At 67.2% G+C, this 56,250-nt stretch carries 51 protein-coding genes and 1 pseudogene (1 of these 52 only partly in view); 30 read left to right on the plus strand and 22 right to left on the minus strand.

The features are described 5' to 3' along the window. From Q7V45_RS23595 to Q7V45_RS23605, 3 genes and pseudogenes are all read right to left on the minus strand, one after another. Window positions 1-140: pseudogene (locus tag Q7V45_RS23595) on the minus strand (transcriptional regulator); the annotation flags it as partial. A 64-nt stretch (window positions 141-204) separates the two neighbouring features. Further along, entirely contained in the window at window positions 205-564 is a 360-nt protein-coding gene (locus Q7V45_RS23600) for a DUF6285 domain-containing protein (protein WP_304856764.1), read from the minus strand. 2 nt (window positions 565-566) lie between these two features. Then, window positions 567-1,592 carry a phosphotransferase family protein gene (locus Q7V45_RS23605; RefSeq protein WP_304856766.1) on the minus strand — a complete coding sequence of 342 codons (1,026 nt, stop codon included), beginning with the start codon at window positions 1,590-1,592 and terminating at the stop codon, window positions 567-569. 68 nt (window positions 1,593-1,660) lie between these two features. On the opposite strand from Q7V45_RS23605, the gene Q7V45_RS23610 reads away from it, so the two are divergent. Beyond that, a complete protein-coding gene (locus Q7V45_RS23610) occupies window positions 1,661-2,107 on the plus strand; it encodes a MaoC family dehydratase (protein ID WP_304856767.1) in 447 nt (148 codons plus the stop codon). Between the two features lie 9 nt (window positions 2,108-2,116). After that, the gene (locus tag Q7V45_RS23615) at window positions 2,117-3,049 is read left to right on the plus strand and encodes a bifunctional riboflavin kinase/FAD synthetase (RefSeq protein WP_304856770.1); all 933 of its coding nucleotides are present in this window, start codon (window positions 2,117-2,119) and stop codon (window positions 3,047-3,049) included. Between the two features lies 1 nt (window position 3,050). Here the strand turns inward: Q7V45_RS23615 and Q7V45_RS23620 are convergent, their stop codons facing one another. Continuing rightward, on the minus strand, window positions 3,051-6,164 hold the full coding sequence (locus tag Q7V45_RS23620) for an adenylate/guanylate cyclase domain-containing protein (protein WP_304856772.1): 3,114 nt from the start codon (window positions 6,162-6,164) through the stop codon (window positions 3,051-3,053). A gap of 7 nt (window positions 6,165-6,171) precedes the next feature. Further along, window positions 6,172-6,696: a hypothetical protein gene (locus tag Q7V45_RS23625; RefSeq protein WP_304856774.1), complete on the minus strand. Its 525-nt coding sequence runs from the start codon at window positions 6,694-6,696 to the stop codon at window positions 6,172-6,174. A gap of 773 nt (window positions 6,697-7,469) precedes the next feature. Between Q7V45_RS23625 and ileS the strand changes: the two genes are divergently transcribed. From ileS to Q7V45_RS23670, 9 genes are all read left to right on the plus strand, one after another. Continuing rightward, window positions 7,470-10,268 carry an isoleucine--tRNA ligase gene (ileS, locus tag Q7V45_RS23630; RefSeq protein WP_304856776.1) on the plus strand — a complete coding sequence of 933 codons (2,799 nt, stop codon included), beginning with the start codon at window positions 7,470-7,472 and terminating at the stop codon, window positions 10,266-10,268. Beyond that, window positions 10,265-10,747 carry a signal peptidase II gene (lspA, locus tag Q7V45_RS23635; RefSeq protein WP_304856778.1) on the plus strand — a complete coding sequence of 161 codons (483 nt, stop codon included), beginning with the start codon at window positions 10,265-10,267 and terminating at the stop codon, window positions 10,745-10,747. Before ileS ends, lspA begins: the two co-directional genes overlap by 4 nt. A 45-nt stretch (window positions 10,748-10,792) precedes the next feature. Further along, on the plus strand, window positions 10,793-11,377 hold the full coding sequence (locus tag Q7V45_RS23640) for a DUF3035 domain-containing protein (protein WP_304856781.1): 585 nt from the start codon (window positions 10,793-10,795) through the stop codon (window positions 11,375-11,377). A gap of 5 nt (window positions 11,378-11,382) precedes the next feature. Then, on the plus strand, window positions 11,383-12,753 hold the full coding sequence (locus Q7V45_RS23645; RefSeq protein WP_304856782.1) for a pitrilysin family protein: 1,371 nt from the start codon (window positions 11,383-11,385) through the stop codon (window positions 12,751-12,753). Continuing rightward, window positions 12,750-14,075 (plus strand): pitrilysin family protein, encoded by a 1,326-nt coding sequence (locus tag Q7V45_RS23650; protein WP_304856784.1) that lies wholly within the window; start codon window positions 12,750-12,752, stop codon window positions 14,073-14,075. The genes Q7V45_RS23645 and Q7V45_RS23650 overlap by 4 nt, the downstream gene beginning before the upstream one ends. A 16-nt stretch (window positions 14,076-14,091) precedes the next feature. Continuing rightward, the gene (locus Q7V45_RS23655; protein ID WP_304856786.1) at window positions 14,092-15,414 is read left to right on the plus strand and encodes a glucose-6-phosphate isomerase; all 1,323 of its coding nucleotides are present in this window, start codon (window positions 14,092-14,094) and stop codon (window positions 15,412-15,414) included. A gap of 199 nt (window positions 15,415-15,613) precedes the next feature. Then, window positions 15,614-17,434 carry a DNA mismatch repair endonuclease MutL gene (gene mutL / locus Q7V45_RS23660; protein ID WP_304856787.1) on the plus strand — a complete coding sequence of 607 codons (1,821 nt, stop codon included), beginning with the start codon at window positions 15,614-15,616 and terminating at the stop codon, window positions 17,432-17,434. Continuing rightward, window positions 17,431-17,904, plus strand: a complete 474-nt coding sequence (locus tag Q7V45_RS23665; RefSeq protein ID WP_304856788.1) for a hypothetical protein — start codon at window positions 17,431-17,433, stop codon at window positions 17,902-17,904. Before mutL ends, Q7V45_RS23665 begins: the two co-directional genes overlap by 4 nt. A gap of 9 nt (window positions 17,905-17,913) precedes the next feature. Beyond that, the gene (locus tag Q7V45_RS23670) at window positions 17,914-18,369 is read left to right on the plus strand and encodes a GNAT family N-acetyltransferase (RefSeq protein ID WP_304856789.1); all 456 of its coding nucleotides are present in this window, start codon (window positions 17,914-17,916) and stop codon (window positions 18,367-18,369) included. A gap of 18 nt (window positions 18,370-18,387) precedes the next feature. Here Q7V45_RS23670 and Q7V45_RS23675 read toward each other — a convergent pair whose 3' ends face one another. Genes Q7V45_RS23675 through Q7V45_RS23695 form a run of 5 tightly spaced genes read right to left on the minus strand, consistent with a single transcriptional unit; the run spans window position 18,388 to window position 22,528 of the window. Continuing rightward, window positions 18,388-19,788: an MATE family efflux transporter gene (locus tag Q7V45_RS23675; RefSeq protein WP_304856790.1), complete on the minus strand. Its 1,401-nt coding sequence runs from the start codon at window positions 19,786-19,788 to the stop codon at window positions 18,388-18,390. Between the two features lie 31 nt (window positions 19,789-19,819). Next, window positions 19,820-20,431 carry a histidine phosphatase family protein gene (locus Q7V45_RS23680; protein WP_304856791.1) on the minus strand — a complete coding sequence of 204 codons (612 nt, stop codon included), beginning with the start codon at window positions 20,429-20,431 and terminating at the stop codon, window positions 19,820-19,822. Beyond that, window positions 20,428-21,006: a 16S rRNA (guanine(966)-N(2))-methyltransferase RsmD gene (rsmD, locus tag Q7V45_RS23685; protein ID WP_304856792.1), complete on the minus strand. Its 579-nt coding sequence runs from the start codon at window positions 21,004-21,006 to the stop codon at window positions 20,428-20,430. Before rsmD ends, Q7V45_RS23680 begins: the two co-directional genes overlap by 4 nt. Then, complete coding sequence (locus Q7V45_RS23690) at window positions 21,006-21,815, minus strand: pseudouridine synthase (RefSeq protein ID WP_370692654.1); 810 nt, start codon at window positions 21,813-21,815, stop codon at window positions 21,006-21,008. The genes rsmD and Q7V45_RS23690 overlap by 1 nt, the downstream gene beginning before the upstream one ends. Then, window positions 21,812-22,528, minus strand: a complete 717-nt coding sequence (locus Q7V45_RS23695) for a gamma-glutamyl-gamma-aminobutyrate hydrolase family protein (protein WP_304856793.1) — start codon at window positions 22,526-22,528, stop codon at window positions 21,812-21,814. Before Q7V45_RS23695 ends, Q7V45_RS23690 begins: the two co-directional genes overlap by 4 nt. A 76-nt stretch (window positions 22,529-22,604) precedes the next feature. Between Q7V45_RS23695 and Q7V45_RS23700 the strand changes: the two genes are divergently transcribed. The 3 genes from Q7V45_RS23700 to Q7V45_RS23710 are packed head-to-tail and all read left to right on the plus strand — an operon-like array spanning window position 22,605 to window position 23,954. Next, window positions 22,605-23,036 carry a nucleoside deaminase gene (locus tag Q7V45_RS23700; RefSeq protein WP_370692655.1) on the plus strand — a complete coding sequence of 144 codons (432 nt, stop codon included), beginning with the start codon at window positions 22,605-22,607 and terminating at the stop codon, window positions 23,034-23,036. 33 nt (window positions 23,037-23,069) lie between these two features. Further along, window positions 23,070-23,750: a DUF1028 domain-containing protein gene (locus Q7V45_RS23705; protein ID WP_304856794.1), complete on the plus strand. Its 681-nt coding sequence runs from the start codon at window positions 23,070-23,072 to the stop codon at window positions 23,748-23,750. A 42-nt stretch (window positions 23,751-23,792) separates the two neighbouring features. Beyond that, window positions 23,793-23,954: a hypothetical protein gene (locus Q7V45_RS23710; protein ID WP_304856795.1), complete on the plus strand. Its 162-nt coding sequence runs from the start codon at window positions 23,793-23,795 to the stop codon at window positions 23,952-23,954. Here Q7V45_RS23710 and hutC read toward each other — a convergent pair. The 5 genes from hutC to Q7V45_RS23735 form a co-directional block, all read right to left on the minus strand. Then, window positions 23,939-24,664 (minus strand): histidine utilization repressor, encoded by a 726-nt coding sequence (gene hutC / locus Q7V45_RS23715; RefSeq protein WP_304856796.1) that lies wholly within the window; start codon window positions 24,662-24,664, stop codon window positions 23,939-23,941. The two genes, Q7V45_RS23710 and hutC, sit on opposite strands and share 16 nt — an antisense overlap. A 7-nt stretch (window positions 24,665-24,671) precedes the next feature. Then, entirely contained in the window at window positions 24,672-25,454 is a 783-nt protein-coding gene (locus Q7V45_RS23720; protein WP_304856797.1) for an ABC transporter ATP-binding protein, read from the minus strand. Continuing rightward, window positions 25,451-26,227 (minus strand): ABC transporter permease, encoded by a 777-nt coding sequence (locus Q7V45_RS23725; RefSeq protein WP_304856798.1) that lies wholly within the window; start codon window positions 26,225-26,227, stop codon window positions 25,451-25,453. The genes Q7V45_RS23720 and Q7V45_RS23725 overlap by 4 nt, the downstream gene beginning before the upstream one ends. Window positions 26,228-26,421: 194 nt before the next feature. Then, window positions 26,422-27,384 carry an ABC transporter substrate-binding protein gene (locus Q7V45_RS23730; RefSeq protein ID WP_304856799.1) on the minus strand — a complete coding sequence of 321 codons (963 nt, stop codon included), beginning with the start codon at window positions 27,382-27,384 and terminating at the stop codon, window positions 26,422-26,424. 25 nt (window positions 27,385-27,409) lie between these two features. Further along, window positions 27,410-28,219 (minus strand): phytanoyl-CoA dioxygenase family protein, encoded by an 810-nt coding sequence (locus tag Q7V45_RS23735; RefSeq protein WP_304856800.1) that lies wholly within the window; start codon window positions 28,217-28,219, stop codon window positions 27,410-27,412. Between the two features lie 133 nt (window positions 28,220-28,352). Between Q7V45_RS23735 and rutA the strand changes: the two genes are divergently transcribed. Then, window positions 28,353-29,435, plus strand: coding sequence for a pyrimidine utilization protein A (gene rutA, locus Q7V45_RS23740; RefSeq protein ID WP_304856801.1), 1,083 nt, complete (start codon window positions 28,353-28,355; stop codon window positions 29,433-29,435). Between the two features lie 10 nt (window positions 29,436-29,445). Here the strand turns inward: rutA and Q7V45_RS23745 are convergent, their stop codons facing one another. The 4 genes from Q7V45_RS23745 to Q7V45_RS23760 are packed head-to-tail and all read right to left on the minus strand — an operon-like array spanning window position 29,446 to window position 33,798. Beyond that, window positions 29,446-31,164, minus strand: coding sequence for a dihydroxy-acid dehydratase (locus tag Q7V45_RS23745; RefSeq protein ID WP_304856802.1), 1,719 nt, complete (start codon window positions 31,162-31,164; stop codon window positions 29,446-29,448). Window positions 31,165-31,217: 53 nt separating this feature from the next. After that, on the minus strand, window positions 31,218-32,189 hold the full coding sequence (locus Q7V45_RS23750) for a quinone oxidoreductase (protein ID WP_304856803.1): 972 nt from the start codon (window positions 32,187-32,189) through the stop codon (window positions 31,218-31,220). A gap of 11 nt (window positions 32,190-32,200) precedes the next feature. Continuing rightward, entirely contained in the window at window positions 32,201-33,073 is an 873-nt protein-coding gene (locus Q7V45_RS23755; protein WP_304856804.1) for an SMP-30/gluconolactonase/LRE family protein, read from the minus strand. Next, window positions 33,070-33,798, minus strand: a complete 729-nt coding sequence (locus tag Q7V45_RS23760; protein WP_304856805.1) for an IclR family transcriptional regulator — start codon at window positions 33,796-33,798, stop codon at window positions 33,070-33,072. Before Q7V45_RS23760 ends, Q7V45_RS23755 begins: the two co-directional genes overlap by 4 nt. Window positions 33,799-33,964: 166 nt before the next feature. Between Q7V45_RS23760 and Q7V45_RS23765 the strand changes: the two genes are divergently transcribed. The 5 genes from Q7V45_RS23765 (at window position 33,965) to Q7V45_RS23785 (ending at window position 39,049) form a co-directional block, all read left to right on the plus strand. Next, window positions 33,965-35,029 (plus strand): acyl-CoA dehydrogenase family protein, encoded by a 1,065-nt coding sequence (locus Q7V45_RS23765; protein WP_304856806.1) that lies wholly within the window; start codon window positions 33,965-33,967, stop codon window positions 35,027-35,029. Window positions 35,030-35,063: 34 nt separating this feature from the next. Then, on the plus strand, window positions 35,064-36,227 hold the full coding sequence (locus tag Q7V45_RS23770) for an acyl-CoA dehydrogenase family protein (protein WP_304856807.1): 1,164 nt from the start codon (window positions 35,064-35,066) through the stop codon (window positions 36,225-36,227). A gap of 317 nt (window positions 36,228-36,544) precedes the next feature. Next, a complete protein-coding gene (locus Q7V45_RS23775) occupies window positions 36,545-37,393 on the plus strand; it encodes a TauD/TfdA family dioxygenase (protein ID WP_304856808.1) in 849 nt (282 codons plus the stop codon). Between the two features lie 114 nt (window positions 37,394-37,507). After that, complete coding sequence (locus Q7V45_RS23780; protein WP_304856809.1) at window positions 37,508-38,710, plus strand: CaiB/BaiF CoA-transferase family protein; 1,203 nt, start codon at window positions 37,508-37,510, stop codon at window positions 38,708-38,710. 12 nt (window positions 38,711-38,722) lie between these two features. Further along, the gene (locus Q7V45_RS23785) at window positions 38,723-39,049 is read left to right on the plus strand and encodes a hypothetical protein (RefSeq protein WP_304856810.1); all 327 of its coding nucleotides are present in this window, start codon (window positions 38,723-38,725) and stop codon (window positions 39,047-39,049) included. Between the two features lie 9 nt (window positions 39,050-39,058). Here Q7V45_RS23785 and Q7V45_RS23790 read toward each other — a convergent pair whose 3' ends face one another. From Q7V45_RS23790 to Q7V45_RS23800, 3 genes are all read right to left on the minus strand, one after another. Beyond that, window positions 39,059-39,520, minus strand: coding sequence for a hypothetical protein (locus Q7V45_RS23790; protein WP_304856811.1), 462 nt, complete (start codon window positions 39,518-39,520; stop codon window positions 39,059-39,061). Window positions 39,521-39,528: 8 nt separating this feature from the next. Next, on the minus strand, window positions 39,529-40,593 hold the full coding sequence (locus Q7V45_RS23795; RefSeq protein ID WP_304856812.1) for an Ldh family oxidoreductase: 1,065 nt from the start codon (window positions 40,591-40,593) through the stop codon (window positions 39,529-39,531). Between the two features lie 96 nt (window positions 40,594-40,689). Then, complete coding sequence (locus tag Q7V45_RS23800; protein ID WP_304856813.1) at window positions 40,690-41,424, minus strand: C40 family peptidase; 735 nt, start codon at window positions 41,422-41,424, stop codon at window positions 40,690-40,692. Window positions 41,425-41,739: 315 nt separating this feature from the next. On the opposite strand from Q7V45_RS23800, the gene Q7V45_RS23805 reads away from it, so the two are divergent. From Q7V45_RS23805 to Q7V45_RS23850, 10 genes are all read left to right on the plus strand, one after another. Further along, window positions 41,740-42,864: a TIGR03032 family protein gene (locus Q7V45_RS23805; protein WP_304856814.1), complete on the plus strand. Its 1,125-nt coding sequence runs from the start codon at window positions 41,740-41,742 to the stop codon at window positions 42,862-42,864. A 276-nt stretch (window positions 42,865-43,140) separates the two neighbouring features. Next, window positions 43,141-45,675 carry a hybrid sensor histidine kinase/response regulator gene (locus Q7V45_RS23810; RefSeq protein ID WP_304856815.1) on the plus strand — a complete coding sequence of 845 codons (2,535 nt, stop codon included), beginning with the start codon at window positions 43,141-43,143 and terminating at the stop codon, window positions 45,673-45,675. Next, window positions 45,672-48,002 carry an ATP-binding protein gene (locus Q7V45_RS23815; protein WP_304856816.1) on the plus strand — a complete coding sequence of 777 codons (2,331 nt, stop codon included), beginning with the start codon at window positions 45,672-45,674 and terminating at the stop codon, window positions 48,000-48,002. Before Q7V45_RS23810 ends, Q7V45_RS23815 begins: the two co-directional genes overlap by 4 nt. A gap of 162 nt (window positions 48,003-48,164) precedes the next feature. Continuing rightward, a complete protein-coding gene (locus Q7V45_RS23820) occupies window positions 48,165-48,539 on the plus strand; it encodes a phosphomannose isomerase type II C-terminal cupin domain (protein WP_304856817.1) in 375 nt (124 codons plus the stop codon). 94 nt (window positions 48,540-48,633) lie between these two features. Next, window positions 48,634-50,532, plus strand: a complete 1,899-nt coding sequence (locus Q7V45_RS23825; protein WP_304856818.1) for a calcium-binding protein — start codon at window positions 48,634-48,636, stop codon at window positions 50,530-50,532. A gap of 59 nt (window positions 50,533-50,591) precedes the next feature. Next, window positions 50,592-51,152 carry an NUDIX hydrolase gene (locus tag Q7V45_RS23830; protein ID WP_304856819.1) on the plus strand — a complete coding sequence of 187 codons (561 nt, stop codon included), beginning with the start codon at window positions 50,592-50,594 and terminating at the stop codon, window positions 51,150-51,152. A 68-nt stretch (window positions 51,153-51,220) separates the two neighbouring features. Next, window positions 51,221-52,615, plus strand: coding sequence for a sigma-54 dependent transcriptional regulator (locus Q7V45_RS23835; protein ID WP_304856820.1), 1,395 nt, complete (start codon window positions 51,221-51,223; stop codon window positions 52,613-52,615). 201 nt (window positions 52,616-52,816) lie between these two features. Further along, complete coding sequence (locus Q7V45_RS23840) at window positions 52,817-54,220, plus strand: nucleotide sugar dehydrogenase (protein WP_304856821.1); 1,404 nt, start codon at window positions 52,817-52,819, stop codon at window positions 54,218-54,220. A gap of 26 nt (window positions 54,221-54,246) precedes the next feature. Then, window positions 54,247-55,482, plus strand: a complete 1,236-nt coding sequence (locus tag Q7V45_RS23845) for an HlyD family secretion protein (protein ID WP_304856822.1) — start codon at window positions 54,247-54,249, stop codon at window positions 55,480-55,482. A gap of 5 nt (window positions 55,483-55,487) precedes the next feature. Next, window positions 55,488-56,250, plus strand: partial view of a glycosyltransferase gene (locus Q7V45_RS23850; protein WP_304856877.1) — the 5' portion only. It continues 851 nt past the right edge of the window; only the first 763 of its 1,614 coding nucleotides appear in the window; the start codon lies at window positions 55,488-55,490; its stop codon lies off the right edge, out of view.

Consider the following 56,250-nt stretch of genomic DNA (forward strand, 5'->3'; position numbering starts at 1 on the left):
GTCTGCGCGGTGATGCCGGCATTGTGCGCGAGGTCCGACGCGGTGTGCGCGCGACCGTCCATCAGCAGCGACAGCATCGAGGCGCGCGCCGGGTCGCCCATCAGGGCGGCAATCTCGGAGAGGGCATTCACGGTGGTCATGGGCGAAGTCTAGGCCCGGCCGCCCGCGGTCGCCACGGTCAATGGTTCGGCAGGCGCCGAAGTGTCACCGCCACTTCGGATTGGCGATGGCGATCTTGTCGGCGATGGTGGCTTCGAGATGGGCCATCAGGGCGGCGTCGGCTTCGTCGCGTTCGCCGGTGCGCAGCTGGCGCGCCAGTTCGCGGTTCAGCTCTGCGAGCGGGGCCTCTCGGCCGAGCAGTCCGACCAGGCGCTCGTGCTCGCGTGCATCGGCGGCCGGTCCGAGACGCACCTCGCGTTCGAGGATGGCGAGCGAGTTCACGGCGACCCGCATCTGGAAGCCGAGCCGCGGCTCGGTGCGGTCGAGGGCGGGGGTTGCCTCATCGCGCAGGAAGTCGGCGATGGCGGCTAAAAGTTCGGCGGCGGTGGGACGGTCCTGGGCCACGATCAGGCTCCCTGCTTCAGGAGTTGCAACAGGTCGACTTCGGTCTCGACGGCGCGCCGGCCGATCGAGGCATGCTCCATCGATTTGATCGATCCGGAGAGATGCTTCCAGGCCTGGTTGAGACAGATGATGCCCCAGTGCACGGTGCCGAAGACCTCCCACCAGTGGGCGCGGACCGGATCGACCGAGCCGCCGCCGGCCCGCTCGTAGGCGGCCCATAATTCCTCGCGGCTGCCGAAGCCGCCGGCCGGTCTGTCGATCGCGCCGAAGCGCCAGCTCTTCACGCAGAGCCAGCCCAGATCCTCCACCGGGTCGCCGAGATGGGCGAGCTCCCAGTCGAGGATCGTCGTCACGCCGGTCTCGTCGACCAGGTAGTTGCCGGTGCGGTAGTCGCCATGCACCAGCACCGGCCGGTCGAGCGGCGCGGGCTTGCGCCGGTCGAGCCAGGAGAGGGCCAGTTCGAAGACCGGCTGCGGCTGACCCAGCGCATCGAGCGAGCGGCGCAGCTCGGCGATATGGTCGGCCGCCTCGCGACGCACGAGGGGCGGCAGGGTGGCGCGATCGGTCGCATGGATGCGGGCCAGGATCCCGCCGAGCTGGCCCGCGATCCTGCCGCGCGCGGCCTCATAGGGCGGATCGCGCAGCAGCTTGCGGGCAATCGCGATGCCGCCGACCCGGCGCATCACATAGGCGTCGCCCAGCCCGTCCTGCGGCGTGAGTTCGAACAACGGCTCGGGCGCGAGCACCCCGGCCGCATGGGCCGCGCGCAGCACCCGGAATTCGGTCGCGCGGTCGACGGCGATGGCGCGTTCGCGCTCGGTCTTGCCCTGGGCCGGCGGATCGCGGCGCAGGATCAGCGCGTGGCGCTCGCCGTTCACCACGGCATCGAAGCTCCAAGTCTGGCGCGAGGCGCCGCCGGACTGGCGGGACAGGGCTTCGATGGTCGCCGGGCCCCCGAAATGGCGGCGGGTCGCTTCGCCGAGGACGCGAGCGACAGTTTCTGTTTCAGTCGACGTGTGAACGCTCATTTACCGGGACTGTGGCACAGGCTCCGCCGCATGGTAAGAGGACCGCGCCAACAGGGGAGATCAGCAAAGTGTCGAGTGCCTTCGCCGCGATGAACGGCCTGTTCCTGGAAGACCTCAAGCCCGGCATGTCGGCGATGTTCGGCAAGACCGTGACCGACGCCGACATCGTGGCCTTCGCCGGCGTGTCCGGCGACACCAACCCGATCCACCTGCACGATGGCTTCGCCCGCACCACGCGGTTCGGCCAGCGCATCGCGCACGGGATGCTGAGCGGCAGCTTCATCTCGACCGTGATCGGCACCAAGCTGCCGGGACCGGGCGCGATCTACATCTCCCAGACCATGAACTTCATGGCGCCGGTCCTGGTCGGCGAGACGATCACCGCCGTCGCGACCATCACCGCCATCGACGAGAAGCGCCGCCGCGTCACGCTGAAGACCCAGTGCCTGAACGGCGACAAGGTGGTGATCGACGGCGAGGCCGTCGTGCTGGTGCCGCGGCGCGACGCGGCCTGAGCGGATCGCATGGTTCCGGTGTTCGACGACTGGCATTCGGTGCCGCCCGAGTGGACGGGCGGCGTGGTGGCGCTCGGCAATTTCGACGGCGTGCATCACGGCCACCAGGCGCTTCTCACGCATGCGCGGGAGAAGGCCGGGGAACTCGGCGCGCCGCTGCTTGCCTTCACCTTCGAGCCGCACCCGCGCGGCTTCTTCGTGCCCGACACCGGACCGTTCCGGCTGACGCTGGCGCCGGCCAAGACGCGGCTGCTGGCCGAGCATGGCGTGAAGGCGGTGCTGGCCCAGCACTTCGATGCGGCCTTCGCGGCCCTGCCGGCGGCGTCGTTCATCGACGACGTGCTCGCGAAGGGGCTGCGGGCCCGCCATGTCGTCTGCGGCTACGACTTCACCTTCGGCGCCCGCCGCAGCGGCAACGTCGAGATGCTGCGGGCCGAGGGCAGGGTGCGCGGCTTCGAGGTCTCGGTGCTCGACCCGGTGACGCACGAAGGCGAGATCTATTCCTCGACCCGCATCCGCGAGTCGCTGCGCCACGGCTGGGCCCGCGAGGCCGCTGACCTGCTGGGGCACCAGTGGGAGATCGAGGGCAAGGTCGAGCTGGGCGACCAGCGCGGCCGCACCATCGGATTTCCGACCGCCAACGTCGCTCTGGGCGAACATCTTCGCCCGCGCTTCGGCGTCTATGCCGTGCGGGCCCTGGTCGACGGCACCTGGCGCAATGGCGTCGCCAATCTCGGGAAGCGCCCGACCTTCGGCAAGCTGCAGGAGAATTTCGAGGTCCACCTGTTCGACTTCACGGGCGACCTCTACGGTCAGGTCCTGAGAGTTGCGTTGGTCGACTTCATTCGCGCCGAAATGAAATTCTCCGGCCTCGATGCGCTCAAGGCCCAGATCGCGGCCGACGGCGAGGCGGCGCGGCGGATACTTGCCGCAGCAACTTGAGTCAGCCGTGGGGCGATGGCAGGTGCGCCAACAGCTCCGCGCCCGTCTCCGCCAGAAGCGACCTGAACGCAGGTGACGTCGGCCCGCCGATCAGCCACTCCGCATAGGCCAACCAGACCTTGGCGCCGCGTCGCCGCGCGACGGCGGCGGCTTCTTCCGCCGTCACCCGCGCACGGTCGCCGAGGCCCGCCCGCAACTGGACATAGGCCAGGTCGCACAGCATGCGTGCCTCGTTTTCCAGGCCCGCCTGACGCTGGCGAGCGAGGCGCAGGGCGTCGCTCAGGGTCGTGGTTGCGTCGGAGTATTCGCCGCGCATGGCCTGGCCCAGGCCCGCGTAAGCCCTGCCATAGACCATCAGGTAGGGATTGCCGCTCTTCTCGCCCAGGCGATGGGCGGCCGTACCGTGCTCGGTTGCGAGTGCCACGTCGCCGGTCCCCCAGGCGATATCGGCCATCGTTGCATGGGCCAGCAGCCGATGCAGAACATCGACCGTCGATTCGTCGCTTGCGATCAGGTCGGTGGCAAGCGTGCGGGCCTCGTCGTATCTGCCCATCATCGCCAGCGTCTGGCCGCGCATGCCCTTGACCCAGACGTCGACGCGGAAGCCCAGCGTCTGCTGATCCTGCTCCTCTACCTTGTCGACGCTCGCGAGTGCGAGTTCGTTGTCTGACAGGGCGGCATGCAGGTCGCCGGCCAGTCGCAGCGCATGGCATCGGATGGTGGTCAAGACCGCGGCGAGTCCGGCATGCTTGAGCGGATCGAGCAGGTCGCGCGCCTCGCTCACCTTGGCGACATAGTCCACGGCCGAGCCGGTGCTGCCCAGGGCGCGGCCGAAGGCGGCGGTGACGAGCGTGATGGCCCGCATATCGCCGAGCGAACGCGCGATTTCCAGCGCCTCGATGTAGTACGGCTCGACATCGGCAGCCGTCAGCCCCTCGCGCCATGCGAAGTTCACGATCTGGCCACTCGCCATCAGCAGCGGATAGCGCGCGGGCCCTTCCAGCGGCAGGTTGAGCAGCAACCGGCGGACCCGCTTCCAGGCTTCGAGTGCCTGTGCCGGATCGCGTGTGCCGTGCCACATCGCCGCCTTCATGTTGTACGAGGCCGCCTGAGGAATACTCCCCGCCTCCTCGAGATGATAGGCGATGAAGCCCGCCTGCGCGCCGCCCGGATCCGACAAGGTCTTTTCCAGCTCGGCTGCGACCGCCGCGTGAAGCGCGCGCCGCTTTTCCGATACGAGGGAGCGGTAGACGACCTCCTGCAGCATCGGGTGCTTGAAGGCGAACGTTCCCGCGGGTGGACCGCCGGTCTCATAGACAAGACCGGCCGTCGAGAGGCGGTGCAGGGCCATGGTCACGACCGATTCCGCCAGTCCCGCGACATGCTCTAGGATCGGCGCCATGAACTCGCGACCAATAACAGCGGCCGTCTGGAGCAGCGTGCGCTCCATTTCGGGACGGCTGTCGACGCGCGCCGCCACGATCGCCTGCACGTTGTCCGGAACCAGCTTCATGTCGGGCGTGCGCAGAAGGCGGTAGGCACCGGCCTCGCCGGCGAGGTGGCCGCCGTCGGCGAACTTGCGTACCAGTTCCTCGATGAAGAACGGATTACCGCGCGCCCGGTCGGCAATTAGCGGCAGCAACGGGGCGACCGATTGATCGTCGCCCAGCAGATGCGAAGCCAGTTCGTCGGCGGCGTTCTTGCGCAGCGGCGCCAGGGAGACTTGATCGTAGTGGTCGCCACGCATCCACGGCGCGGCATAGCCGGGTCGGAAATTCACCAGCAACAGGAGGCGGCTGCCAATGAGGGCTTCGGCCAGAACTTCGATCAGCGATTCGCTGCCCGAGTCCATGAAGTGGAGATCCTCGAGCAGGATGACTGCCGGCGTGGTCGCCCCGGCTGCGCGGGCCAGGCGCCGGAAGAGCGCCTCGAGGCGGTCGCGCCGGGTTCCCGGATCCATCCTGGCGAGCACCGGGCCACCGGCGCCTATGCCGAGGAAGTCGGAGAGCAGCGGCAGCTCGATGCTCAAGGCCGGATCAATGCGATCGAGGACCTCGGCAGCCTTGGTCCGCCCGCGCTCGGCGCTGTCGTCCGGAGCGATCTCGAAGAAGGCCCTGAGGATATCGATGACCGGCTCGAACGGCGTGGCGCGGCTGTGCGCCAGGGCCCGACCTTCGAGCACGCGGATGCCTCGCGCGCGGCATCGTTCGGCAAATTCGAAAGCCAGGCGACTCTTGCCGACGCCGGCCTCGGCCACCACGCCGACGGCGCAGCCATCGCCTTCGGTTGCGCGCTCCAGATTGCGCTCGAGCAGGGCGAGTTCGGCATCGCGCCCGACGAAACCTGAGCGTTCACGCTCGAGGCTGAAGCGCTGGCTGGTCGGCCCGCGACGCAGGCCGGTCAGCAGGAACACTTCCATCGGCGCCGACAGGCCGCGCACCTCTCGGTCGCCCATGGAGTCCACCGAAACGAATTGGCGGGCGCCCCGCAGCGTGGCCGGCGAGATCGCGATCCCACCCAACGGCGCAAGGCCTTCCAGGCGGCTCGCGATGTGAACGGTGATGCCGGTGGCGTCGAAGTCGGTGGAGAAATCGGTGGCCACGGTGCGGGCCAGCACTTCGCCCGAATGAATACCGACGCGGATCGGCAACGCCTCGCCCGGCAAGGCCTTGACCAAGGCCTGCATCGCGAGACCCGCACAGCAAGCCCGCACCGCATGATCTTCCTGCGGGTTGGGCGTCCCAAACAGCGCCATGACGCCGTCGCCCTGGACCTTGACGACCGATCCCTCGAAACGTCGCACCGCCTCGTGCATCGCCTCGATGGCGGGCGCGAGCCGCTTGGCGGCCTCTTCCGGATCGAGTCGCTCGATCAGCTCGGTCGAGCCGGAGACGTCGGCGAACAGGACGGTGATCTGCTTCAGCTCACCGTCGCTGGCGGGTGACTTGCCGGTGGCGGTCTTTCTTGCGAGCGCCGTGCCGCATTGGGCGCAGAAGCGGGCGCCCGGAGGGTTGATCGAACTGCAGGACGGGCAGGCCTGTCCGAGCGCCGTGCCACAATCGATGCAGAAGCGGGCATCAGGGGCGTTGTTCGTATCGCAATTTGAACAGCGCATTCAATGTCTATAACTTTCGACGCTTCGCTGCTGCCGCTCGACGTACTGCTGCTCTCTCGCGGCGCTTCTTAATGTACGCGGCTACTGCATTCGCGGGCATCGTCGTGATCGTGATTACCTGTGCGTAGCCCGTGTTTGGACCAACTTGGGTAGCAGTGGCGGTAATTGCATTTGCGTTGGGAACAATGACAAACACGATCTCCGAACACAGTCTTCCGTTGGTGCCGTCGTCATTTAAGCCATCACGAATAAATCCTCGAACGTCGTCACCTACTTCGACCCAAGAACTGTGCAAATGCTGCAGCCAAGCTCTGAATGCATTGTCCGGTCCAGGCGCCTTTGCCTTCAGTTTTTCCACCTTGGCGATATGGTGCAGCCTCTTGGGCTTTGCCTCGGAACTCGAAGATGAGCCTCCGATAAAGTAGTCCTTTTTCTTGGCGACGCGCCAATCGCCCAAGTTATCGACATTGAACCGCCTGTTTACGAGGGCAATCAAATCGATCGTCTCGTCGGTGTTAAAGTACAGACCCATTTCTGCCTCCCCCTCCGTCAACCGATAAACATTGCGCCTGCATCAATCGGCGCGCAACATGCAAAAATCAACACTTGTTACGGCATTGAACCGCTTGAAGTTGGGCTAGTCCGGTCCTGGCGATGTGACGGCCGCTTGTTTCGCCAAAAATGCTCGGAAGGCCCACCGCGAGCGCCCACTCCGTCGCGCGTTCTTCGCTGCTCAGCCAGCGATAGTTTGCAAGGTAGGGCGCCCCCGCTAAGTGATGGCCGGTCTCGTGAGCCAGTGCGACCGCTAGTCCCGCCAAACCGATCCGTCGATGACGTACAAGACCTCCATAAAGCCTCACTCGCTTTTGCTTTCCATCGAGGAAGGCCTGAGCGTTGATGAGTTTCACTTCGAGGTCCATGTCGTAGATCAACTGAGGAAAGGCAGTCTGAAATCGACGAATTATGGAACGTGCGCGTCGTCGTGGCCAAGGCGCCTCAAGGGGCCAGAGCAACCGCGAGTTGGCGGCACGATCGAAAAGAGGCATGGTCCACGATGGCACCCGATGTTCATCAGAGCAACGGCCCCGCCTTGACCCCCCCGACCCCCATCCCTAGATTGCGCGCCCTATGTTCACCAGGGCTTTCCAGGAGCGAATTACCCGCCCGGTCCGCTGACCGCGGCCGGGTCGTCATGCCTGCCAGCGGCCACCCGGCGGGTGGCCGGAATTTGCTCCCTCCTGCGCCGAGTTTCCTGTGACAACTGACTATAAAGCCAGCGTTTTCCTGCCGAAGACCGATTTTCCCATGCGTGCGGGCCTGCCGAAGAAGGAGCCCGAGCTCCTGAAGCGCTGGGCCGACATGAAGCTGTGGGACCGGCTTCGGGTCGAGAGCAAGGGCCGCCCGAAGTTCGTGCTGCACGACGGCCCTCCCTACGCCAACGGCAACCTGCATATCGGCCACGCGCTCAACAAGATCCTGAAGGACCTCGTCAGTCGCACCCAGCAGATGCTGGGCAAGGACAGCCACTATGTTCCGGGCTGGGACTGCCACGGCCTGCCGATCGAGTGGAAGATCGAGGAGCAGTACCGCGCCAAGAAGCAGGACAAGGACCAGATCCCCATCGTCGAGTTCCGGCGCGAGTGCCGTGCCTTCGCCGATCACTGGATCACGGTCCAGCGCGAGGAGTTCAAGCGCCTTGGCGTCGACGGCGACTGGGACAATTACTACTCGACGATGAAGTACGAGTCCGAAGCCGTCATCGTGAAGGAGCTGGGCAAGTTCCTGCTGAACGGCGGCCTCTACAAGGGCTCCAAGGCGGTGCTGTGGTCGGTGGTCGAAAAGACCGCACTGGCCGAGGCCGAGATCGAGTATCACGACCACACGTCGGACACGATCCACGTGCGCTTCCCGGTCGTGACGTCGAGGGGCGGCAAGCTCGACGGCGCCGCCATCGTGATCTGGACGACCACGCCGTGGACGATGCCGGGCAACCGCGCGCTGGCCTACGGCCGCGACATCGCCTACGCGCTGGTCGAAGTCGCTGCCGTGGCTGAGGGCAGCAAGGCCCGCGTCGGCGAGAGACTGGTGCTGGCGCGCGACCTGGTCGAGGCGATTGCCGCCGAGACGAAGTTCACGCCCAAGATCGTGGCCGAGGTTTCGGCCGACGACCTCGAAGGGCTGATCGCCGCCCATCCGTTCCGCGGACAGGGCTTCGAGTTCGACGTACGCCTGCTGCCGGGCGACTTCGTGACGGCCGATGCCGGCACGGGCTTCGTGCACATCGCGCCGGGCCATGGCGCCGACGACTACGAGCTGGGCGTTGCCAACGGCGTCGAGGTGCCGGACACGGTGGCCGAGGACGGCACTTATTATCCGCACGTGCCGCTGTTTGCCGGCAAGCGCGTCTATACGCCGGACGGCAAGAAGGGCGATGCCAACCGCACCGCCATCGCGCTGCTCGACGAGGCGGGCAAGCTGCTGGCCTCGGGCCGCATCACCCACTCCTATCCGCATTCCTGGCGCTCCAAGGCGCCGGTCATCTTCCGCAACGCGCCGCAATGGTTCATCGCCATGGACAAGCCGATCCCCGAGATCGGCGGCACCCTGCGCGAGAAGGCGCTGGCGGCGATCGACGCCACGCGCTTCGTGCCGCGCGCCGGCTACAACCGCCTGCGCTCGATGATCGAGACGCGGCCGGACTGGAACGTCTCGCGCCAGCGCGCCTGGGGTGTGCCGATCGCGGTGTTCGTCGACAAGAAGACCGGCGAGCCGTTGCGCGACGCCGAGGTGATGGGCCGCGTCGTCGAGGCGTTCCGCGTCGAGGGCGCCGACGCCTGGTTCGAGAGCCCGCCCGAGCGCTTCCTCGGCAACAAATACGACGCCGCCGACTTCGAGCAGGTGACCGACATCCTCGACGTCTGGTTCGACTCGGGCTGCACGCACGCCTTCACGCTCGAGGGCAACGATCAGCTGAAGTGGCCGGCCGATCTCTACCTCGAAGGCTCCGACCAGCATCGCGGCTGGTTCCATTCCTCGCTGCTGGAAAGCTGCGGCACGCGCGGCCGCGCGCCCTATGACGGCGTGCTGACGCACGGCTTCACGCTCGACGAGCAGGGCCGCAAGATGTCGAAGTCGCTGGGCAACATCACGGCGCCCCAGACGGTCTGCGACCAGTATGGCGCCGACATCCTGCGTCTCTGGGTGGTCGGCACCGACTACACCGAGGACCAGCGCATCGGTCCGGAGATCCTGAAGCACCAGGCCGAAGCCTATCGCCGCCTGCGCAACACGCTGCGCTACCTGCTGGGCAGCCTCGACGGCTACTCGTCGGACGAGACGGTGGCCCATGCCGACATGCCCGAGCTGGAGCGCTGGGTGCTGCATCGCCTGGCCGAGCTGGACACGGTGCTGCGCCGCGCGGTCGACGATTACGACTTCCACACGATCGCGACGGAGCTGCACAATTTCTGCGCCGTCGACCTGTCGGCCTTCTACTTCGACATCCGCAAGGACTCGATCTACTGCGACGCGGCGGGCACGTTGCGCCGCCGTGCCGCCCGCACCGTCATGGCCGAGGTCTTCTCGTTCCTGACGGCCTGGCTGGCGCCGATCACCTGCTTCACGGCGGAAGAGGCCTGGCTCGCCCGGCCCGGCGACATGCCGGACGGCAAGGCCGAGAGCGTCCACCTGCGCCTCTATCCCACCATTTCGGCGAGCTGGCTCGACGCCGCGCTGGGCGAGAAGTGGAAGACCGTGCGCGCGCTGCGCCGCGTCGTCACCGGTGCCCTCGAACTCGAGCGCGCCGAGAAGCGCATCGGGTCGAGCCTCCAGGCCGCCCCGGTCGTCTATGCCACGCCGGATTATGTGAAAGCGTTCGAGGGACTCGATCTGCGGGATATCTGCATCACCTCCGGCGGCGAACTCGTCGCGGGCGAGGCGCCGGCCGGCGCCTTCACCCTGCCGGACGTGGCCGGTGTCGCCGTGCTGCCGACGCTGGCCGAGGGCACGAAGTGCGCCCGCTGCTGGCAGGTCCTTGAGGAGGTCGGCAAGTCGCCGGTCCATCCGCTGATCTGCCGCCGCTGCGAGGAGGCCGTTGCGGCATGAGGCCGATCGACCGCCAGGCGATGGCCCTGCTCGTCGTCACCCTGGTGGCCGACCAGGTGTCCAAGCAGCTCCTGCTGGGTTTCCTGCTCAAGGCCGGCGCCATCGTGCCGGTGATCGACGGGTTCTTCCGGCTGGTCATCGTCTGGAACCGCGGCGTCAGCTTCGGCCTGTTCGGCGGAGACCAGGCATTGCCGCCCTGGCTCCTGTCGGGCGTCGCGATCGCCGTCTGCATCGGCCTGTTCGTGTGGCTGCGACGAACCGACCGTCCCCTGACCGGATGGGGCATCGGCCTTGTCATGGGGGGAGCCATCGGCAATGTTATCGACCGTGCCCGTTGGGGAGCAGTGTTCGATTTCGCTGATTTCCACATTGGCCGGTGGCATTGGCCGGCCTTCAATGTCGCCGATGCGGCGATCGTCGTCGGCGTCGGGCTCATGCTGATCGATTCGCTGCAAAGCGAAAAGAAATCGGCGCCCTGAAGCGGCCATGATCGGCAGACAAAAGTTCAAGACCAAGGACGGACGATGAAACCGACTCTCCTCCCGCTTCCATTGGCTCTCCTGGCCTGCGGTACCCTCGCGCTCGGCGGCTGCGGCGCCTTCGACAATATCGGCGGCGGCAAGAAGACGTCCCCCGACGAGTTCAAGATCGTCTCGCATTCGCCGCTGACCATGCCGCCCAATGCCGAGTTGCGGCCGCCGCGGCCGGGCGAGCCTCGTCCCCAGGAAGTCACGCCCGCCGATCAGGCCAAGGAGGCGCTGTCGCCGGCATTGGCCGGGCGCACCCAGGCCCGCGTCAATGCCGGACCCGATGCGCCGCGATCCGGCAGCAGCGCCGAGCAGTCGCTGGTCGCCCGCGCCGGCAAGGGCGGCATCGACCCCAACATCCGGGGACAGGTCAACACCGACACCAAGACTCTGGCCGAGAGCGACAAGTCGTTCATCGACAGCCTGATCTTCTGGCAGGATTCGCCACCATCGGGCGTGGTGCTCGATCCGGTCGGGGAGCAGCAGCGGATTCGCGACGCCCAGGCCTCCGGCCAGCCCGCTGCCGGGCCGACGCCGACGATCACCCGCCGCAAGCGTGGCCTGCTCGAAGGCATCTTCTGAGCTCGATGCCACTCACCGGCCGCCGCGCCCTGCTCGGCGGCCTCCTCGCGGGCGCGGCCCTCTCTCCGTCCGGCCCGGCGCTCGCGAAGCTTTTCGCCGTGGCCAGGCGCAACGCCGAGACCTTCACGCTGCCCAACGGGCTGCAGGTCATCGTGCTGCCGTCGCGGCGCGCGCCGATCGTCACACAGGTCGTCGTCTACAAGGTCGGCAGCGCCGATGAGTCGTTCGGCCATACCGGCGCCGCGCATTTCCTCGAACACATGATGTTCAAGGGCACCGACCAGGTGCCGGCCGGCGAGTTCTCGCGCATCGTCTCGCGCAACGGCGGCCGCGACAACGCCTACACGACGTTCGATTCGACGGGCTATCACCAGACCATTGCAGCCGAGCAGCTCGAGCTGGTCATGCGCATGGAAGCCGACCGCATGACCAATGTCCGCATCACCGAGCGCGAGATCGTGCCCGAGCGGCAGGTCATCCTCGAGGAACGCCGCATGCGGACCGACAACGTGCCGGCGTCGCTGCTCGACGAGGCGGTGCGCGAGCGGCTCTACGGACTGCACAAGCCCTATGCCATGCCGATCATCGGCTATGCCGACGACATCAAGCGACTGGGGGTCGACGACCTCGCGGGTTTCTATCGCCGCCACTACGCCCCCAACAATGCGATCCTGATCGTGGCGGGCGACACGACGGCGGAGCAGGTCCAGAAACTGGCGGAGCGGTATTACGGCCCGATCGCCCGCCGAGAGATCGGGCCGCGTCTGCGTCCCTCGCAGGGCGGCACCGACCTGCCGCAGACGGTGAACCGCGCCGATGCGCGTGTCGCCGAGCCGCGCTGGTCGCGGCTGTGGTTGGCGCCGTCCTATCGTGTCGGCGAGACGAAGTATGCCTATGCGTTGCAGGTGCTGGCCCGCCTGTTCGGTGGCAGCGAGACCAGCCGCCTGTCGCGCGTGCTGGTGCAGGAGCGCAGGATCGGCCTCTCGGCCTGGGCGTCCTACGGACCGTCGAGCCTCGGCCTCACCTCGTTCGACATCGGCGTGCATCCCGCGAAGTCGCGCAGCCTCGAGGAGGTCGAAGAGGCGGTGACGGCCGAGATGAAGAAGCTGCTCGACGGCGGCGTCACGGCCGAGGAGGTCGAGCGCGCGCAGAACCAGCTGCTGGCCGCCGCGATCTACTCGCAGGATTCGCTGGCGAGCGGCCCGCGCATCTACGGCACCGCGCTCAGCACCGGCAGCACCGTGGCCGATGTCGATGCCTGGCCGCAGCGCATTTCCACCGTCACGCGGGACGAGGTCGTGGCCGCAGCCCGGCATGTCTGGCGCGACAACGGCGCCGTTACCGCACTCCTGACCCCGGCGGCGAGGGGCGGATGAAGCCCCTTCGCGCGCTCGCGGCCGCGCTCGCCAGTCTGTTCGTGTTGCTGCCCGCCGTGGCGGGCGCGATCGAGATCAGGGAAATCACGACGCCGCTCGGCATCAAGGCCTGGCTGGTCGAGGACAAGAGCACGCCCGTGGTGGCGCTCTCCTTTTCGTTCTCCGGCGGCACCGCCACCGATCCGGCCGGGCAGGCCGGCATCACCGACCTGATGGCGGGCCTGCTGACCGACGGCGCGGGTTCGATGAATGCGCAGGCTTTCCGCCAACGCCAGGAGAATGCCGCCGCCTCGCTAGGCTTCAATGCCTCGCTCGACCGGCTCAACGGATCGCTGCGCGTCCTGTCCGCCAACCGCGAGGAGGGCTTCGAGCTGCTGCGGCTGGCCCTTACCGAGCCGCGCTTCGATCCCGACATGGTGGCGCAGCGCCGGGCGCAGACCATCGCGAGCATCAACCAGGCCGCCCAGCGTCCCGGCTCGGTGGCGGGCCGGACGCTGATGGAGACGCTGTTCGCCGGCCATGCCTATGCCGCCGATCCCGACGGCACGCCCGAGGGGCTCGCCGCCGCGACGCCGGAACTCCTGAAGAAGCGGGCGGCGGAGCTGTTGTTGCGCAACGGCCTGATCGTGGCCGCGGTCGGCGATATCGGCGAGGCCGAGCTGGCGCGCCAGCTCGATCACTCCTTCGGGCTCCTGCCCACGGGCACGCTGCCGTCGCTTCCGCAGCAGTGGGTGCCGCCGACCAAGCCTCGTGTCGTGGTCGTCGAACGTCCGGTACCGCAGAGCTCGGCGCTGATGGCCGTTCCCGGTATCCCGCGCGACGATCCCGACTGGTATGCCGCGCTGGTGATGAACCACGTGCTGGGCGGCGGCGGCCAGCAGTCGCGGCTGTTCAATGAGGTGCGCGAGAAGCGCGGCCTCGCCTACAGCGTGTCGAGTGGCCTGCGCACCTACAAGCGTGCCGCGCTGCTGTTGATGTCCACCGGCAGCGCCAACGAGCGCATCGGCGAGGCGATCGAGGTGATCCGTGCCGAGATGGGACGGATGCGCACCGAAGGCGTCACCGAGGCCGAGTTGACCGACGCGAAGACCTACCTGACGGGCGCGCTGGCGCTCTCGCTCGATTCGTCGGGCTCGATCGCGGGGCTGCTGCATTCCATGCAGATTGACGGACTGTCGCCCGATCACCTGACGCGGCGCGCGGCGCTGATCGCCGCGGTTACGCTCGACGACGTTCGCAAGGTCGCGCGGCACCTCCTGCGCGACGAGGCGTTGACCACCGTGGTGGTCGGCAAGCCGGTCGGCGTCACACAGGTACCCTGAGGAGAGTCGTTTCCCCATGTTCTACAGCCACGTGATCGACGACGCGCTGGAAAGCAAGGTCGGCAAGCAGGGACTGCCTCGCGCCGCGCTCGACCGCGAACTCGCGCACGCCAGCAAGGCGCTCGACAAGTTCCGGCAATGGAAGGCCGACGGCACCCTGCCGCTGCTCAGCCTGCCGGGCGCGCGCGACGACCTGGCGCTGCTGAAGCCGCATGCCGAGCGCTTCGCGGGGTTCGAGCATGTGATCGTGCTCGGCACCGGCGGCTCGAGCCTCGGTGGCCAGACTCTCGTCGCGCTGAAGGACCAGGGGTTCGGGCCCCAGAGCGGACGGCCGAAACTGTGGTTCATGGACAATGTCGATCCTGCGACGTTCACCGAGCTGGCGGCGCGTCTGCCGCTGGCGCGCACTGGCCTGATCGTCATCTCCAAGTCCGGCACCACGGCCGAGACGCTGACCCAGTTCCTGACGCTGCTGCCCGAATTCGAGGCCAAGGTCGGCAAGGACAAACTCGCCGAGCATGTCATCGCCATCACCGAGCCCAGCGACAATGCGCTGGGCCGCCTGGCCGCCCGCATCGGCTGCCCGATCCTCGATCACGATCCCAGGGTCGGCGGCCGCTTCTCCGTCCTGTCGCTGGTCGGCCTGCTGCCCGCCATGATCGCCGGCCTCGATGTCGGCGCGGTGCGCGAGGGCGCGGCGAGCGTGCTCGATCCGGTCCTGCAGGCCAGCGATGCCGGCGCTCTTCCGCCGGCCGTCGGCGCGGCGCTCTCGGTCGGGCTCGCCCGGGAGCGCGGCATCGGCACCACGGTGCTGATGCCCTATTGCGACCGGCTGGGCTATTTCGGCTTCTGGTATCGCCAGCTCTGGGCCGAGAGCCTGGGCAAGGGCGGCAACGGCACGACGCCGGTGCGCGCCATGGGTACCGTCGACCAGCACAGCCAGCTCCAGCTCTATCTCGGCGGCCCGGCGGACAAGATGTTCACCGTGCTGATCCTCGACACCGCCGGCAAGGGCAAGCCGATCGCGCCGGCGTCGCTCGGGGGCGACAAGTCGTTGGCCTATCTCGAGAACCAGTCGCTGGGCGACCTCCTGCTGGCCGAGGCCGAAGCCACGGCCGTGACCCTGGTCAAGAACGCCCGGCCGACGCGCATCGTGCGGATCGCCACACTCGACGAGAGGGTGATGGGCGCCTTGATGATGCACTACATGCTGGAAACGATGTTTGCCGCCCACCTGCTGGGAGTCGATGCCTTCGACCAGCCGGCAGTAGAGGAGGGCAAGATCCTGACCCGCCAGTATCTTGCCGCCCGCCTATCTTCCACAGGCTATCGGCCCTAGACTGTCCGCGTTCAGAACGAATCAGATCGCTTTCCAGCAATGACCTCACCCTGAGGAGCGGCCCGCAGGGCCGCGTCTCGAAGGGTGGGTACCCGCACCACGTTGGTGCCCATCCTTCGAGACGCACGCCTTTGGCGTGCTCCTCAGGATGAGGATGGTGTGTGAACTTGAAGCGGAAACGCCCTAAAATGACGGCGCCATGAGCGCCCTCCGAACCCTGCGTCGCCTGCCCTCGACGCTCGTCAACCGCATTGCCGCCGGCGAGGTCGTCGAGCGTCCGGCGAGCGCCGTGAAGGAGCTGGTCGAGAACGCGCTGGATGCCGGCGCGCGGCGTATCGCGGTGACCCTGAAGGAGGGCGGCCGCACCTTCATCTCGGTGGTCGATGACGGTGTGGGCATGTCGGCCGACGAACTCCGTCTCGCGGTCGAGCGCCACTGCACCTCCAAGCTGCCCGACGATGACCTGACCGACATTCGCACGCTGGGGTTTCGCGGCGAGGCGCTGCCTTCGATCGCCTCGGTCAGCCGCTTCACGATCACCTCGCGCCCGGCCGGCGCCGATACCGCCTGGAGTCTCGAGATCGACGGCGGCGCCAAGGGCGAGCCACGGCCCGCCGCGCACCCGCAGGGCACGCGTGTGGAAGTGCGCGAGCTGTTCTTCGCGACGCCGGCGCGGCTCAAGTTCCTGAAGGAGCCACGCACCGAGTCGGGCCATGTCGCCGACGCGATGCGCCGGCTCGCCATGGCCCATCCCGAGGTCGCCTTCCGGCTGGAGAGCGAGGAGCGTGCGCTGATCGACCTTGCCGCCGCCAGCGGCTCGCTCCTGTCGGCGGATGCGGCGCGGCTGGAACGGCTGGCCGCGATCATGGGGCGCGAGTTCGCCGACAATGCCGTCGCGATCGACGTCAACCGCGAAGGCTTTCGCCTCACCGGGTTCGCCGGCCTGCCGACCCTCAACCGGCCGACCGGCCAGCACCAGTATCTGTTCGTCAACGGCCGTCCGGTGCGCGACAAGCTGCTGGCGGGCGCGGTGCGCGGTGCCTACCAGGATTTCCTGGCGCGCGACCGCCATCCGATGGTGGCGCTGTTCCTCGAAGCGCCGACCGAGATGGTCGACGTCAACGTTCACCCGGCCAAGACCGAGGTTCGCTTCCGCGACGCCGGCATCGTGCGCGGCATGATCGTGGGCGCGCTGCGCACGGCGCTGTCGGCGGCGGGCCATCGCGCCAGTACGACGGTGTCCGATGCCGCGCTCGGCGCCTTCCGTCCGCATACGGGGTTCGCGACGCCGCTACCGATGGGCCGTAGCTACGGCAACGGTGCCAGCGGCTACTCGTCTGTGCCGCGCGGGCTTGCCGAGGCGGCGATGCAGTTCATGGCGCCGCTCGATGGATTGTCGGCGCGGGTCGAGCAGCAGTCTGCCAACATCGCCCCCGGCAACTATCCGCTCGGCGTGGCGCGTGCCCAACTCCACGAGACCTACATCGTCGCCCAGACCGACCAGGGCGTGGTGATCGTCGACCAGCATGCCGCCCACGAGCGGCTGGTGCACGAGCGGCTGAAGACCCAGCTCGAGGCCGAGGGCGTGAAGCGGCAGGCACTGCTGCTGCCGGAAGTCGTCGAGATCGGCGAGGATGGCGCGCGGCGCCTCACGCAACGCGCCGCCGAACTGGCCGACATGGGCCTCGTGCTGGAGCCGTTTGGCTTGGGCGCGGTGGTGGTGCGCGAGACGCCCGCCGTCCTGGGCGAAGTCGACATCCAGGGACTGGTGCGCGACCTGGCCGACGAGCTTTCCGAGATGGGCGATCATCTGTCGCTCAAGGAGAAGGTCGAGGAAGTCTGCGGTACGCTCGCCTGCCACACCTCGGTGCGGGCCGGCCGCCGCTTGACCGTGGAGGAAATGAACGCGCTGCTGCGCCAGATGGAAGCGACACCGCATTCCGGCCAGTGCAATCATGGCCGGCCGACCTACGTCGAACTCAAGCTGGCCGACATCGAGCGGCTGTTCGGAAGACGATGAAGAAGTTTCTCTCGCTGCTCCTGATCGCCTGTGTCGCCGCCTCCGGCGCAGCGGCGCAGACCCGCGCGCCCGCGCCGCCCTCTGCCGTGCCGCCCGGCACCATACCGACACCCGCGCCGGCCTCGCCGCTCGACGGTACGTGGCGCGGCACCAGCGATGGCGGCTCGTGCAACGCGCCGCTCGACTACCTGCTCACCATCGAATCGGGCTTCGTCGACGGCTCGGCGTACGACACCACGGCGCGCGGCCCGGTGCCCAATCCCAACAAGTCGGCACCGCCGCCGCCGGGCCCTGGCCTGTGGCAGATCCACGGCGTGGCCAAGGTGGGCGTGCCGTTCAATCTCCTGAGCCTCGCCTCGGTGAAGGGCCCCACTCACCAGCGCATGCAGCTCACTGCCCGCGGCGATGGCCAGAGCCTGGTCGTCAGCGAGACCAGCGGCTGCCGCCGTACGGCGCGGCTCTCACGTTAGAGCGGCGCGATGTCCGGGCTCATCGTGCGCGACGCGGAGCCGTCCGACCGCTCCGCGTGGGGCCGTATGTGGACCGCCAACTACATTCATCACGGCGCGACGATGGGCGACGCCGAGGTCGGCGAGCTGTGGCGTCGAATCCTGCATCCCGACCACCCCGTGTGTGCGCTCGTTTCCGCGGCGGCGAACGATCGGGACCTGCTCGGTTTTGCCCACTACGTGCTGCATCCTCACACCTTCACCAGCCGCACGGTCTGCTATCTGGAGGATCTGTGGGTCGAGCCCGCCGCGCGCGGCACCGGGGTCGGGCGCCGCCTCATCGAAGCGCTGATCGAGCGCGGTCGGGCGCACGGCTGGCGGCGGCTCTACTGGCACACCGAAGCCGACAACGCACCTGCCCGCCGCCTCTATGATCGCATGTCGACGCTCACGGACTATATTCGCTACGACGTCGATCTGACCTGAGGCGTGCGTCCGCGGGCGTCAGCGGCCCGGCGCCATCAGGCCCAGCCGTTCGCGTCGCAGCCAGCGGACGAGCAGCAGCAGCGCCACGACGGTGAGGCCGGTGGCCAGGCCGATCCACAGGCCGAAGCCGTCCATCCCCGCCCAGAAGGCAAGCGTCACGCCAAGCAGCAGGCCGATACCCCAGTAGCCGATGCCGGCATAGACCATGGGCACGCGCGTATCGTGAAGGCCGCGCAGCATGCCGGCCGCCACTGCCTGGCCGCCATCCGCCACCTGGAACAACGCGGCGACGATCAGGAAGCTTACGGCGAGTTCGATGACCGGGGCATTGGCCGGCGTGTCGAGATCGAGGAACAGGCCGACGAGGGGGCGTGGCGCCAGGATCATCACGAGGCCGGTCAGGGCCATGAAGCCGACGCCCATCGCGTAGGCGGTCCAGCCGGCGCGGCGGACGGCCGCCCCGTCGTGCGCGCCGAAGGCGCGTCCCACCCGCACGGTCGCGGCCTGGGCGAGGCCGAGCGGGACCATGAAGGAGAGCGAGGCGAGCTGCATGGAGACCGCGTGCGCCGCCAGCGCCGCGGCGCCGATCAGCCCCATCAGGAACGTCGCGCCATTGAAGACGGCGACCTCGAACACCAGGGTCGCGCCGATCGGCAGGCCGAGATGCCACAGTTCGCGGAAGCGCGGCCAGTCGGCACGCCAGAAGCGGCCGAACAGGTGATAGCGGCGGAACTTCCGGTCGGTGAGGATGACGGCCGCGAGCAGCACGAACATCAGCGTGTCGGCGAGGGTCGTGGCAACGCCGGCGCCCACCAGGCCGAGACGCGGAAAGCCCAGATGGCCGAAGATCAGGCACCATGTCATCGCGGCATTCGCGACGACCCCTGCCACGCCGGCCGCGAGCGCCCACAGGGGCCGTTCCAGCGCCGACACGAACGACCGCAGCACGAGGAAGAAGAAGAACGGCAGCAGCGACCATTGCAGCGCGCGGACGTACTCGGCCGCAGATTTCGCAAGCGCCGGCTCCTGGCCCAGCAGAAGCAGGATCGCCTCGCTCTGCCACAACACGATCCAGATCGGAAACGTGACGCCCAGCGCCATCCACATGCCCTGGCGCACGGTGCGGCGCACGTCGCGCACCGAATGGCCCTTGCGCCCGAGTTCGCGCGCGATCATCGGCGCCGTCGCGGTGGTGAGGCCGAGCCCGAAGATCATCGTCGCGAAGTACAGGTTGGAGCCCAGCGCGCCGGCGGCCAGCGCATCGGGGCCGAGCCAGCCCATCATCACCACGTCGGTCGCGGTCATCAGGGTCTGCGCGAGATTGGTGAGGATGAGCGGCCAGGCGAGGAGAAGCGTGGCGCGGGCTTCCTCGGCCCACATCCTCCAGCTCGTCGTCTTCGTTGGTGCTGCCTCGTTCATGCCGGCGCTTATAGCCGGCGCCCTGTTCCCATCACAGGTCGCAGGTGATGCGTTCCTCGCTTCCGGCGAGCAGGCGAAAGAAGGCGTCCTGCGGCTTCTCCAGAACGAACATGGCGCGTGCATCGAGTCCGAGGTTGAGGCCGCGAACGACGGCGCCGCTGACGCCATGACTCACCACGACGGTGCGCACCCCGGACGCCGCGATTTCGGTCAGCACCGCTTCGCAGCGGCGGCGAAGGTCGATATGCGTCTCGCCGCCCGGGGGGCAGTAGCCGTGCGGATCGGCGCGCCAGTCGGCGAGCGCCGTGGGATGCGTGATCTCGATCTCGGCCCACGAGAATCCTTCCCACGTGCCGTAGGAAAGTTCCGCCAGCCTGATGTCCTCGCGCCAGTCGGACGAGGCAAGCCCCAGCTCCTGGCCGATGATGTCCGAGGTCTCCCGCGTGCGTCCCAGCGGACTGCGCAGGAAGACCGTCGGCCCGGGCTCGCGGTCGAGTTCGCGCCGGAGCGTGCGGCCCATCGCCAGCGCCTGGACGCGGCCGCGCGCGGTGAGGTCGGAGTTCTTGCTGCCCTGCATGCGCCGTTCGGTGTTCCAGGCGGTCTCGCCATGCCGCAGCATGTAGAGCGGCGCGGTGAGTCTCATGCCGTCCGCTTCAGAATCACGATCTTGGCGGCGCCGTAGCGGCGTTCGTCGATCGCCTCGAAGCCATCCGGCGGCAACAGATCCTCGTTGTGGGCGAGCTCGACCGTGACGATGCAGCCCGGCGTCATCCAGCCGGCGTCGGCTAGGGCGGTGATCGCCGCGGGCGCCTGGCCCGAGCGATAGGGCGGGTCGAGGAAGACCAGATCGCAGGGTTCGCGCGACGGTGGCGGCCGCGTCGCATCGGCACGCACGACCTTGGCCGCGCCGGCTTCGCCCAGCTTGCGCAGGTTCTCGCCGATCGCCTTGACCGCGGTGGCCTCGTTGTCGAGGAAGGTGACATGGGCCGCCCCGCGCGACAGCGCCTCGAGGCCCAGCGCACCGGAGCCGGCATAGGCGTCGAGCACGCGCGCCTCGATCAGTGGCGAGGTGCCGCCGTCCTCGTCCTCGCGCCAGCGTGCATGGACCAGAATGTTGAACAGGGACTCGCGGGCGCGATTGGCGGTAGGCCGCGTCGCATCGCCCTCCGGCGTTTCGAGCATGCGGCCGCGATGCTTGCCACCGATGATGCGGATCATCAGTGCCGCCGGCGCTTGGCGTGGGGCGGGGCAGGCTTGTGTTTGGGCTTGGCCCAGCCTTCCTTGCGCGGCGGCCGCTTCACGCCCAGCAGGTTCTCGAGCGCCTGCGGCGGAATCTCGTCGACATGGCCGCGCTCCAGTTCGCCGAGATGGAAGGGCCCGAAGGCGACGCGGATCAGGCGCACCACCGGCAGGTCGAGATGGGCCAGCACGCGCCGCACCTCGCGGTTCTTGCCCTCGGCCAGCGAGATGTCGATCCAGGCATTGGAGCGCTGCTGGCGGTCGAGGCTCGCCTGGATGGGGCCGTAGCGCACGCCTTCGATGGTGATTCCGTTGGCGAGTTCGGCGAGCTTCGCCTCGTCGACGCCGCCGTGCACGCGGGCGCGATAGCGGCGCGTCCAGCCGTTGGCCGGCAGTTCGAGCTGGCGTGCGAGCCCGCCATCATTGGTGAGCAGCAGCAGCCCTTCCGACATGTAGTCGAGGCGGCCGATCGTGACCACGCGCGGCATGCCCTTGGGCAGCGATTCGAAGATGGTGCGCCTTCCCTCGGGATCGCGCGCCGTCACCATCTCGCTCGGCGGCTTGTGATAGCGCCACATGCGCGCCCGGTCGGCGGTGGGCAACGGCTTGCCGTCGACCTCGATGACGCTCCTGTCGGTGACGACGCAGGCCGGAGTCTCCAGCACCTTGCCGTCGACCTTGACCCGGCCTTCCTCGATCCAGCGTTCGGCATCGCGGCGCGAGCACAGGCCCGCACGCGCCAGGCGCTTGGCGATGCGCTCGCCTTCCTTGACGGGTTGTTCGTTCACTTTGTCCCCGCCGCTCCCAGGAAGGCGCGGAACAATTTCGCGTCGCCTTCGGAGATCAAGAATTCAGGATGCCACTGTACGCCGATGCAGAAGCGGTAGGCCGGCGCCTCGATGCCCTCGATCACGCCGTCCGGCGCGGTGGCGTTCACCACGATGCCTTCCGGCGAATCGGCCGCGGCCTGGTGATGGGCGCTGTTCACCTGCAGCTCCTCGGCGCCGACGATGCCGTGCAGCTGCGTGCCCTTGGCCACCCTCACGATATGTCCGGGCTCGTTGCGCGGGTTGGGCTGCTCGTGCGCCAGCGCATCCTCGATGGCATCGGGAATGTGCTGGATCAGCTTGCCGCCCAGCACGACATGCAGGAGCTGCTGGCCGCCGCAGATGCCCAGCACCGGCTTGTTCTGTGCCAGCGCACCCTTGGTCACGCCGAACTCGAAGGCGGTTCGGCGGTCCTTGGTGACCACCGTCGAATGCCGCTCCCCGCCGCCATAATAGGAGGGGTCGACGTCGAAGGCGCCGCCGGTCACCACCAGCGCGTCGATGCGCTCCAGATAGTCGGCGACCCGGTCGGGCTCGTGCGGCAGCGCAATGGCCAGACCACCCGCCGCGTCGATCGCGTCGAGGTAGTTCTGGCGCAGCGCATACCAGGGAAACTTGGAGTATCCGCCTGGCTTTTCAGCATCCAGGGTGACTCCGATCAGGGGACGGGGCATGCGGGCCAAGATACGCGCGTGGGCAGCCGCGCGCTATAGTGCGGCCGTCATGCCGAATCGAGCCAAGCCGACGCCCATGGAGAGAGCCCTTGCCGCCGCCCGCGCCGCCGGCGCGCGCGGCGAGGTGCCGATCGGCTGCGTGATCGTAGGCCCTGGTGGCGTGGTGCTGGCGGAGGCCGGCAACCGCACCGAGGAGCTGAAGGACCCGACCGCCCATGCCGAGCTGCTGGCGATCCGCGCCGCCGCCGCTGCGCTGGGCTCGCCGCGGCTGGTCGGGTGCGACCTCTATGTCACCCTGGAGCCGTGCCCGATGTGCGCCCAGGCGATTTCCTTCGCACGGCTGCGGCGGGTCTATTGGGGCGCGGCCGATCCCAAGGGCGGCGGCATCGAGCAGGGCCCGCGCATCTTCGACCAGCCGACCTGCCACCACCGGCCGGAGCTCTATCCCGGCGTCGGGGAAAGCGAAGCCGCCGACCTGCTGCGCGTCTTCTTCCGCGAGCGGCGGTAGAAGACGAGGGGAGATGAACAAAAGGACGCCGGCATGACTTTCTCGCTCGTCGGACGCTGCGCCCGGACCGGGATGCTGGGTGCGGTCGTCACCACCTCGTCGATCTCGGTCGGGTCGCGCTGCTCGCATGCCAGAGCCGGGATCGGGGCGGCCCTCACCCAGCATCGTACCGACCCGCGGCTCGGTCCCCTGGCGCTCGACTTGCTGGCGCACGGCTTTTCCGCTCCCGAAGCGATGCAGGCGGTGGTGGCGGCGACGCCGCACCGGCACTGGCGGCAGCTGGCCCTGATCGATGCGGCCGGCCGCACCGCCGTCTATTCGGGCGCCAACGTCCGGGCCGAGCGTGGCGAGGCGCAGGGGAGGGATTGCGCATCGATCGCCAACATCGTGCGCTCCGTGGCGCTACCGCAGGCGATGGTGAGCGCCTTCGAAGCCTCACCCGAGCGGCCGCTGGCATGCCGCCTGCTCGATGCGCTCGCGGCCGGTGAAGCGGCCGGCGGCGAGTACCAGCCGGTGACCTCGGCCGCCCTGATCGTGGTCGACCGCGAGTCCTTTCCCTATGCAGATCTGCGTGTCGACGATCATGAGCAGCCCATCGCCGAACTGGCCCGCCTCTGGGCGAAGTACGCGCCCGAGGCCCACGCTTACGTGATCCGCGCCGTCGATCCGGAAGCCGCCGTGCCGCCACCCGGGATGAAACTCACGCCGACATGATCATGTAATGCAACTTTTTCGCGGCGCCGGCATTTGTCCGATATGCCCCGCGATGATCTCCGTCCCGAAGAACTGGCCGAAGCGGCGGACAAGGCCGCCCGCGCGCGGCTCGAAGCCGAGATGAAGCGGGCGCTATGGGCGCAACAGGCATCGCGGGCCTGGGCCGCTCTCACGGCCGCCAACGGCTCTCAGTCGAATCTCTGATTTCCCACCGCATCAAAGCGGCAGCCCAACCTGTACCGCGATGACGGGTGCAGGCAGCGCACCATCGTGACCGGCTTCGTGCGCGTCCAGGTTCTCCGGGTCAGCATCAGGCAGGGCTCCGAAGCATCGATCTGAAGTCGGCGGGCCTGTTCGGATGTGGGCAGCACGGCATCCACGACATGCTCGATCTCGTCGAACGGCACGTTCTGCACGAGATACTCCCCCGGCGGCACGACGCCGAAATCCTGGTCGAGGAAGTCCGGCACGACCTGCGGATTGACGTAGCGGTCCTCGAACTGGACCGGCACCTCGTTCTCGAGATGAAGGCACACCGTATGGAAGACGGACTGACCCGATCGCAGGCCGAGCCAGGCGGCGATGTCGCCGGGCGCCGCCACGCGTTCCGCCGAGAGCAGGGCACAACGATAGTCGTGACCACGCTGCCGAACCTCGCGGGCGATGCTGGCGATGTGCAGCAGGGTCGATTGCGGCTTGTCCTCGGCGACGAAGCTGCCGACGCCGGCGACCCGCACGATTCGGCCCTGCTGGACGAGATCGCGCAGCGCCCGGTTCACCGTCATGCGCGACATGCCGAAGCGGCTCACCAGTTCGTGCTCCGAGGGCAGCCGGTGGCCGGGCGGCCACGAGCCGTCCTGGATGTGGCGCACGATATAGTCTTCGACCTGCTGGTAGAGCGCGGTCGGTTCCATGGGCCCCTCAGTGCGCTGCAGCAATGGCTTCGACCCGGATCTCCTCGGTGAGACGGGCCTTGAGCGCCATGAACTCGGGCGAAGTCTTGATCGTGTAGTGCCTCGGGTGAGGAAACCCGACCTCGATCTCGGCCTTGATGCGACCCGGGCGGGCGCTGAACACGACGACGCGGCTGGCCATGAAGATGGCCTCGTCGATGTCATGGGTGATGAACATCACCGTCTTCTGCGCCTGCTCCCAGATGCCGAGCAGGAGCTCCTGCATCAGGACGCGCGTCTGGTTGTCGAGCGCGCCGAACGGCTCGTCGAGCAGCAGGATCTTCGGGTCGTTGGCCAGCGCGCGGGCGATCGCCACCCTCTGTTGCATGCCGCCCGAGAGCTGCTTGGGAAAATGATCCTCGAAGCCGCGCAGGCCCACCTGGGCAATGAACCTGTCGCTGATCTCGCGCTGCTCGGAGAGCTTCATGCCCTTTTCGCGCAGGCCGAAGCAGATGTTCTGGCGGACGTTGAGCCAGGGGAAGAGCGTATAGCTCTGGAACACCACGCCGCGGTCGGCGCCGGCGCCCACGATCCTGGTGCCATCGAGCCGGATTTCGCCTGTCGTCGGAGTCTCGAGACCGGCGACCAGGCGCAGCAGGGTGGACTTGCCGCAGCCGGAGGGACCCAGCACGGTGATGAAGTCGTTGTCGCCGACCTCGAGGCCGATCGGCAGCAGCGCCTGCGTCGTCGGCGCATTGCGCCTGTGGCCGGGAAAGGTCTTGGAGACGTCGCGGATCGACAGTCGGCTCATCGCAGCAGGCTCCACGAGAAGAGGTGCTGGTTCACCTTCTTGAAAGCCAGGTCCGAGAGCAGGCCGACCAGGCCGATCACCACGATGCCCGCGATGATGTGGTCGGTCGCCATCAGCGCCTGGCTGTCGGTGATCATGTGGCCGATGCCCGACGAGGCGCCGATCAGCTCGGCGACGATGATGTAGGTCCAGCCCAGACCCAGCACCTGACGCAGCGCCTCGGCGATGTCGGGCGCGGCGCCCGGCAGGACGACCCGGCGGATCACGCCGGTATCCTTGCAGCCCAGCGTATAGGCGGCCTCTACAAGGTCGCGGCGGGTGCCGCTCACGATGATGGTGATCATGAGGGTGAGCTGGAAGAAGCAGCCGATGAAGATGACGGTGAGCTTCTGCGCCTCGCCGATGCCGACCCAGAGGATCAGCAGCGGGATGAAGGCCGAGGCCGGCAGGTAGCGCGCGAAGGAGACGAAGGGCTCGAAGAAGGCCTCGATCGGCTTGTAGACGCCCATGGCGATGCCGAGCGGCACGGCGATGATGGCGGCCAGCAGGAAGCCGCCGACGACGCGCCAGATGGTCATGCCGACGTCGTGAGTGAAGCCCTGGGTGGCGAACAGGTTCCAGCCCGAGGCCACCGTCTGCCACGGCGTGGCGAGGAAGTGCCGCGGCACCGCTCCGCTCATGCTCAGGAAGGACCAGAGCGCGACGAAGACGATGAAGAACGCCACGCCCAGGACGATGCGACTTTCCCGTCTGACGGGGACCAGCAGTTTCATGTGCATCTACTCGATATCTTTCTGCCTCTTCTGTTGAGAGGCAGAGAAAGGTCCCTCACTTCGTTCGGGATGACACTGTTGTTGAGATCAGCGCAGTGCGCCGAACCGAAAACCCGGTGTCATCCTGAGCGTAGCGAAGGACCTTTGACTCATACGCGTTAGCCCTATCCGATGATGGGGCGGAGGATGAATCGCTACTTGATGTACGTCGTGTCGAAGAGCGTATCGATGTTCTCGGGCTTGCTCTTGATCACGCCGATCTCGAGCAGCAGCTCGGCGGCTTCCTTGTTGAAGGCCTGGATCTCGCCGTTGAAGAACTTCTTGTTGGCTTCGCGGTCGGCCCACTTGATCTTGGACTGCGACTTCTCGAACTGCTCGGCCGTCTGCTTGACGTCGGCGCCCATGATCGTGAAGGCCTTCTGCCTGTCCTTCTCGATCATGTCGAGGGCCTGGAAGTAGCTGTCGACGAGTGCCTTCACGGCCTTCGGGTTCTCCTTGATGAACTTCGGCGTGCAGCCGAAGGAGTCGAACACCATCGGGTACTGCAGCGAGTCGGCGATCAGCTTGCCGGTCTCGGGCTTGTCGCGCACCAGACTGAGATAGGGCTCGTAGGTGACGGCGGCGTCGAGGTCCTTGCCGGTGACGAAGGCGTTGGCGGCCGGCGCCGGTTCCAGCGTCACGAGCTTCACGTCCTTCAGCGACATGCCGTTCTTCTTCATGATCCAGGCCAGGGTGAAGTGCGGGTTGGTGCCCGGCGCCGAGGCGGCGACGGTCTTGCCCTTGAGGTCGGCGACCTTGGTGATGCTGTTGCGGGCGACGATGCCGTCCGAGCCCATGCCCTGGTCCATCTTGAACAGCTGGGTGGTGGCGATGCCGTTGGTATTCCACACGATCCAGGTCTCGACCGTGGTGGCGGCGCACTGCAGGTCGCCCGAGGCGATCGCGAGGTGGCGGTCCTTCTGCGGGATCTTCTTGATCGTGACGTCGAGGCCGTTGGCCTTGTAGATGCCGGCCTCCTTGGCCAGCGTGAGCGGCGCGAAGCCGGTCCAGCCGGAAATGCCGATGGCGACCTTGGTGTCCTGTGCCTGGGCGACCGTTGCGCCGCCCGCGACGGCGGCGGCCGCCACGACGGCGGCAAATGCTGTGAACCTGGCCATTGAATAACTCCGTTTGAGGTGACTGCTACGAACGATAGATGACGGGAAAGATCGGGACATCGAGCGGATCGCCGTCGTGCAACCCGAGATCGGGGAAGGGCGGAGAAGTCCTGCCGGCCCGCTGGACGAAGACCGCATCGTCGCCGACCCAGCGTGCCGAGAAGACGCGGCGCGCGCGCGGCGACTGGTTGCCCGGCGCGCCGTGGACCGTGCGGAAATTGAAGGCGATGGCGTCGCCCGGCTGCATGTCCCAGCCCGCAATGTCGAGCGTGGGGCGCATCGCCTCGATATCGGGCATCACCTCGAAATCGTCATTGGCGTAGAGCCGCGTACCGTCGAAGCGCATCGGCCGGAAGCCCTTGCCCCAGCCGTGCGAGCCCTTGATGCATTCCATCACGACATCGCGCGGCACGGGATCGAGTGGAATCCAGAAGCTGACGCTCTGCCGGCCCTCGACACAGTAATAGGGCTGGTCCTGGTGCCAGGGCGTGACCGTGCTGCCGCCAGGCTGTTTCACGAGCACATGGTCATGGAAGAAGCGGGCCGTGCGCGACCCCATGAGGCGGGCGGCGATCTCGGCGGCGGGCGACTTCCAGACGAAGGCCTCGAATTCCGGGATGCGCTGCCAGTTGCACAGATCCTGGAAGAAGGGCGCCGTCCCGTCGGCCGGCCGGACCGTCCGCTCCAGCGGGCTGGGATTGGCCATCAGCGCGTCGACGCCGGCGCGCAGCGGCTCGACCCAGGCATCGAAGACGCCGCGCAGCAGGAGGACGCCATCCTGGCGATAACGCTCCGCGGAGTCGTCCGTTTCCTGGGGTTTGGGGTCTGGATGCATACCTTGCCTGTAGCCTGTCTATACAGGTCGAGTCAGCAGATTCTGTGCCATTCGGGACCGGAAACGCCCAAAGCCTGCGCGCCGCGGCTGGCATGCCGCTTGCTGCCTGTCCCGCAGCAAGGGCAGGTGCAGGATGGAAATCGGTGTCTTCATTCCCATCGGCAACAATGGCTGGCTGATCTCGTCGACCTCGCCGCAATACACGCCGAGTTTCGACCTCAACCGCGAGGTCGTGCAGCGCGCCGAGCGCTACGGCTTCGACTTCGCCATGTCGATGATCAAGCTGCGCGGCTTCGGCGGCACGTCGCGCCACTGGGACGACAATCTCGATTCCTTCACCCTGATGGCGGGCCTGGCGGCGGTGACGACGCGCATCGATCTGATCGCCACCGTCGCCGTGTTGACCCTGCCGCCCGCGATCACCGCGCGCATGGCGGTGACGATCGACAGCATCTCGCGCGGGCGCTTCGGCGTGAACCTCGTCACCGGCTGGCAGAAGGCCGAATACGACCAGATGGGCCTGTGGCCGGGCGAGGAGCATTTCAAGCACCGCTACGACATGGTCACCGAGTACGTCACGGTGATGAAAGAGCTCTGGGAGAAGGGCCGGTCCGACTTCAAGGGCAGCTACTTCACGATGAACGACTGCCGGCTGTCGCCCCGGCCGTCGCGTCCGATCAGGCTGATCTCCGCCGGCACCAGCGATGCCGGCATGAGCTTCGCCGCCCGCCACTGCACCTACAATTTCTGCAGCGGGCAGGGCGAGGCCAACGATCCGCGCGACTGCGCCGAGGCGGTGGGTCGCCTGAAGTCCGCTTGCGCCGCCGCCGGGCGCGACGTGAAGGCGCTGGCCCTCACCATGATCATCGCCGACGAGACCGACGAAGCCGCGATGGCCAAGTGGGATCACTACAAGGCGGGCGTCGACCTCGACGCCATCGGCTGGCGTTCCGATCAGGCCGCCTCCGACAAGTTCGCCGCCGAGAACTCGACCGCGGGCCGCATCCGCCGCCGCGAACCGCTGCCCAACAACGGCTCGCGCCTGATCGGCTCCTACGCCACGGTCGCCCGTCTGCTCGACGAGATGGCGGAGATCGACGGGCTGGCCGGCGTGATGCTGACCTTCGACGACTTCATCATCGGCATCGAACAGTTCGGCCAGCGCATCCAACCGCTGATGAAGAGCCGCATGAAGTTCTCGGCTGCGGCGTCATGACGGGGATTTTCTAGACGACGCAGCCATAATGCGCGGACGACACCAGCTTCGTGTACTTGTCGTGCACGGAGCCCGGGCGCGGACGGTCGGCCGGATCGGGCGGGCGCCAGTCGGCCATGCGGCGGGCCAGCTCGTCGTCGGAGATTTCGAGGTTCAGCGTTCGGGCGCCCGGGTCGATGACGATCGTGTCGCCGTCGCGCACCGCCGCAATCGGGCCGCCACGCGCCGCTTCCGGCGAGATGTGACCGATCAGGATGCCGTGGCTGACGCCGGAGAAGCGGCCGTCGGTGATCAGCGCCACGTCCTCGCCCAGCCCGCGTCCCTGAAGCTGGATGGTAAGCATCACCATCTCCGGCATGCCGGGGCCGCCGACGGGCCCGACATTGCGCACCACGACGACGTTGCCGGGCACGATCTCGCCGGCGCGAATCGCCTTCATCGTGTCGGCCTCCGATTCGAAGACGCGCGCGGTGCCGCGGAACTCGCCCTTCTCCAGGGTCTTGCCGCTCAGCTTCAGGAGGCAACTCTCCGGCGCGAGATTGCCCTTGAGCACGCTGATATGGTTGTTCGCGGGCGCCGCCGGCTTCGACACAGGCAACACGATGTCCTGCTGGCCGATCTCCTCGAGCGTGGGCACAGAGGCCAGGTTCTCGGCCAGCGTCTTGCCCGTCACGGTCATCACGTCGCCATGCAGGAAGCCATGGCGCAGCAGCTCCTTCATCACCACGGGCACGCCGCCGATCTCGTGCAGGCTCACCATCGCGTAGGGGCCGTGCGGCTGCAGATTGCAGATCAGCGGCATGCGCTCGCCGATCTGCTGGATGCGCTCGATGGTGATCGGCACCTGCGCCTCGCGCGCGATCGCCAGCAGATGGAGGTACATGTTGGTCGATCCACCCATCGCGTAGACCGTCGCGATGGCATTCTCAAAGGCCTTCTCCGTCATGATGTCGCGCGGGCGGATGCCGGCTTCCATCAGGCGATAGAGCGCGTCGACCGACGCCCTGGCCTGGGCGCGCACGTCGGCATGGATGTCGCTGCCTGCCTTGTAATCCGCCGGATGCGAGGCGCCGCGCGGCAGCATCATGCCCATTGCCTCGGCGATCGTGCTCATCGTGTTGGCGGTGAACATCGCCCCGCAGGTGCCGCTGCCTGGCATGACGTTGCTTTCGAGTTCGAGCAGTTCCTCGCCCGAGATTCGGCCGGCCTCGTTGGCGGCGCGACCCTCGACATAGTCCATGATGGTGAGATTGTTGCCCTTCGAGGCCCATGCGCCGAACGACACACGGCCGGGCGAGCTGGTGCCGGGATAGAGGACCAGGCCGAAGGCGTTGGTGCGGGCCAGCGGCATCAGGGCGGCCGCGCCGGTCTTGTCGCAGCCCGAGATCACGATCATCGCATCGCCGTGATGGGCGTAGTGGCCGATCTCGAAACAGTCGGCCACGACGTCACGCGACACCAGGCTGTAGCCGGCCGTCGGCGTTCCTTGAGTCAGCGCGTCGGACACCGCCGGCGCTCCGACGATCAAGCCGTTTCCGCCGCGCTCTGCCAGCAGTTCGACCAGCAGGTCGCTGATGGTGCGCACCCGATTGTTGCAGCGATGAGCGTTGGTATAGGCGCTGGCGATGGTGACGACGGCGCTGGTCTTCGCCGTCTTGTCGGGCTCGAAACCGGCGGCGCGGAGCTCGACGCGGGACTTCTTCCAGTAGGTGCTGCTGTCTTTCTTCATTTCGTTCCTGCAGGAAAGGTTCTCGGCCAGCCATGTCTACGCCAATTTGACCTTCACGGCATCAGGAGGGACGATCCCACGGTCCTGCGGCCCTCCAGGGCCCGGTGCGCCTCCTCGGCATTCCGAAGCGGAAAGGTCTGCGCGATCTTCATCCTGACCGCACCCGATTGCACCACCTCGAGAAGGTCGCGCGCGCACTCTTCGAGGCCCGCCCGCGTCTCGGTGTAGGTCGCGAGCGTGCCGCGGGTCAGGGTGAGCGAACCCTTGTTTCCAAGTATCGAAATATCGAAGGGCGGGACCGGGCCCGAGGCGTTGCCGTACGAAACCAGGTGGCCGAACCGGCGCAGGGAGTCGAGCGAGGCTTCGAATGTGTCCTTGCCGACGGCATCGAACACGACCGTGGCCATGGCCCCGCCTGTGATCTTCCTGACTTCGGCAACAACATCCTCGCGTCCATAGATGATCGGATAGTCGCAGCCATGATCGCGCGCGAGGGCGGCCTTCTCGTCGGTCGAGACCGTGCCGAGTACGAGGGCGCCCAGCGACTTGGCCCACTGGCAGAGGATCAGGCCCATTCCGCCCGCGGCGGCGTGAACCAGCACGACGTCCTGCGGTCCCACGCGATGGATCTGCCGCAGGAGATACTGCGCGGTCATGCCTTGCAGCATCATTGCCGCCGCCGTCCGGTCGTCGATCGAATCGGGAATGAGGATCAGGCGTTCTGCGGGAATGACGCGGATCTCGCTGTAGCTGCCCGGCACCGGCGCATAGGCAACCCGATCGCCGACCTTTATCCCCGTGACCTCGGCGCCCACTTCCTCGACGATGCCTGCGCCTTCGTTGCCCGGAATGACGGGCAGTCTGAAGGGGAAGTTGCCCCGGCGTTGCGAGACCTCGACGAAGTTCAGGCCGATCGCCGTATGGCGCAGACGTACCTCGTGCGGCCGGGGCGGCCTGACAGTGACCTCTTCCCAGCGAAGCACTTCAGGACCACCGAACTGATGAATGCGAATCGCGTGCGGCATGCTTTTCTCCCCTAAACCCGAACCTTGGCGGCATGCATGGGCACGCCGGAGACGTCGCTGCGGATCCGGTAGATGCTACCGCATCTGTCGGACGGCCCGCCCTTCGATCCGGTCACGACATACAGGTCCCGAAGGTCGTCGCCGCCGAAGCAGAGGCTCGTGACGAGCGGCAACGGGATCTCGATGTCGCGGCGATGCGACCCGTCGGCGTTGAACACGCGCACGATGCCGGCGTGGGCGACAGCGACCCAGACCGATCCGTCGACGGCCACCTTCATGCCATCGGGTGTTCCGTGGCCGCCGAAGGTCGCGAAGGGGCGCCACGGTCCGAGCGCGCCGTCCGGGTGGACATCGTAGACGCGCACGACATCGGCCCTTGCATCAGCGTGGTACAGGAGGCGCCCGTCGGCCGAGAAGGCAATGCCGTTGCTGAGCAGGATGCCCTCGGCGACGGTATGGATCGTGCCGTCCAGATCGATCCGGTGCAGGAAGCCCGGGGTCGGCGTATCACCGCTGAAGACACGGAACGTCAGCGATCCGACATACACGCGGCCCATCGCATCGACCGTCAGGTCGTTGAAGCCGGTCGCGCCGGGCAGCTGCGACAGCGACAGTATCGACGACGTCTTGCCGTCGGCGATCCTGACGACGGCGATGTCGCGCCCGCCAACGACGAGAGCGTCTCCGCCGTGCAGCGACATCCCGCCGACACCGCGCCGCTTGGGTACGACCGTCGAGACATTGCCGGCCCGGTCGAGCAGGTTGACACCGCCGGCGGCCGCATCGCTGAAATAGAGGCCAGCACCCGCATCCCAGACCGGGCCTTCGATCAATCCAAATCCTGTCGCCAGGCATTCCATGTGGAGTTCCCTTCCGTCTTTCATTCGAGGCCCCGGCGCAGTTCGCGCAGGATGTGGGGGCACCGCGCTTCCAGCCGGTCGACGCGGCCGCCCACGCCGATGGCCAGGATGCGGCCATGGTGCCGGACCGGCAGCAGCATGGCGATCAGACCGAAGCCCGGCATGATGTTGCGCGAGAAGACGTAACCCTGCCGGCGAACGTCGTTCACCTGCTCCATGAGCGTGGCGAGTGGAATGCGCCGGCTCGGATCGCGCTTGCGGGCATTGATCCGGCGCAGGAGCGTCTCGATCTCGTCATCCGGTCGCGCGCTCAGCAGGAGGTAGCCGAGGCCCGAACCGGCCAGCGGTCGCACGGTTCCGGATCGCAGTCGCAGGTCGAGCGGCCGGTTCGACGAGATGACGTAGATGTATTGCGCCAGCAGATCGCTCTGCGTGCCGAGGCAGACCATCTCGCCGGTGACGGCGCTCAGGTGCTGCATGAAAGGCAGGATGCGATTGTCGCCGAACAGCGCGTCCTGGACCCAGTGTCCAAGGGTGGCCACCCGCATCGTGGGCATGTACGTGCGCGAGGCCTTGTCGTAGTCGAGATAGCCCATTGCCACGATGCTCTTGAGGAGCGAGTAGCCGCTCGAGAGCGGATATCCGAAGTGGGAAACGATGTCGTGCAGGCTCGCAGGCCGCCGCATGTCGTCGAAGTATTCGAGAACCTCGAAGACGCGACGGGCGGATTTTATGACGCTGCTGGGCATGCTTCGCGGCCCACTATGGATCACGGATCGGAGCCTGCGAAGAAGCCTGGACGATATTCACATATGTGAAAATAGCTGGCGGAGGATATGGGATCCTGCGCGATGGGCCGGGATCGTGCGACGATGAGCCTGTGACATTGCGGAAACGAAGGGGAGCAGGAGGGTCATGAAGGACACCGATAGTCTCATTGCAGAGGCGGCCGAGCGGCTCCTCGGCGACCTGTGCGATCCGCAAACGGTCAACAACGCCAAAGACGACAAGTGGAATGACCGGCTGTGGCAGGCACTCGCCGAGAACGGGCTGATCCATGCCAGCATCCCCGAGGAACTCGGAGGATCTGGGGCCGGCCTGAGCGACGGCTTCGAACTGATGCGACTGGCGGGCCGTTTCGCCGTGCCGGTGCCGTTGGCCGAGACGATGCTGGCGGGCTGGCTCCTGGCGAAGGGCGGCCTGGCCGTTCCGCAGGGGCGGATGTCGATCGCGCCGGTGCAGCCGACCGATACGATTGCGCTCAAGGACGACGGAACGCTGGCCGGGCGGGCCCGCGCTGTTTCCTTCGCGCGCGAGGCGCTCCACTTCGCCGTGTTCGTGATGGCGCCGTCGGGGCCGAGGGTCGCCCTTGTTGCTGCAGGCGACTGCCGTCTCGAGGAGGATGAGAACCTGGCCGGGGAGCCTCTCGACGATCTGGTCTTTGAGGGGACGCGGCCCCTGGCGACCGCCGCTTTGCCGGCGGGCCTCGATCAGCGGAGCTTCCTGCTGATGGGCTGCGTCGTGCGATCCCTGCAGATCGCCGGCGCCCTGGAGGACATGCTCACGCGCAGCGTCGCCTATGCCCAGCAGCGGGTGGCCTTCGAGAAGAAGATCTCGAAGTTCCAGGCCGTGCAGCACAACCTGGCCCGTCTCGCCGGCGAAACGTCCGCGGCCCTCGCGGCCGCGGGATCGGCCGCTGATGCGCTGGCGAGCGGTACGGCCGACGCGGATGCCGTCTTTCTCGAAGCGGCAGCCGCGAAGATCCGGTGCGCGGAGGCGGCCAGCACGGGCGTCGCCATCGCCCACCAGGTGCACGGCGCCATCGGCTACACGACGGAGTACGTGCTGCACCGTTTCAGCCTCCGGGCCCTGGGATGGCGCGACGACTTCGGAAACGAAAGCTACTGGGCGGTCGAGTTGGGCAAGATGCTGGCCCGCCGTGGCGCCGACGATCTTTGGCCCCTCGTGGCCTCCCGTTAACCCCCTTGGGCGACCAGAGACAGGATTGCAAGACATGTCCTCAGCGCTGACTTTCGACCCCATCCGCTTGCCGGAAGCCTGCCAGGTGCTGCGGCAGGAAGTGCGTGCCTTCCTTGCCGAAGAGATCGCCATGGGAACCTTCGATCCCACCGGTGCCAGCATCGGCAACGACGACAATGCACGAGCCTTCGCCAAGCGGGTGGCGGCAAAAGGCTGGATCGGCATGACCTGGCCCAAGAAGTATGGCGGTCGCGAGCGGAGCTTCCTCGAGCGCTATGTGGTGACGGAAGAGTGCCGCATCGCCAATGCTCCGGTAAGCGTCTTCTTCACCGCCGACCGCCAGAGCGGCCCGACGATCATCAAGTATGGCTCGGAGAAGATTAAGCAGTCGATCCTGCCGCGCATCGTGCAGGGAGAGCTTCACTTCTGCATCGGCATGAGCGAGCCGGGCTCGGGATCCGACCTGTTCGCCGCCAAGACCAAGGCCACCAAGACCGACGGCGGCTATCTCATCAACGGCACGAAGATCTGGACCAGCAACGCCCACAAGGCGGACTATATGATCGGGCTGTTCCGGACGTCGGCTTCGACGAAGGAGAACCGGCGCCACGGGCTGACGTCGTTCCTTGTCGACATGAAGACCGCGGGCATCAGCTGTAATCCGATAGGACAGATGAGCGGCCTGCGCGAATTCAACGAAGTGGTCTTCCAGGACGCCTTCATTCCCGACGATCATGTGCTGGGCGAAATCGACGGCGCCTGGAAGCAGGCCACCACCGAGCTTGCCTATGAACGGTCCGGCCCCGAGCGGTTCCTCGAGACCTACTACGTACTGACCGAGCTGGTGCGTGCCGTGGGCCCCGATCCGGACACGCGTTCCGCCGAAGGCATCGGACGCCTGGTCGCCCAGCTCCACACGCTGCGGCGCATGTCGGTGTCGGTGGCGGGAATGCTGGAGGCGGGCAAGGAGCCCGTCGTCGAATCCTCGATCGTGAAGGACCTCGGAACGGTCTGGGAGCAGGAGCTGCCGGCGAAGGTCAGGAGCCTCGCGGCCTTCATTGAGCCGGTGCCCGGCAACCAGCCGCCGCTCGCCAGGCGCCTGGCCTTCGCCACGAAGGTTGCGCCGAAGCTGACGATTCAGGGCGGAACCACGGAAGTCCTGCGCGGCATCATCGCGCGAGGCCTCGGCCTGCGGTGACCCTCGCGGACCTGTGAGAGCGCGGAAATCGAACCGGCTTTCCGCGTGTCGAGGCGTGCGTCGAGGGCTTGGACTTTCACATATATGAAAGCAATGCAGTCGGTCCGAAACTGCTGGCCCCGGGCGCGCGGTCGAACCCATAGTTCGTTTCAGCCAAGGTGAGGCCGCTCCAGCGGACTCAAAAAAGCATGGCAGCGCTCGGAGGAAATCGATCATGCGGGACGGCGCATACGAGTTGCCGGCGGGCGATTGCCGTCGGTCGCGTCACGGTCTCTAATCGTCCGCCGGGACAGGGCGGAAACATCAGGAGCGATCGTATGGCCAGCAGCAGCATCACCGTGACGCCGATCGCGGGTTCCCTCGGGGCGGAAGTGACGGGCGTCGACCTGCGCACCATGGACAATCACGACTGGGCACAGGTCCACCAGGCGTTCCTCGACCACAAGGTGATCGCGATCCGCGATCAGGCGCTGTCGCCGCAGGACCTGATGGACGTGGGCGCGCGGTTCGGCGAGCCCAACCACTATCCCTTCGTGAAGGGCATGGACGACTTTCCGTTCCTGTTCGACATCGTCAAGGAGCCGGCCGAGACGCGCAACTTCGGCGGCGGCTGGCATTCCGACACGACCTACATGAAGACCCCGCCGCTCGCGACCCTGCTCTATGCGCTGGAGACGCCGGAGCGGGGCGGCGACACGCTCTACTGCGACATGGTCGCGGCCTACGAGAGCCTGTCGGATCGCATGAAGGAGATGCTGGGCACGCTCAAAGGGGTGAACAGCGCCGGCCTGAAGCATCTCGGCGGCCGCAAGGTACATCACTCGGTGGTCGGCGGCATGAAGATCACCGGCACCGAAGACGCAGACTCCTACGAGGCGGTGCATCCGATCGTGCGCACGGTCGAGGAGACCGGCCAGAAGGCGCTCTATTGCAGCATCGGCCACACCGTCGCCTTCGAGGGCATGACGCCGGAGGAGAGCAAGCCGATGATCGATTGGCTGCAGGCGCACGCGACCCGGCCCGAATTCACCTGCCGCGTCCACTGGAAGCCCGGCACGCTCACGATCTGGGACAACCGCCGCACGATGCACAACGCCATCAACGATTATCACGGCATGCGTCGCCACATGCGGCGCCTGACCTCGGGCCCGACGAACCCGGTCTGATGCGGCAAACAGACCTCTGCCGTCATTGCATTTCGGTGATCGGCTTGGCGCGCTTTCGTTGTGCCCTGCGCTTGTCTATCTGAGTCGTCGAACCGACCATCCGCAGGATTTGCAATGACCGAGGCAACCGGGCCGCTCGCCGGCCTACGCATTCTGGACCTGACGACCGTCCTGTTCGGTCCCTTCGGGGCCCAGACCCTGGGCGACTGGGGCGCCGAACTCATCAAGGTCGAGGGGCTCACCGGCGACCAGTGGCGCTATACCGGCCAGTTCCGCAACAGGGGCATGAGCGGGCAGTTCATGGCCACCAACCGCAACAAGCGCAGCGTGGCGGTCGACCTGAAGACCGAAGGCGGTGCCGAGGTTCTTCGCCGCCTGATCGCGCGGACCGACGCGCTGGTGACGAACATCCGTCCCGCCGCCCTGGAGAGGCTCGGCTTCGGCTATGAGGCCTGCAAGGCGCTCAATCCGAAGATCATCTACGCGGCCGCCACCGGCTTCGGCCAGGACGGGCCCTGGGCCAAGCGGCCGGCGTTCGACGAGATCGTCCAGGCGGCTTCCGGGCTTGCCTCGTCCATCGGCACCGACGACGAGCCGGCCTTCGTGCCGAGCCTCGTCGGTGACAAGCTCTGCGGACTGGCGCTCGCCGGCGCCGTGGCCGCCGCGCTCGTCTATCGCGAGCGCACCGGCAAGGGCCAGCTCGTCGAAGTGCCGATGCTGGAGACGGTGGCGGCGTTCAACAGCATCGAGATGCTGGGCGGGCATGCGTTCGTTCCCCCGATCGGACCGGTGGGATACAAGCGCGTCAAGGAACGCAAGCCGGTCAAGACCAGGGACGGCTGGCTCACCATGCTGCCCTATTCCGGCGAGAACTGGTGCACCTTCTTCGAGACGGTCGGCCATCCCGAATGCATCGAGGAGTTCGCGGTTCGCGACCCGATCAAGCGGGCGGCCAACATCGACGCGATCTACGCACGCATGAAGGAGATCGCGCTCGAGCGGACCACCGCGGAATGGGAAGAGCTGCTGCTCAAGATCGACGTTCCCCATGCCTCGTTCGCGAAGATGACGGAGGTTGGCGAGCAGCCCCATCTGAAGGGCGTCGGCCTGTTCCAGAGACTCGAGCATCCGACGGAAGGGACGATCCAGCAGGCGCGCCCGCCCGCCCGTTTCTCTGAGAGCCCGGCCGCGATCCACCGCCTGCCGCCCCGGCTGGGAGAACATACGCGCGAGATCCTCGCGGAAGTGGGTTACAGCGACTCCGACATCGACGCGCTGCTCGGCGCCAAAGCCATCGGCGAGTCCGAGCCCGCATAGGGGGAGTCATTCTTGGGCAAGCTCGTCGGAATGCTCATGGTCCTCCTGATCGGACTCGTGGGAGCGGGCCTGTACGCGGCGCCGGGCTGGATGGCGGCCCAGATCGTCGCCGTGTTCGGCGTTCCGCCGCCCGATGACCGAAGTCTGTTGCCTCGCTTGAAGGCGGTCGTGATGGAGGCGCTGGTCAAGGATCGAGCCCCCTGCACCGGCATCCACAGGATCGAGTCTCCGCGACGAGTCGAATACGACGTCGTGCTGACCACCGTGTGCCTGAACGGCGCGAGCTACGGCGTCCGCTTCAAGCCCACGGGCGAAATCATGCTCGCGCCGCACAGGTGACCGCCGCGGTCAGCGACGGGCCGGGCAGAGCGACAGATAGAGAACGAAGGCCAGGACCGGCAGCACGAGCCAGTTGAGCGCGGCGCCCGGGGCCGTTCCCATCGTCGTCACCGGCTTGAGGTGCCCCGCCAGACCGCGCAACACCGGCTCGAGCGTAAAGACCAGCAGCACGAGCGGCACCGTTCCGCGCCAGCGCAGCAGCAGCACCCAGAGCAGCAGGGCGAGGAGGAGCTGGATCGCCCCCCACTGACCGAAGATCGCCACGATGTTCGAGCCGCCGTCCAAGCCCGCGACGTCGATCGTGGCGATCGACTGTGCGCCGCCGTCCGACGCCAAGAGATGGATGCCGGAGCGCACGGTGATCACGCAGAGCCAGACGAGCGCCACCCAGAACGAAAGCAGCGGTCCGTCGTAATGCGCTGGATTGGCGGGCAGGAGCCTCGCCGGGGAGGGCTGCCATGAGGAGGGCATTCGAGCCGTCAGCCCTCCATGATCCACTCGGCGCCGGAGGCGATTGCGATCTCCTTGACCTTGGCAAGGAGGTTGGGGCCGACGGGGATGCCCGTCTCCAGGCGGGCGGCGGCGATGCGGCGCTCGGGGTCGCCCGCCACCTGCACCGGCTTCGCCGGATCGGCCGGCCGCGTGGCGCGCAGCGTGTCGCAGAAGGCGGCGACGTCGGCCTGGAAGTCGGCGGTGTCGCGGAACATGCCGGGATCCATCGCCAGGAAGAAATGACCGATGTCGATCGGGCCGGGCCGCGTGTTGCGGGTCGGGTCCGTCACCATCAGCCCGCCCGACAGCGCCGAGCTCAGGATGTTGACCATGGCGCCCAGCCCGTAGCCCTTGTGGCTGCTGCCTTCGGGCGTGCCGCCGAGCGGCGTCATGTAGCCGCCCTTGCTGACCTCGTGCGGGTCGGTGCTGGGCAGCCCGTCCCTGGTCACCAGCCAGCCGGGGGGCGTCTGCAGACCCTCGTTCGCCTTGTTGCGGATCTTGCCCGCGGCGACCGTGGTGGTCGCCATGTCGAGCAGGAACGGCTGGCCCGGTTTGCCGGGGGCGGCGAAGGCGATCGGGTCGGTGCCGAGGCGGGCCTGCGCACCGTTGGTCGGCGCCATGTTGATACCGCTGGCCGAGGTCGTGGCCATGCCGATGAAGCCGGCGTCGACCGCCTGCAGCACGTAGAAGCCGCACGCGCCGAAGTGACCGGAGTTGCGCACCGCTGCCACGCCGATTCCGGTCTTCTTCGCCTTGTCGATGGCGATCTCCATGGCGCGGCGACCCACCGGATGGCCAAGGCCGCCGCCGCCGTCGACCAGCACCGAGACGGGAGTCTCCTTCACGATCTTCGGCTCGGCGCGGATATTGAGCTTGTTGCCGAGGCGGCGCTCGTCATAGGGGGGCACCATCGAGATGCCATGCGTGTCGATGCCGTGCAGGTCGGCCCAACTCATGATCTCCGCCGTCCCGGCCGCCGTCGCCTTCGGCATGCCCCAGGCCTCGAGGATCAGCTCGAGCTGCTTGCGGTGGGTTTCGTACGACGCCGGCATTTTTCTTCTCCGTTGTTTCCGGCGTCATTATTGCCGGGCGGAGAGGTCGGCGTCACTCGGCCGTACCGGTTGGCGATACGGCGAGGCGGGTCGCCGTTACTGCGGCGAGAGCCGGATGGCCTTCAGGTAGCGGGTGTTGAAGTAGTCGGCATCGAGCGACGTCACCATGACCGGCGAGCCGCGATGCGTGGCGTGCACGAACTGGCCGTTGCCGCTGTAGATGCCGACATGGGTGATGGCGCCGCGATGGCCGAACATCACCAGGTCGCCCTTCTGCAGGTCGCTGCGGGCAACCGGCGTGGCTTCGCGCACCATGTCGTGCGGCATGCGCGGGATGCGCTGTCCGAAGACGGCGCCGTAGAGATAGTAGACGAAGCCGCTGCAGTCGAAGCCCGTCTTGGGCGAGATGCCGCCGTAGCGATAGGGCGTGCCGAGATAGTTCATGGCACGAGAGACCAGGCGATCGCCCCAGTCGTTCGCGCCGCCCCGCGTGGCGGCTGCGGGGACGGTCGTGGCGGCGGGCACGGCATATGAAGCCTGGACGGCGGCGGGAGCGGCGGCGGTGAAGCCGGAGAACGCGGCGCCGTTCTCCTGCTGCCATCTGGCATTGAGTTGGTCGGCCATGCGATCCGTCGGATCGGCCGGGACGGCCTTGGCCACCCGTTTGACCTTCGCCTTGGGAGGCGCCTTGCTGGCCTGCGCCATGGCGGGGGACAGGGTGCCCGCCGTTCCGAAGAGGGCCACGGCCGCCAGGACCATGATCGAATAAATCGCAGCCTTGAGGATCGTCTGTACGTTTGAGATGGTGCCGCGCCCGTTTCTCAAAGCCATGAAATCATTCCCCTTGGAACCAGTGCCAGGTGGCCGACGGCCAAGGGCATAGTGGCGAAGCCTGCCTTATCCGTCCAACAAATGTTGCATATTTGCCACAATGGTCACAGGCGCGTTAAGTCATTGATTTAACGATCTATTTTTACATATCTGCGACTTCTTCACATGGGGGATGTACGTTCTGTCGGGCTGTTCGGTCTGACTCCGGCGTCCCCGGCAGGCGCTCGGCGACGCAGACCTCCGTCCCTGTTTGATCTAGGGTTCTGCCGCGCGGCGGTCGCCGCGCGGGCGCAGGAAAGCGGATATCGATCACTCATGAGCAACAAGGAAATGGGAACGGTCGCCCCGGCGGTGACCGACGTCGCGGCGGCGGACCGGTCCGAGGCGGCGGCGGCACCCGATGGCGCCGTTGCGCCCGCTTTCGTCGTCACCACCTCGCGGCAGTTCCCGAGTTGGCTGGCCGATACCGGCGGCAGCCTCGCCCTCTCGACCTACCAGAGCGGCAAGGTCATCCTGGTCGGCACCAACAGGCAATCGGGGAAGCTGTCGGTATTCGAGCGCACGCTGGAGCGGCCGATGGGCATGGCCTTCCGGGATTCTCGCCTGGTCGTCGCGTCGATGATCCAGATCACCAGCTTCGTCGATGCCGCGCGCGGCACGCCGGGCGCCGCCGGCTACGACGCGCTGTTCGTGCCGCAGTCGGCGAGCTACACCGCCGACCTCGACGTTCACGACATCGCCTTCGATGCCGACGGCAGGCTGGTCTTCGTCAACACGCTGTTCTCCTGCCTCGCGACCACCAGTGAGACGCACAGTTTCAAGCCGCTGTGGAGGCCGCCTTTCGTCTCGCGCCTCGCGCCAGAGGACCGCTGCCACCTGAACGGGCTGGCGATGCGCGACGGCCGGCCAGCCTATGTCACCTGCGTCGCCGAGACCGACGTCACCGACGGCTGGCGCGAACATCGCACCAGCGGCGGTGTCGTGGTCGACGTCACCTCGGGCGAGGTGGTGTGCCGCGGCCTCTCGATGCCCCATTCGCCGCGCCTGTACGAGGGCAGGCTCTGGGTGCTGAACTCCGGCGCGGGCGAGGTGGGCACGGTCGACCTCGGGACGGGCCGCTTCGAGCCACTGGCCTTCTGCCCGGGCTATCTCCGCGGGCTCGATTTCGTCGGCCCCTATGCGCTGGTGGGCCTCTCGGAGCCTCGGGAGAACCGCACCTTCGCCGGTCTGCCGCTGCAGGACCGTCTGGCCGCCGCCAGGGTCGGCCCGCGCTGCGGCGTTTTCGTGATCGACACGCGGACGGGCGACGTCGTGCACTGGCTGCGGCTCGAGGGCGTGGTCAGCGAACTCTACGACGTCGTCGTCCTGCCGGGCCTCGCACGGCCGATGATGATCGGTTTCAAGAGCGATGAAATCCGCCGGACCGTTTCGGTCGAGTAGGCCGAGGCGTGTTCGGACGGAACGCCGGATTTGGCACCGTGCGGGCAGGATGGCGCAGCGCGGGAGCTTGGCCATTCTAGCGCCGGCGTCCACCGTTTGCAGAATGCAAACGTGTCGCTTGGCGCGTCAGCGTTTGCGTCGAAATTTGCAAAACCCGTCGCGATCGAAGGCATATTTGCCGGTCGCGGATAGCAGGAACACCGGATTTGGGCGATGGTCTCCTGGCGTCGCTTTTGCAACCTCGGTTGGCTCGAAGCTCCCATTGGACAAGGACAGATGACTGGACCAGCCGCAGCCAGCCCTGCGTTTCGTCACCGGATGAGCCCGCGCGGCCGCGTGGCGATCGCCGGAGGCGTCCTGACGGTCTGCCTCGTGGTGCTGGGCGCAACCCTGATGCTGTGGCAGTCCCGCAAGACCACGATCGAGGAGTGGAAGTCCAATCTCTCCAATCTGTCGACGATCCTGGCAGCCTCGATCAACCAGACCATGAAGGCCGCCGACCTGGTCCTCACGAGCATCAGCGACCGCGTGCATGATGCCGACATCGCCAACGAAGACGAGCTGCGGCGCGAGATGGGCACGCGGGAAATCTTCGACATGCTGCGCAACAAGGCGAGCAGCGTGCCCCAGGTCGACGTGGCCACCATCGTCGCGCTGAACGGCGACGTCATCAGTTTCACGCGATCCTATCCGCCGCCCCGGATCAACCTGGCGGACCGTGACTACTTCAAGGCCCACATGGCCGATCCCAGGCTCGACGTCTTTCTCAGCGTCCCGGTCAAGAACCGGGGAACCGGTACATGGACCTTCTATCTCGCCCGCAAGATCCGCAGCCGCACCGGAGAGGTGCTGGGGCTGGTCCTGACGGGCATCGAGAGCAGCTTCTTCCAGGATTTCTTCAAGGCGGTGAACATCAGCGAAGAGAGCGCGATCTCCCTGTTCCGCAGCGACGGCATCCTGCTCGCCCGCTTTCCGACACGGGAAGATCTGATCGGCAAGTCGTTTCGCGAGCAGGCCGCGTTCCGCGACATCATCGGGCGCGGCAATGAAGCCGGCGCCATCGTCACAAGCGGACCGCGCCTCGCCGACAACTCGGCGAGCCAGATGCGGATCGTCGCGCCGCGCACGCTGAAGGATTACCCGCTGGTCGTGAACGTGACGGCGACCGAGGGGCTGATCCTCCAACACTGGTACACCACGGCGTGGTTCGTCGGCCTCGGGACCGCTCTGTTCTCGCTGCTGCTGCTCGGCCTGACCGGCTGGATCGCGACGCTTCTGACCCGCCAGGAGGCGACCATGGCCGACCTCAGGCGAGCCCGCGGCCACGCCGAGGAAGCGACGCAGGCAAAAACCGACTTTCTCGCGATGATGAGCCACGAAATCCGCACGCCGATGAACGCCGTCATCGGCATGTCGAACCTGCTGGCCGATACCCCGCTCGCGCAAACGCAGAAGCGCTACGTTCGCATCATCGAGGATTCGGCGGCCCACCTGCTCCAGATCATCAACGACATTCTCGACTTCTCGCGCCTCGAGGCCAGGCGCCTCACGGTCGAGAAATCGGACTTCGACCTGCATCGCCTGGCCGAGAGCGCCATCGATATCGCCCGCGGCCTGCCGGGCGCCGAGCGGGTCGACATCGCGATGGCGTTTGCCGGGAACATCCCGACCTTCGTCTCGGGGGACAGCGACCGGCTGAACCAGATCTTCCTGAATCTGCTGGGCAATGCCGTGAAGTACACCGAGCGGGGCGCCATCACCCTGTCGGCCACGGTCGTCGACCACGACGCCGCGACCCTGCGAGTCCGCTTCTCCGTCACGGACACGGGTGTTGGCATCGCGCCTGAGGTCCAGGGCCGGCTGTTCCAGCCGTTCGAACAGGGAGACCTCCGTCTGGCGCGGCGGAAGGGCGGCACCGGCCTGGGGCTGGCGATCTGCAAGCGGCTGGTCGATCTCATGGGGGGGGAGATCGGTGTCGTGAGCGATTTCGGGCAAGGCTCGACCTTCTGGTTCGAGCTTCCGTTCGGTCGGGCGAGCGGTCCTGCGGATGGCGCCAGGAGCGTGCCGGCGGCCCGGACTCATGTCCGCAGAAGTCTCAGAATTCTGGTGGCCGAAGACACGCCGGCCAACCAGATCGTCGCGCGCGCCATGCTCGAGAAGCTTGGCCATCGCGTGCAGATCGTGTCCGACGGCGGCGAAGCGGTGGCCGCGGCGCGTAACGGGGCCTTCGACCTGATCCTGATGGACGTCCAGATGCCGGGCATGGATGGCTACGAGGCGACCCGGCGCATAAGAAGCCTCGGTGCCCCGGTGGCGGCGATTCCGATCGTCGCGCTTACCGCGTTTGCCCAGCTGAGTGATCGGGAGAAGGCCATTGCCGTGGGGATGAGCGACCACATCAGCAAGCCGATTCGCGTCGACGAGCTCGACGCGGCGATCGAGCGAAACGTGATGCCCGGCGGCGACGTCGCTCCGATGGCAGCCGATGGGCTGGACCGAACCGCCCTCGACGAGCTGCACGATGCGGTCGGCCCGGAGGCATTCAGCCGGTTGATCGACGCCTTCATGCGGGACGCCACCCAGTCCCTCGACGAACTGCGCGCCGCCGGGAGCGACCCAGCCCGGTCGCGCAAGGCCGCCCATCGCCTTGCCGGCCTGTTCGGCCAGTTCGGCGCCACGGAGGCCGCCGATGCCGCCGTCGCGGTCGAGCGCGCCAGCGACGACCAAGTGCGGGCACAGACGGATGTTCTCCTGTCCGCCGGCGACGCTGCCGTCCGGGCGGTCCGTTCGAACCGACCCGGCGCCGCATGAGCGACGCGAACAAATCCCCGGGCGGACAGGTCGACGTCCAGCCCGAGCCGGTGTCCGCGCCGCAAGCCTTGCCGCAGGACGGTGCGCTGTTGCTCGCGGCCCTCGAAGCCTTGCCCGACGGGTTCGTGCTGTTCGACGCCGACGACCGCATCGCCCTGTACAACGAGCGTTATCGCGAGCTGTATCGCGACAGTGCCGACTTGATGGCCATCGGCACCTCCTACGAGCACGGACTTCGGGAAGGCGTGCGGCGAGGCCAGTATCCGGAGGCACTGGGCCGCGAAGAGGCGTGGATAGCGGAGCGGCTGCGCCAGCATCGCGATCCGCAGGGGCCGATCGAACAGCGCACGGCGGGCGGGCGCTGGGTGCGGATTCTCGAACGCCGGACGCCCACGGGCGAGACGGTCGGCCTGCGTGTCGACATCACCGGGATCAAGGAACGCGAAGAGGCGCTGCAGCGGAGCGAAGAGCGGCTGCGCGCGATCATGGATGCCACCCCGGACTGCATATTCTGCGTCGACGGGACGGGCCGGGCCGTGGACGTCAATCAAGCGGTCGAAACCGTGCTCGGCTACCGGCGCGACGATATCATCGGCCGCAGGCCGGTCGACATCGTGATCCCCGAGCGCTTCCGACCCGGCCTCGAAGTGGGGCTGCGGCGTTACGTCGAGGCCGGCGAGGTGCCCGACGGCAAGGCCCGCCACGAAATGAGGGCGGTGCGGGCCGACGGCAGCGAGTTCTTCTGCGAGGTCACCATCGCGGCCGCGCGATCGTCGGGACGGCATATGATCGTTGCGTGCCTGCGCGACGTCACTACGCGCAAGCAGCGGGAATACGAGCTTCGTCAGGCCAAGGAAGCCGCCGAGATCGCCGACCGCGCCAAGTCGGATTTCATCGCCCGCATGAGCCACGAGATCCGCACGCCGATGAACGCCGTCATCGGCCTGTCGAGCCTGCTGGTTCACACGCCGCTGGATGCCGTGCAGAAGCAGCACGTCGACATGATCGAGAAGTCGGCGACCCATCTCCTCGCGCTGATCAACGACATCCTCGACTTCTCCCGCCTCGATGCCGGGCGTTCGGATCTCGAGGTCCGTCCTCTCGACGTGCAGGACCTCGTGCAGGGCGCCGTCGCGGTGACGCGCAGTCTGCCCGGCGCCGCCGGGCTCGGGATCACCTCGAAACTGGCGCCCGACGTCCCGACGCGACTGGAAGGCGATGCGCGACGGTTGAACCAGATTCTGCTCAACCTGCTGGGGAACGCGGTGAAGTTCACCGATGGCGGCGCCGTGACCCTGTCCTGCAGACTGGTCGAGCGGCGCGCCGGCTCGGTTCGCCTGCGTTTCGCGGTGGAGGATACCGGGATCGGTATCTCGCCCGAGATGCGAAGCCGCCTGTTCCTGCCGTTCGAGCAAGGCGCAGAGGCCGCCGCCCGGCAGGCCGGTGGCACCGGGTTGGGACTGGCGATCTGCCGGCAACTCGTCGAAAGCATGGGCGGCATCATCGGCGTCGACAGTACCCCCGGTGCGGGTTCGACATTCTGGTTCGAACTCGACTTCGATGTCGCCGCCACCGACGTTGCGGCGACTGCCCTCCCGGGCATCCGCGTGCACAGGCAACTTGCGGTTCTGGTGGCGGAGGATGTGCCGTCACATCAGATCCTGGTCCGGGCGCTGCTGGAGAAGATGGGCCATCGCGTGGAGATCGTGGTCGACGGTTCCGCCGCGCTCACCGCCGCGAAGACCGGCCGCTTCGATCTCGTGATGATGAACGTCCGGATGCCGCTCATGGACGGGCTGGCGGCGAGCCGGGCGATCCGCGGCCTCGAAGGGCCGACGGCTGCGGTGCCCATCATCGCGCTGACGGCATTCGGCCAACCCGAGGACAAGGCACGCGCCCTTGCGGCCGGAGCCGACGACTGTCTTGCCAAGCCGATACGCCCGCTCGAGCTTGCGGCTGTCATCGAGCGCATGTCGGGACGGACAATGCCGGTCTTGCCGGCGGTGGAGGAAGACATGGATCGCGTCGCCCTTGAGGAGTTGCGTCAGTCAGTGGGGGAGGAGGCCTTTGCCAGGCTTCTGGTGCGGTTTCGGCAGGACGCCGATGAATCGCTGGGCGAAGTTGAGGCTGCAGCGCAGGCGTGCGACCCAGCGCGCCTGCGCAAGGCCGCTCATCGACTGGCCGGCCTGTTCGGTCAGTTCGGTGCGACAGGTGCAGCCGAGGACGCCGCTGCCGTGGAACTGGCCTCCGACGATGACATCGCTCGGCACGTGACGGTCCTGCTCACGAGCGGCCGACGGGCGCTTGCCGCGATGGAACGGCCATAGCGCTTCGCAATTCGCGAAGACCGGGCGGCCCCGTTGCAAAACGCGATGGCCGAATTCCGGGGTGCTCCGCCAATTGTCGTTTGTTTTCAACGTGCTGACGACTTGCGGTCCGCTGGCCTGGCGGTTGCAGTTTGGCACCTCGCCACATCTCGCGAGGACACCATGCAATCCAGCACCGTTGAACATCGCTCCATCGCCACGCCGGTCGTGCGGCCCTGGGGAGCCTACGAATCGATTGCCGCCGATCCTGGATACCAGGTCAAGCGGATCGTCGTCGCCCCGGGCGGCAGCCTTTCGCGCCAGCGCCATGCGCGGCGCGCCGAGCACTGGGTCGTGGTCCAGGGCACCGCGATCGTCGAGGTCGACGGCGCGGAGCGTGAACTGCACCCGGACCAGTCCGTCTACATTCCATTGCGGGCGATCCATCGCTTGACCAATCCCACGGACCGGCCGCTCGTGCTGATCGAGGTCCAGTGCGGTGACTATGTCGGCGAAGACGACATCGAGCGCTTCGACGACGTCTACGGCCGGGTCTGATCTGGCCCTCGGCCATCGCCCCATCCGTTCCTGAACCGCGCGCGTTCCTCTCGGGGCGGGAAAATGGCGCGCGCCCTTTAGAAAGAGATAGATTTTGTCTGAGTTCATGCAGAGCCCCGTCGTCGGGACGATAAAGGACGACACCCTGCGAGGAGGCTCGATCGACGAGCTGTTCCTCGCCCGACAGGGCAACGACACGGTCCATGCCGGTGGCGGCAACGATGTCGCCTATGGCGGCCGCGGCAACGATATGCTGTCGGGCCAGACCGGCAACGACGTCCTGTACGGCGGCGGCTCCGGCCCCTCCATCGCCAAACTCGACCGCCTGGTGGTCGATCAGGACTACAAGGGCGCGGTCATATTCAATGGTGAGACCGCGGGCTACCTGAACACGCTCGGCTGGTACAAGGTCGTCGACGGCAAGATCGCCGACGTCCAGGTGCTGTGGGCGAACGCCAGCCTCAAGGGCAGCGGCGGCAATCTGTCCTCGGGTGACAGCAAGCCGCTCGACCTGCGGGCCGGCGACCAGATCGGCTTCTTCGTCGTGTCCAACGGCGCGTCGCAGAACGACTTTTCGAAGATGGCCAACGGTCGCTTCGAATTCCGCGATGCCGACGGCAAGGTCGCAACGCTGACCTCGGTCAATCCCAAGGTCTGGTTCGTCGGTGACGACGGCAAGGCGGTCCAGGTCAAGGGCGACTCTTATCACAGCGCCGCCTACGCCAAGACGCTTCCGCTGAACAATGACGGCCTCCTGCACACGGTCGGCACGGTCGATGCCGCCAAGGGCGTCGTCGTCATCGGCTTCGAGGATCTCAAGGGCGGCGGCGACCGCGACTTCGACGACTCGGTCATCACGATCGACATCGGCACCGCCAACGTGAAGGTCCTGAACGCGCACGGCAAGACGGGGGCGCCGGACGGCGATTCGCAGTCGGCGGGGAGCGGTTTGGCCAAGCCCTATGTGCCGGGTACGGAAAACGACAACATTTCCGGTGGAGACGGCGACGACACGCTCTACGGGCGTGCCGGCGACGACAAGCTCCAGGGCGATGCCGGAAATGACACGCTCTACGGCGGCACCGGCGACGACACAGCCTTCGGCGGGGCGGGCAACGACAAGGTCTATGGCGAGGCCGGCAACGATACGCTTTATGGCGACATCGGCGACGACCTGCTCGACGGCGGGTCGGGCGACGACGTGCTGAGCGGCGGCACGGGCAACGACAGGCTCCAGGGCGGTGACGGCAAGGACAAGCTCCTGGGCGAAGACGGCAACGATGTGTTGTCCGGCGGGGCGGGCGATGACTCGCTCGATGGCGGCGCGGGCAACGACAGCCTCGACGGCGGGTCGGGCGACGACGTGCTGAGCGGCGGCACGGGCGACGACAAGCTCGTGGGCGGCGACGGCAAAGACGCGTTGAGCGGCGGCGAAGGCAACGACAGCCTGTCGGGTGGTGCCGGCAATGACGTGCTCGATGGCGGCAACGGCACGGACAAGCTCGACGGCGGGACGGGCGACGACAAGCTGGCCGGCGGCAATGGCAACGACACGCTGTCGGGCGGCTCCGGCAACGATGCCCTCGACGGCGGTGCCGGCAACGACACGCTGGATGGCGGCACCGGCAATGACCGGCTGGTCGGCGGCTCGGGAACGGACACGCTCAAGGGCGGCAGCGGGGACGACGTGCTGATCGGCGGCGAGGGCAAGGATTCGCTTTCGGGCGGCGCCGGAAACGACACGTTCGTCTTCCTGCCGGCCGACAGCAAGTCCCCCGGCGACCTGATCAACGACTTCGAATTCGGTCGTGATCGCATCGACGTTTCGGCCTATGCGCTGGAGAACGGGATGAAGGACATCTCCTTCGTCATGGCCGACAACGGTCTGCATGTCGTGCTCGACATGGGCAACGATCAGTTCGTCGACATTGCCACCCTGAAGGGCTCGCAGGATCTGCTGGCGCAGATCGGCTACGAAAGCTTCATCGTCTGATCTGAGACTCGCCCGGCAGCGACCTGCGCTGCCGGGCTTTCTCCGCAAGGGAACATCTCATGTGTGCCGATACCGCCTGGCGCGTCCTCGATCGTTCGCTGGCCTTCGATGCCGGTCCGCGCCTGTCGGTGTGGCGCGAACGGGTCCTGCTGCCCGACGGGCGCGAGATCGACGACTATTTCCAGGTCGCCCTGCCGGATTTCGTCGTCCTGGTCGCGCTGACCGGCGACGACAGCGCCGTAATGCTGCGCGGCTACAAGCACGGTGCGAGGCGCCGGTGCCTTACATTCCCGGGCGGCCTGCTCGAGCCCGGCGAGGATCCCGAAGCGGCCGCGCGCCGCGAGCTGCGCGAGGAGACCGGCTTCGAGTGCGGCGAGATCGTATCGCTGGGCTCGTTCGTCGTGAACGGCAATCAGCGCTGCGCCAAAGCCCACATGTTCTATGGCACCGGGGCGCGCCTGACCGGCACCCCGACCGAAACCGACCTCGAGGGCGCCCGGCGCCTTCTGTTGCCCTTCGACCAGCTTGCCCTGCATGTCGGCCACGACGGCTTTGATCTTATGCCGCATGCGACGGCTCTCGGCCTTGCGGTCATGCATCGCGCTCGCCAAACCGTGTAACGGACCCGCTGGCCTGCTCCGCCGCAATCTACTAACTAGAAGGAATGAAAACAGGGGAAGAGAGCCCCATGCTCAACGCGCGTGGCCGGGTCCTGATCGTCGAGGATGCGCCGGCCTTGGCCGAGACCTACGCCGAGTATCTCAAGAGCGAGAATTGCAGCGTTGAGATCTTCGGCAACGGCAAGCTGGCACTCGCCGCCATTACCGTGCTGCCTCCCGATGTTCTGGTTCTGGATGTCAATCTTCCCGACATGAACGGAATAGACCTGCTGCGCGAGGTACGCAGCCGGGGATTGCCGACCGAGGTCGTGATCGTGACCGGACAGGCCTCTGTCCGGCTGGCGGTCGAATCAATGAAGGAAGGCGCGCTCGACTTCCTGACCAAGCCCTTCAGTGCCGACCGTCTGCGCATCACCGTGCGAAACGCCCTGCAGCGTCGCAAGCTCGAATCGCAGGTCGCCGCCATCCAGGAGGAGACGGGGCGCGACCGCTTCTGCAGCTTCATCGGCCAGTCGATGGTCATGCAGTCGATCTATCGCATTCTGCAGAACGCTGCCGCGAGCAAGGCGACCGTGTTCGTGACCGGCGAGAGCGGCACCGGCAAGGAACTGTGCGCCGACGCCCTGCACAAACTCAGCCGAAGACGCGAGAAGCCCTTCGTCGCCATCAACTGCGCGGCCATCCCGCGCGACCTGCTGGAGAGCGAGGTATTCGGCCACGCCAAAGGCTCCTTCACCGGGGCCACCGCCGACCGCGCCGGCGCCGCACTGCAGGCCAGTGGCGGCACGCTGTTCCTCGACGAGATCTGCGAGATGGATCTCGGTCTGCAGGCCAAGATGCTGCGATTCCTCCAGACCGGCACCGTACAACGCGTCGGGGAGGACAAGCCCCGCCCGGTCGACGTGCGCATCGTCTGTGCCACCAATCGCGATCCCCAGGCGGAAGTTGCGGCCGGACGCTTCCGCGAGGACCTCTTCTATCGCCTCAATGTCATCCCGGTCGATCTCCCGCCGCTACGCGAGCGCGACCATGACGTGCTGCTGATCGCCCGGCATTTCCTGCGGCAGTTCTCCGTCGAGGATGGCAAGAAGTTCACCGCCTTCTCGCCGGCCGTCGAGGCGGTGCTGCTCGGCTATGGCTGGCCGGGCAACGTTCGCGAACTGCAGAACACGGTCCGCAACGTCGTGGTGCTGAACGAAGGCGAAACCGTGGAAATCGACATGCTTCCGCGCTCTTTCCAGGGGGGCGTCGGAGGCGTGTCGGTGACGGGCGCGCGATCCATCGCGCCGCCGCTTCCGGAAGCGTCGATGCCCATCGAACCTCTCGATGCGATCGTGCGCCGGACCATCGAGCGCGCCATCGCACAATGCGACGGCAACATCCCCAAGGCGGCGGCTGCGCTGCAGGTCAGCCCCTCGACCCTCTATCGTCGAATCCAGGCCTGGCAGGCCGACCTGGCCTGACCTTCGCGCGGCGCGATTTGCAACCTGCGAAGCGCGACGCGCCGGCCGGCCCGCCGCGATTTGCAAATCGCGACGGACACGCCAAGCGTCGAATTCGTAACCCATTGAATTAGCGTCGTTTTCTCCAGTTGGCACGGTTGGCACGCGTCTTGGGAAGGGGTTGGCACAGGCCAATGCCGGCCACCTTCTTGGAGAAACGCCATGCTTTACGAGACCCGCACCTTCACCACCCTCAATTCCGCCGTGTCGACCGCCGACGAAGCGCTCACGCTCCCGGCGATCTCGATCGTCGGCCTCGGTTACGTTGGCGCCGTGTCGGTCGCCTGCTTCGCCCAGCTGGGCCATCGCGTCGTCGGCATCGACCTTGACCTGAGCAAGGTCGAACAGATCGCCGCCGGTTCCTCGCCGATCGTCGAAGCCGGTCTCGGCGAAGCACTGACCGATGGCGTCGCCGACGATCTCATCACCGCCCACACCAATGCGCTCGATGGCGTGCTCGAGACCGACATCACGTTCGTCTGCGTCGGCACCCCCAGCCGCGCGGACGGCACCGTCGATCTCTCGGCTCTCAAGGCCGTCGCCGGCGAGATCGGCAGCGCGCTCGCCCTCAAGAGCGACTACCATCTGGTCGTCGTGCGCAGCACCGTGCCGGCCGGCACGACCCGCCGCATCGTGCTGCCCGAGATCGAGCGTATGTCGGGCAAGCGCTGCGGCCGCGACTTCGGCCTGTGCTTCCATCCCGAGTTCCTCCGCGAGGGCGTGGCCATCGCCGACTTCTACGCGCCGCCCAAGACGGTGATCGGCGAACACGACGAGCGCAGCGGCGAGATGCTGGCCCGCGTCTACCGCTCCATCGAGGCGCCGCTGCTGCGCACCTCGATCGAGGCGGCCGAGATGGTCAAGTACGTCGACAACACCTGGCATGCCGTGAAGGTCGCGTTCGCCAACGAGATCGGCAAGATCTGCCAGTCGGCCGACGTCGACAGCCACAAGGTCATGGACATCTTCGTGCAGGACCGGAAGCTGAACCTCTCGCCGTACTATCTCAAGCCCGGCTTCGCCTTCGGCGGCTCGTGCCTGCCCAAGGACGTGCGGGCCATCACCGGCCTCGCCCATGCCAACGGCGTCGAGGTGCCGCTGATCGACAGCCTGCTGCGGTCCAACGACTCGCACATCGACCACGCCTTCCGCCTGATTGCCGAGACCGGCGCGAAGCGGGTCGGCCTGCTGGGCGTGACCTTCAAGGACGGCACCGACGACCTGCGCGAGAGCCCGCAGATCGACCTGCTCGGCCGCCTGATCGATGCCGGCTACAAGGTCCTGGCGCATGACCGCAACGTCAACACGGCGGGCGTCCGCCTGGCGGGTGGCTATCTCAAGGCCGCGAATCCCGCGACCCGGGTTGCGCTGCAGGTCCTGCCGGACCTGCTGACCGACACGGCCGGCGAGCTGGTCGACGCCTGCGACGTGATCGTCGTGTCGCATGGCACGCCCGACTTCATCGCCGCCCTCGAGGCGCGTCATCCCGACAGCACCGTCATCGACCTGGTCCGCCTTCCGGCGGCCGTCCAGGAGCAGCCGGGCTATCGCGGGGTCTGCTGGTAAGCCGTTAGAGCCGCAGGATCGGTGCCATGTCCAAGCCGACCACCAATAAGCGCAGCCTGGTCCGTCGCATGACGATGGGCCTGCTGTGGGCGATCGCCGGCGGTGCCGCGATCGTCTACGGCGGTGCCCTGGTCTACGCCAACGTGGTGCGGCTCGAGGTCGACGCCGCCGTCATCGCCGGCGCCGTGGAGCCCATCCGCGCGCCGTCGGACGGGGTGATGCTGGGCGTCGGCATCAAGCCCGGCAGCATGGTGGCGAACGGTGGCCAGCTGGCAAAGATCCACGATCCCGAGATCGAGCGCCAGGTGTCGCTCGCCAGCGTCCAGCTCGAACGGGCGCGTCATGCGCTCCGACAGCATGAGGCGCATCTCGTTTCCGAGAAGGCCAAGCGTGACGATACGCTGATCATCACGCAGGCCGAGCTCAAGACGGTGCAGGCCGAGATCGCCTCGCTCGAGGAACAGCTCGTCACCGCCAAGGCGCGGGTCGAACGCGTCGGCGGGCTGTTCGCGCAGGGATTCGCCGCCCGCCAGAAGCTGGAAGACCATACCAATCAGCACGCCATCCTCAATGCACAGCTCAAGCGCGCGCGCATCGTCGAGGAGCAGCGCCGCGCCCTCGTCGCCTCGGCGGCGGCGGGCCGCTTCTTCGATGGCAATCGCATCACCGGGAAGCTCGCCGAATTGGAAGCCGCCGTGCAGCGTGCGCGCGCCGAAATCGACGTGGCCACCGAGGAGCTGCGCGTGTGGCAGGAGCGGCGCGCCGCCGCCGTCGTCACCGCAACGGGGGATGGCCGCATCATGCGCGTGCTCCACGGTGAAGGCAGTGCCGTCCGGGCCGGCGACACGGTCGCGGTCTATGAGCGCAAAGGTGAGCGTACGATCAACGCCTTCCTGACCCAGAACGAAGTCCTGCGCGTCAGCGTCGGCGATGCCGCGACCATCTACATTCCCGCGCTGCGCCTGCGCCTGCCCGCGCACATCGTCGCCATCGACCGCGCCGCCGGGTTTCTCGACGATGTCGAGAGCCGCTACACCTGGCGCCAGGCGCGCGACAGTGGCGTGCGACAGGGCGACCTGGACCGTACGGCGCGCGCGGTCCTGCGCCTGGACAACGACCAGGCCGAGCGGCTGCGTGACGAACTCGAGCCCGGTACGCCGGCCGTGGTTTCCTTCCAGCGTCGCTCGCTCGACACGGTGCTGGGCGACTTCCGCACGGTGGCGCATGGGCCCGCCGATCAACCGGCGGAGAAGCGGCTGTGAACGCGATGGCCAAGGTCCCGCCGACGCCGGGCGTCATCCAGTTTGCCGACATGCTTCCCCAGCCCGGCTTCTGGGCGAAGTGGAATCCGACCGTGCTCGGCGGCCTCCTGGCGTATGCCGCGCTTTGCGTCATCCTGCTGCTGACGGTGCCCAACACACTGTGGGATCCGGCGGCGCGTCACGTCACCATCGTGATCGGCGGCCTCGGTCTCTGGCGGTTCGGCTGGTGGACCACCCACGTCGTGCGCGCCTGGATCTACGCCTTCGTGCGCTATCCCGCGCTGCGCCGGCTCGCCGATCAGGCCTGGCAGGACGGTCACCGCCCGCGCCGGGTCCACTTCATGATGACGACCTTCCGCGAAAAGCGTGAAATCACCCACGCGGTGGTCGACAGCATCGTGCGCGAACTGCGATCCACCGGCCTGCCCGGCACGATCTGGCTGGGGTCCGGTGACGAAAGCGACGAGATCATCATCGCCGACTTCCTGGCCGAGCATGCGGCCGACATCGAGGTCCGCTTCGAGATCGCCCGACAGACCGCGCCCGGGAAGCGCTACGGTATCGGCGCATCGCTCCGCGCCATGGCGAAGGGCCGTGAGCGCGGCGAAGTCCGCGAGGACGACGTCGTCGTCTTCATGGACGGCGACTCGATCATCGGGGATGGCATGCTGGCCAAGTGCACCTCCCTGTTCGTCGCCGACCCCGCGCTCGAGGCGATGACGACAGACGAGGAGGTGATCTGCTTCGGCCCGCGGTGGATCCAGCTGT

This window comes from Reyranella sp., assembly GCF_030651995.1.
Lineage (GTDB): Bacteria > Pseudomonadota > Alphaproteobacteria > Reyranellales > Reyranellaceae > Reyranella.

Excerpts from the sequence above, each read along its gene's own strand:
- Q7V45_RS23605 (WP_304856766.1), bottom strand. The coding sequence starts at position 1,592 with ATGAGCGTTCACACGTCGACTGAAACAGAAACTGTCGCTCGCGTCCTC.
- Q7V45_RS23615 (WP_304856770.1), top strand. The coding sequence starts at position 2,117 with ATGGTTCCGGTGTTCGACGACTGGCATTCGGTGCCGCCCGAGTGGACG.
- Q7V45_RS23620 (WP_304856772.1), bottom strand. The coding sequence starts at position 6,164 with ATGCGCTGTTCAAATTGCGATACGAACAACGCCCCTGATGCCCGCTTC.
- Q7V45_RS23625 (WP_304856774.1), bottom strand. The coding sequence starts at position 6,696 with ATGGGTCTGTACTTTAACACCGACGAGACGATCGATTTGATTGCCCTC.
- ileS (WP_304856776.1), top strand. The coding sequence starts at position 7,470 with ATGCGTGCGGGCCTGCCGAAGAAGGAGCCCGAGCTCCTGAAGCGCTGG.
- lspA (WP_304856778.1), top strand. The coding sequence starts at position 10,265 with ATGAGGCCGATCGACCGCCAGGCGATGGCCCTGCTCGTCGTCACCCTG.
- Q7V45_RS23640 (WP_304856781.1), top strand. The coding sequence starts at position 10,793 with ATGAAACCGACTCTCCTCCCGCTTCCATTGGCTCTCCTGGCCTGCGGT.
- Q7V45_RS23645 (WP_304856782.1), top strand. The coding sequence starts at position 11,383 with ATGCCACTCACCGGCCGCCGCGCCCTGCTCGGCGGCCTCCTCGCGGGC.
- Q7V45_RS23650 (WP_304856784.1), top strand. The coding sequence starts at position 12,750 with ATGAAGCCCCTTCGCGCGCTCGCGGCCGCGCTCGCCAGTCTGTTCGTG.
- Q7V45_RS23655 (WP_304856786.1), top strand. The coding sequence starts at position 14,092 with ATGTTCTACAGCCACGTGATCGACGACGCGCTGGAAAGCAAGGTCGGC.
- mutL (WP_304856787.1), top strand. The coding sequence starts at position 15,614 with ATGAGCGCCCTCCGAACCCTGCGTCGCCTGCCCTCGACGCTCGTCAAC.
- Q7V45_RS23665 (WP_304856788.1), top strand. The coding sequence starts at position 17,431 with ATGAAGAAGTTTCTCTCGCTGCTCCTGATCGCCTGTGTCGCCGCCTCC.
- Q7V45_RS23670 (WP_304856789.1), top strand. The coding sequence starts at position 17,914 with ATGTCCGGGCTCATCGTGCGCGACGCGGAGCCGTCCGACCGCTCCGCG.
- Q7V45_RS23675 (WP_304856790.1), bottom strand. The coding sequence starts at position 19,788 with ATGAACGAGGCAGCACCAACGAAGACGACGAGCTGGAGGATGTGGGCC.
- Q7V45_RS23680 (WP_304856791.1), bottom strand. The coding sequence starts at position 20,431 with ATGAGACTCACCGCGCCGCTCTACATGCTGCGGCATGGCGAGACCGCC.
- rsmD (WP_304856792.1), bottom strand. The coding sequence starts at position 21,006 with ATGATCCGCATCATCGGTGGCAAGCATCGCGGCCGCATGCTCGAAACG.
- Q7V45_RS23695 (WP_304856793.1), bottom strand. The coding sequence starts at position 22,528 with ATGCCCCGTCCCCTGATCGGAGTCACCCTGGATGCTGAAAAGCCAGGC.
- Q7V45_RS23700 (WP_370692655.1), top strand. The coding sequence starts at position 22,605 with ATGGAGAGAGCCCTTGCCGCCGCCCGCGCCGCCGGCGCGCGCGGCGAG.
- Q7V45_RS23705 (WP_304856794.1), top strand. The coding sequence starts at position 23,070 with ATGACTTTCTCGCTCGTCGGACGCTGCGCCCGGACCGGGATGCTGGGT.
- Q7V45_RS23710 (WP_304856795.1), top strand. The coding sequence starts at position 23,793 with ATGCCCCGCGATGATCTCCGTCCCGAAGAACTGGCCGAAGCGGCGGAC.
- hutC (WP_304856796.1), bottom strand. The coding sequence starts at position 24,664 with ATGGAACCGACCGCGCTCTACCAGCAGGTCGAAGACTATATCGTGCGC.
- Q7V45_RS23720 (WP_304856797.1), bottom strand. The coding sequence starts at position 25,454 with ATGAGCCGACTGTCGATCCGCGACGTCTCCAAGACCTTTCCCGGCCAC.
- Q7V45_RS23725 (WP_304856798.1), bottom strand. The coding sequence starts at position 26,227 with ATGAAACTGCTGGTCCCCGTCAGACGGGAAAGTCGCATCGTCCTGGGC.
- Q7V45_RS23730 (WP_304856799.1), bottom strand. The coding sequence starts at position 27,384 with ATGGCCAGGTTCACAGCATTTGCCGCCGTCGTGGCGGCCGCCGCCGTC.
- Q7V45_RS23735 (WP_304856800.1), bottom strand. The coding sequence starts at position 28,219 with ATGCATCCAGACCCCAAACCCCAGGAAACGGACGACTCCGCGGAGCGT.
- rutA (WP_304856801.1), top strand. The coding sequence starts at position 28,353 with ATGGAAATCGGTGTCTTCATTCCCATCGGCAACAATGGCTGGCTGATC.
- Q7V45_RS23745 (WP_304856802.1), bottom strand. The coding sequence starts at position 31,164 with ATGAAGAAAGACAGCAGCACCTACTGGAAGAAGTCCCGCGTCGAGCTC.
- Q7V45_RS23750 (WP_304856803.1), bottom strand. The coding sequence starts at position 32,189 with ATGCCGCACGCGATTCGCATTCATCAGTTCGGTGGTCCTGAAGTGCTT.
- Q7V45_RS23755 (WP_304856804.1), bottom strand. The coding sequence starts at position 33,073 with ATGAAAGACGGAAGGGAACTCCACATGGAATGCCTGGCGACAGGATTT.
- Q7V45_RS23760 (WP_304856805.1), bottom strand. The coding sequence starts at position 33,798 with ATGCCCAGCAGCGTCATAAAATCCGCCCGTCGCGTCTTCGAGGTTCTC.
- Q7V45_RS23765 (WP_304856806.1), top strand. The coding sequence starts at position 33,965 with ATGAAGGACACCGATAGTCTCATTGCAGAGGCGGCCGAGCGGCTCCTC.
- Q7V45_RS23770 (WP_304856807.1), top strand. The coding sequence starts at position 35,064 with ATGTCCTCAGCGCTGACTTTCGACCCCATCCGCTTGCCGGAAGCCTGC.
- Q7V45_RS23775 (WP_304856808.1), top strand. The coding sequence starts at position 36,545 with ATGGCCAGCAGCAGCATCACCGTGACGCCGATCGCGGGTTCCCTCGGG.
- Q7V45_RS23780 (WP_304856809.1), top strand. The coding sequence starts at position 37,508 with ATGACCGAGGCAACCGGGCCGCTCGCCGGCCTACGCATTCTGGACCTG.
- Q7V45_RS23790 (WP_304856811.1), bottom strand. The coding sequence starts at position 39,520 with ATGCCCTCCTCATGGCAGCCCTCCCCGGCGAGGCTCCTGCCCGCCAAT.
- Q7V45_RS23795 (WP_304856812.1), bottom strand. The coding sequence starts at position 40,593 with ATGCCGGCGTCGTACGAAACCCACCGCAAGCAGCTCGAGCTGATCCTC.
- Q7V45_RS23800 (WP_304856813.1), bottom strand. The coding sequence starts at position 41,424 with ATGGCTTTGAGAAACGGGCGCGGCACCATCTCAAACGTACAGACGATC.
- Q7V45_RS23805 (WP_304856814.1), top strand. The coding sequence starts at position 41,740 with ATGAGCAACAAGGAAATGGGAACGGTCGCCCCGGCGGTGACCGACGTC.
- Q7V45_RS23810 (WP_304856815.1), top strand. The coding sequence starts at position 43,141 with ATGACTGGACCAGCCGCAGCCAGCCCTGCGTTTCGTCACCGGATGAGC.
- Q7V45_RS23815 (WP_304856816.1), top strand. The coding sequence starts at position 45,672 with ATGAGCGACGCGAACAAATCCCCGGGCGGACAGGTCGACGTCCAGCCC.
- Q7V45_RS23820 (WP_304856817.1), top strand. The coding sequence starts at position 48,165 with ATGCAATCCAGCACCGTTGAACATCGCTCCATCGCCACGCCGGTCGTG.
- Q7V45_RS23830 (WP_304856819.1), top strand. The coding sequence starts at position 50,592 with ATGTGTGCCGATACCGCCTGGCGCGTCCTCGATCGTTCGCTGGCCTTC.
- Q7V45_RS23835 (WP_304856820.1), top strand. The coding sequence starts at position 51,221 with ATGCTCAACGCGCGTGGCCGGGTCCTGATCGTCGAGGATGCGCCGGCC.
- Q7V45_RS23840 (WP_304856821.1), top strand. The coding sequence starts at position 52,817 with ATGCTTTACGAGACCCGCACCTTCACCACCCTCAATTCCGCCGTGTCG.
- Q7V45_RS23845 (WP_304856822.1), top strand. The coding sequence starts at position 54,247 with ATGTCCAAGCCGACCACCAATAAGCGCAGCCTGGTCCGTCGCATGACG.